Origin of the sequence: Pandoraea norimbergensis, from assembly GCF_001465545.3 — a bacterium.
Classification (GTDB): domain Bacteria; phylum Pseudomonadota; class Gammaproteobacteria; order Burkholderiales; family Burkholderiaceae; genus Pandoraea; species Pandoraea norimbergensis.
Genome location: NZ_CP013480.3, coordinates 5984341 through 6041401 on the forward strand (window position 1 = coordinate 5984341; position 57061 = coordinate 6041401).

General features: G+C 64.1%; 53 protein-coding genes, 1 tRNA gene and 2 riboswitches (2 of these 56 running past the window's edge). Of the genes, 35 read left to right on the top strand and 19 right to left on the bottom strand.

Annotation, left to right across the window (positions count from 1 at the left end):
• Together putP and AT302_RS26280 are read left to right on the top strand one after the other, a co-directional pair.
• A protein-coding gene (putP, locus tag AT302_RS26275; protein WP_058376510.1) for a sodium/proline symporter PutP crosses the window boundary here: on the top strand, nt 1-644 show its 3' portion. Its footprint begins 904 nt before the window's first position; only the last 644 of its 1548 coding nucleotides appear in the window; its start codon lies off the left edge, out of view; it ends in the stop codon at nt 642-644.
• Between the two features lie 210 nt (nt 645-854).
• Nucleotides 855-2000 (top strand): branched-chain amino acid ABC transporter substrate-binding protein, encoded by a 1146-nt coding sequence (locus AT302_RS26280; protein WP_058376511.1) that lies wholly within the window; start codon nt 855-857, stop codon nt 1998-2000.
• A 95-nt stretch (nt 2001-2095) separates the two neighbouring features.
• On the opposite strand, the gene AT302_RS26285 is transcribed toward AT302_RS26280, so the two are convergent.
• From AT302_RS26285 to AT302_RS26310, 6 genes are all read right to left on the bottom strand, one after another.
• Nucleotides 2096-3589 (bottom strand): alanine/glycine:cation symporter family protein, encoded by a 1494-nt coding sequence (locus AT302_RS26285; protein WP_084656483.1) that lies wholly within the window; start codon nt 3587-3589, stop codon nt 2096-2098.
• 260 nt (nt 3590-3849) lie between these two features.
• Nucleotides 3850-5241 (bottom strand): L-serine ammonia-lyase, encoded by a 1392-nt coding sequence (locus tag AT302_RS26290; protein ID WP_058376512.1) that lies wholly within the window; start codon nt 5239-5241, stop codon nt 3850-3852.
• Between the two features lie 140 nt (nt 5242-5381).
• Nucleotides 5382-8309, bottom strand: a complete 2928-nt coding sequence (gcvP, locus tag AT302_RS26295; RefSeq protein WP_058376513.1) for an aminomethyl-transferring glycine dehydrogenase — start codon at nt 8307-8309, stop codon at nt 5382-5384.
• Between the two features lie 128 nt (nt 8310-8437).
• Nucleotides 8438-8821 carry a glycine cleavage system protein GcvH gene (gcvH, locus tag AT302_RS26300; RefSeq protein ID WP_058376514.1) on the bottom strand — a complete coding sequence of 128 codons (384 nt, stop codon included), beginning with the start codon at nt 8819-8821 and terminating at the stop codon, nt 8438-8440.
• Nucleotides 8822-8902: 81 nt separating this feature from the next.
• Entirely contained in the window at nt 8903-10009 is a 1107-nt protein-coding gene (gene gcvT, locus AT302_RS26305; protein WP_058376515.1) for a glycine cleavage system aminomethyltransferase GcvT, read from the bottom strand.
• A gap of 129 nt (nt 10010-10138) precedes the next feature.
• A riboswitch (glycine riboswitch) is annotated at nt 10139-10266 on the bottom strand.
• Between the two features lie 8 nt (nt 10267-10274).
• A riboswitch (glycine riboswitch) is annotated at nt 10275-10371 on the bottom strand.
• A 47-nt stretch (nt 10372-10418) separates the two neighbouring features.
• The gene (locus tag AT302_RS26310) at nt 10419-11408 is read right to left on the bottom strand and encodes a zinc finger Ran-binding domain-containing protein (RefSeq protein WP_157125883.1); all 990 of its coding nucleotides are present in this window, start codon (nt 11406-11408) and stop codon (nt 10419-10421) included.
• Nucleotides 11409-11698: 290 nt separating this feature from the next.
• On the opposite strand from AT302_RS26310, the gene AT302_RS26315 reads away from it, so the two are divergent.
• On the top strand, nt 11699-13789 hold the full coding sequence (locus tag AT302_RS26315) for a UvrD-helicase domain-containing protein (RefSeq protein ID WP_058376517.1): 2091 nt from the start codon (nt 11699-11701) through the stop codon (nt 13787-13789).
• Nucleotides 13790-14244: 455 nt separating this feature from the next.
• Entirely contained in the window at nt 14245-15021 is a 777-nt protein-coding gene (locus AT302_RS26320) for a metallophosphoesterase (protein WP_058376518.1), read from the top strand.
• 101 nt (nt 15022-15122) lie between these two features.
• Here AT302_RS26320 and AT302_RS26325 read toward each other — a convergent pair whose 3' ends face one another.
• Entirely contained in the window at nt 15123-16013 is an 891-nt protein-coding gene (locus tag AT302_RS26325) for a c-type cytochrome (RefSeq protein WP_058376519.1), read from the bottom strand.
• 380 nt (nt 16014-16393) lie between these two features.
• Here AT302_RS26325 and AT302_RS26330 point away from each other — a divergent pair.
• Nucleotides 16394-16469: transfer RNA gene (locus tag AT302_RS26330), tRNA-Arg, on the top strand.
• Between the two features lie 2 nt (nt 16470-16471).
• Here AT302_RS26330 and AT302_RS26335 read toward each other — a convergent pair.
• The gene (locus AT302_RS26335; RefSeq protein WP_058376520.1) at nt 16472-17005 is read right to left on the bottom strand and encodes a hypothetical protein; all 534 of its coding nucleotides are present in this window, start codon (nt 17003-17005) and stop codon (nt 16472-16474) included.
• Nucleotides 17005-17706: a flagellar basal body L-ring protein FlgH gene (locus AT302_RS26340; RefSeq protein WP_084656484.1), complete on the bottom strand. Its 702-nt coding sequence runs from the start codon at nt 17704-17706 to the stop codon at nt 17005-17007. Before AT302_RS26340 ends, AT302_RS26335 begins: the two co-directional genes overlap by 1 nt.
• A gap of 272 nt (nt 17707-17978) precedes the next feature.
• Here AT302_RS26340 and AT302_RS26345 point away from each other — a divergent pair, with 272 nt between their 5' ends.
• The 4 genes from AT302_RS26345 (at nt 17979) to AT302_RS26365 (ending at nt 21502) form a co-directional block, all read left to right on the top strand.
• Nucleotides 17979-19145: an ATP-binding protein gene (locus AT302_RS26345; protein WP_058376522.1), complete on the top strand. Its 1167-nt coding sequence runs from the start codon at nt 17979-17981 to the stop codon at nt 19143-19145.
• Nucleotides 19146-19219: 74 nt separating this feature from the next.
• Complete coding sequence (locus AT302_RS26350) at nt 19220-20008, top strand: response regulator (RefSeq protein WP_058379963.1); 789 nt, start codon at nt 19220-19222, stop codon at nt 20006-20008.
• A 256-nt stretch (nt 20009-20264) separates the two neighbouring features.
• A complete protein-coding gene (locus AT302_RS26360; RefSeq protein ID WP_058376524.1) occupies nt 20265-20582 on the top strand; it encodes a hypothetical protein in 318 nt (105 codons plus the stop codon).
• Between the two features lie 317 nt (nt 20583-20899).
• A complete protein-coding gene (locus tag AT302_RS26365; protein WP_058376525.1) occupies nt 20900-21502 on the top strand; it encodes a BPSL1445 family SYLF domain-containing lipoprotein in 603 nt (200 codons plus the stop codon).
• A gap of 103 nt (nt 21503-21605) precedes the next feature.
• Here AT302_RS26365 and AT302_RS26370 read toward each other — a convergent pair whose 3' ends face one another.
• The 3 genes from AT302_RS26370 to AT302_RS26380 all read right to left on the bottom strand — a co-directional run bounded on the left by AT302_RS26370 (nt 21606) and on the right by AT302_RS26380 (nt 24650).
• Entirely contained in the window at nt 21606-22475 is an 870-nt protein-coding gene (locus AT302_RS26370; protein ID WP_174554621.1) for an ABC transporter permease, read from the bottom strand.
• Nucleotides 22476-22575: 100 nt separating this feature from the next.
• Nucleotides 22576-23427 carry an ABC transporter ATP-binding protein gene (locus AT302_RS26375; RefSeq protein ID WP_237172024.1) on the bottom strand — a complete coding sequence of 284 codons (852 nt, stop codon included), beginning with the start codon at nt 23425-23427 and terminating at the stop codon, nt 22576-22578.
• A gap of 182 nt (nt 23428-23609) precedes the next feature.
• Nucleotides 23610-24650, bottom strand: a complete 1041-nt coding sequence (locus tag AT302_RS26380) for an ABC transporter substrate-binding protein (protein ID WP_058376526.1) — start codon at nt 24648-24650, stop codon at nt 23610-23612.
• A gap of 271 nt (nt 24651-24921) precedes the next feature.
• Between AT302_RS26380 and AT302_RS26385 the strand changes: the two genes are divergently transcribed.
• The 13 genes from AT302_RS26385 (at nt 24922) to AT302_RS26445 (ending at nt 37818) form a co-directional block, all read left to right on the top strand.
• Nucleotides 24922-25593 carry a response regulator transcription factor gene (locus AT302_RS26385; protein WP_058376527.1) on the top strand — a complete coding sequence of 224 codons (672 nt, stop codon included), beginning with the start codon at nt 24922-24924 and terminating at the stop codon, nt 25591-25593.
• The gene (locus tag AT302_RS26390) at nt 25586-26980 is read left to right on the top strand and encodes a sensor histidine kinase (protein WP_058376528.1); all 1395 of its coding nucleotides are present in this window, start codon (nt 25586-25588) and stop codon (nt 26978-26980) included. The genes AT302_RS26385 and AT302_RS26390 overlap by 8 nt, the downstream gene beginning before the upstream one ends.
• 369 nt (nt 26981-27349) lie before the next feature.
• Nucleotides 27350-28264: a sensor histidine kinase gene (locus tag AT302_RS26395; protein WP_058376529.1), complete on the top strand. Its 915-nt coding sequence runs from the start codon at nt 27350-27352 to the stop codon at nt 28262-28264.
• A complete protein-coding gene (locus AT302_RS26400; protein ID WP_058376530.1) occupies nt 28261-28920 on the top strand; it encodes a response regulator in 660 nt (219 codons plus the stop codon). The genes AT302_RS26395 and AT302_RS26400 overlap by 4 nt, the downstream gene beginning before the upstream one ends.
• A 448-nt stretch (nt 28921-29368) precedes the next feature.
• Nucleotides 29369-30781, top strand: coding sequence for a flagellin N-terminal helical domain-containing protein (locus AT302_RS26405; protein ID WP_058376531.1), 1413 nt, complete (start codon nt 29369-29371; stop codon nt 30779-30781).
• A gap of 156 nt (nt 30782-30937) precedes the next feature.
• A complete protein-coding gene (gene fliD / locus AT302_RS26410; protein ID WP_058376532.1) occupies nt 30938-33040 on the top strand; it encodes a flagellar filament capping protein FliD in 2103 nt (700 codons plus the stop codon).
• Nucleotides 33041-33082: 42 nt separating this feature from the next.
• Nucleotides 33083-33517: a flagellar export chaperone FliS gene (gene fliS, locus AT302_RS26415; protein ID WP_058376533.1), complete on the top strand. Its 435-nt coding sequence runs from the start codon at nt 33083-33085 to the stop codon at nt 33515-33517.
• A complete protein-coding gene (locus AT302_RS26420; RefSeq protein ID WP_058376534.1) occupies nt 33510-33848 on the top strand; it encodes a flagellar protein FliT in 339 nt (112 codons plus the stop codon). The genes fliS and AT302_RS26420 overlap by 8 nt, the downstream gene beginning before the upstream one ends.
• Nucleotides 33849-33918: 70 nt before the next feature.
• Nucleotides 33919-35325 (top strand): flagellar hook-length control protein FliK, encoded by a 1407-nt coding sequence (gene fliK / locus AT302_RS26425; protein ID WP_058376535.1) that lies wholly within the window; start codon nt 33919-33921, stop codon nt 35323-35325.
• Complete coding sequence (locus AT302_RS26430) at nt 35322-35690, top strand: EscU/YscU/HrcU family type III secretion system export apparatus switch protein (protein ID WP_084656485.1); 369 nt, start codon at nt 35322-35324, stop codon at nt 35688-35690. Before fliK ends, AT302_RS26430 begins: the two co-directional genes overlap by 4 nt.
• A gap of 258 nt (nt 35691-35948) precedes the next feature.
• The gene (locus AT302_RS26435) at nt 35949-37148 is read left to right on the top strand and encodes an ATP-binding protein (protein WP_058376536.1); all 1200 of its coding nucleotides are present in this window, start codon (nt 35949-35951) and stop codon (nt 37146-37148) included.
• Nucleotides 37149-37252: 104 nt separating this feature from the next.
• Nucleotides 37253-37450 carry a type II toxin-antitoxin system VapB family antitoxin gene (locus tag AT302_RS26440; RefSeq protein WP_058379966.1) on the top strand — a complete coding sequence of 66 codons (198 nt, stop codon included), beginning with the start codon at nt 37253-37255 and terminating at the stop codon, nt 37448-37450.
• Complete coding sequence (locus AT302_RS26445; RefSeq protein ID WP_058376537.1) at nt 37447-37818, top strand: type II toxin-antitoxin system VapC family toxin; 372 nt, start codon at nt 37447-37449, stop codon at nt 37816-37818. The genes AT302_RS26440 and AT302_RS26445 overlap by 4 nt, the downstream gene beginning before the upstream one ends.
• 175 nt (nt 37819-37993) lie before the next feature.
• Here the strand turns inward: AT302_RS26445 and fliE are convergent, their stop codons facing one another.
• Nucleotides 37994-38329 (bottom strand): flagellar hook-basal body complex protein FliE, encoded by a 336-nt coding sequence (gene fliE, locus AT302_RS26450; RefSeq protein ID WP_058376538.1) that lies wholly within the window; start codon nt 38327-38329, stop codon nt 37994-37996.
• Nucleotides 38330-38656: 327 nt separating this feature from the next.
• On the opposite strand from fliE, the gene fliF reads away from it, so the two are divergent.
• The 13 genes from fliF (at nt 38657) to fliR (ending at nt 50333) form a co-directional block, all read left to right on the top strand.
• On the top strand, nt 38657-40354 hold the full coding sequence (gene fliF / locus AT302_RS26455) for a flagellar basal-body MS-ring/collar protein FliF (protein WP_058376539.1): 1698 nt from the start codon (nt 38657-38659) through the stop codon (nt 40352-40354).
• Nucleotides 40341-41339 carry a flagellar motor switch protein FliG gene (gene fliG / locus AT302_RS26460; RefSeq protein ID WP_084656486.1) on the top strand — a complete coding sequence of 333 codons (999 nt, stop codon included), beginning with the start codon at nt 40341-40343 and terminating at the stop codon, nt 41337-41339. The genes fliF and fliG overlap by 14 nt, the downstream gene beginning before the upstream one ends.
• Nucleotides 41340-41358: 19 nt before the next feature.
• Complete coding sequence (gene fliH / locus AT302_RS26465; RefSeq protein WP_058376540.1) at nt 41359-42018, top strand: flagellar assembly protein FliH; 660 nt, start codon at nt 41359-41361, stop codon at nt 42016-42018.
• Nucleotides 42012-43736, top strand: a complete 1725-nt coding sequence (gene fliI, locus AT302_RS26470; protein WP_237172025.1) for a flagellar protein export ATPase FliI — start codon at nt 42012-42014, stop codon at nt 43734-43736. Before fliH ends, fliI begins: the two co-directional genes overlap by 7 nt.
• Nucleotides 43737-43750: 14 nt before the next feature.
• Nucleotides 43751-44203, top strand: a complete 453-nt coding sequence (gene fliJ / locus AT302_RS26475; protein WP_058376541.1) for a flagellar export protein FliJ — start codon at nt 43751-43753, stop codon at nt 44201-44203.
• A 17-nt stretch (nt 44204-44220) separates the two neighbouring features.
• Nucleotides 44221-45675 (top strand): flagellar hook-length control protein FliK, encoded by a 1455-nt coding sequence (locus AT302_RS26480; RefSeq protein WP_058376542.1) that lies wholly within the window; start codon nt 44221-44223, stop codon nt 45673-45675.
• Nucleotides 45676-45909: 234 nt separating this feature from the next.
• The gene (gene fliL, locus AT302_RS26485) at nt 45910-46392 is read left to right on the top strand and encodes a flagellar basal body-associated protein FliL (RefSeq protein WP_058376543.1); all 483 of its coding nucleotides are present in this window, start codon (nt 45910-45912) and stop codon (nt 46390-46392) included.
• A gap of 7 nt (nt 46393-46399) precedes the next feature.
• Nucleotides 46400-47398: a flagellar motor switch protein FliM gene (gene fliM / locus AT302_RS26490; RefSeq protein ID WP_058376544.1), complete on the top strand. Its 999-nt coding sequence runs from the start codon at nt 46400-46402 to the stop codon at nt 47396-47398.
• On the top strand, nt 47398-47835 hold the full coding sequence (gene fliN / locus AT302_RS26495; protein WP_058376545.1) for a flagellar motor switch protein FliN: 438 nt from the start codon (nt 47398-47400) through the stop codon (nt 47833-47835). Before fliM ends, fliN begins: the two co-directional genes overlap by 1 nt.
• Nucleotides 47836-47873: 38 nt before the next feature.
• Nucleotides 47874-48434 carry a flagellar biosynthetic protein FliO gene (fliO, locus tag AT302_RS26500; RefSeq protein ID WP_084656487.1) on the top strand — a complete coding sequence of 187 codons (561 nt, stop codon included), beginning with the start codon at nt 47874-47876 and terminating at the stop codon, nt 48432-48434.
• Nucleotides 48435-48523: 89 nt separating this feature from the next.
• Nucleotides 48524-49210 carry a flagellar type III secretion system pore protein FliP gene (fliP, locus tag AT302_RS26505; RefSeq protein WP_140413304.1) on the top strand — a complete coding sequence of 229 codons (687 nt, stop codon included), beginning with the start codon at nt 48524-48526 and terminating at the stop codon, nt 49208-49210.
• A gap of 16 nt (nt 49211-49226) precedes the next feature.
• Entirely contained in the window at nt 49227-49496 is a 270-nt protein-coding gene (gene fliQ / locus AT302_RS26510) for a flagellar biosynthesis protein FliQ (RefSeq protein WP_058376547.1), read from the top strand.
• A gap of 45 nt (nt 49497-49541) precedes the next feature.
• Nucleotides 49542-50333: a flagellar biosynthetic protein FliR gene (fliR, locus tag AT302_RS26515; protein WP_058376548.1), complete on the top strand. Its 792-nt coding sequence runs from the start codon at nt 49542-49544 to the stop codon at nt 50331-50333.
• A gap of 116 nt (nt 50334-50449) precedes the next feature.
• Here fliR and flgL read toward each other — a convergent pair whose 3' ends face one another.
• The 6 genes from flgL to flgG form a co-directional block, all read right to left on the bottom strand.
• Complete coding sequence (flgL, locus tag AT302_RS26520; RefSeq protein WP_058376549.1) at nt 50450-51685, bottom strand: flagellar hook-associated protein FlgL; 1236 nt, start codon at nt 51683-51685, stop codon at nt 50450-50452.
• Between the two features lie 17 nt (nt 51686-51702).
• A complete protein-coding gene (gene flgK, locus AT302_RS26525) occupies nt 51703-53691 on the bottom strand; it encodes a flagellar hook-associated protein FlgK (RefSeq protein ID WP_058376550.1) in 1989 nt (662 codons plus the stop codon).
• A 135-nt stretch (nt 53692-53826) separates the two neighbouring features.
• Nucleotides 53827-54705 carry a flagellar assembly peptidoglycan hydrolase FlgJ gene (gene flgJ / locus AT302_RS26530; RefSeq protein WP_058376551.1) on the bottom strand — a complete coding sequence of 293 codons (879 nt, stop codon included), beginning with the start codon at nt 54703-54705 and terminating at the stop codon, nt 53827-53829.
• Nucleotide 54706: 1 nt separating this feature from the next.
• Nucleotides 54707-55828, bottom strand: coding sequence for a flagellar basal body P-ring protein FlgI (locus tag AT302_RS26535; protein ID WP_058379970.1), 1122 nt, complete (start codon nt 55826-55828; stop codon nt 54707-54709).
• An 86-nt stretch (nt 55829-55914) separates the two neighbouring features.
• On the bottom strand, nt 55915-56643 hold the full coding sequence (locus AT302_RS26540) for a flagellar basal body L-ring protein FlgH (RefSeq protein ID WP_084656488.1): 729 nt from the start codon (nt 56641-56643) through the stop codon (nt 55915-55917).
• Nucleotides 56644-56703: 60 nt separating this feature from the next.
• Nucleotides 56704-57061 carry the 3' end of a flagellar basal-body rod protein FlgG gene (flgG, locus tag AT302_RS26545; protein ID WP_058376553.1) on the bottom strand. It continues 425 nt past the right edge of the window, so 358 of the gene's 783 nt are visible here — the last part of the coding sequence; the start codon falls outside the window, past its right edge; the stop codon is at nt 56704-56706.

The window sequence follows — 57061 nt, forward strand, 5'->3', positions numbered from 1 at the left end:
TCGCAGCCAGCGCAGGCGTGGCCGCCAACCCGGAGACGATCTTCATCGCCCTCACCACCCAACTGTTTGCCCCGTGGCTCGCCGGTATTCTGCTCGCGGCGATTCTGGCGGCGGTAATGAGCACGCTGTCATGCCAGTTGCTCGTGTGCGCCAGTGCGTTGACCGAAGACCTGTACAAGACGTTTGCGCCCAGGCACGTCAGCCAGCGCCGCCTCGTCTGGATTGGCCGGGCGATGGTGCTTGCCGTTGCCACTGTGGCGGTGCTGCTGGCGCTCGACCCGAATAGCCGTGTGCTGGGCATGGTGAGCTACGCGTGGGCCGGTTTCGGCGCCGCCTTCGGCCCGCTGGTGCTGGCGACGTTGTTGTGGCCGCGCGTCACCCGTAACGGTGCACTGGCAGGCATTGTGGTCGGGGCAGCGACGGTGCTGATCTGGAAGCAGTTCGGCTGGTTCGATCTGTACGAAATCCTGCCCGGCTTTGCGCTGGGCGGTCTGGCGTTGATCGTCGTGAGCCGTCTCGACCGGGCGCCGTCCCACGAGGTGGTGGCCCGCTACGAGGCCGCCGAGCAGCGTCTGCGCGACATTCAGGCCGGGCGGGATGAAGACGGGGTGGCCGACACCCCGGCGGCGCAACCTTCGCCATAACCCGGTAGCACCTTCCATCGGAATATGTCCCTCTTGACCGGCGTGCGTAGCCATCCAATACTGCCGCGTCGGGCGCATTGTGCGTTTGATACAGATTGAATGCCGTCTCACGGCCAACCGGCGCGTGGCAGATGGCATCCCACGACAGGCGGGCCGCGGCGATCCCGCAGGCCTGCCACTCAACGACATACACATGCAAGGAGAGGGTTGATGCAATCGAAGCTTACGCTCAGCGCATTCGCGGTCGCAGGACTGATCGCGTTCGGCAGCGCCGCAAACGCGCAACAGGCGCAGGAAGTGAAGCTGGGTTTTGCTGCACCGCTCACGGGCGCTCAGGCGCACTACGGCAAGGACATGCAAAACGGCATCCAGCTCGCCATTGACGAGTACAACGCCACCAAGCCGACCATCGAAGGCAAGCCGGTGAAGTTCGTTCTGCAAGCCGAAGACGACCAGGCCGACCCGCGTCAGGGCTCGCTGGTGGCCCAGAAGCTGGTCGATTCGAGCATCAAGGGCATGCTCGGCCACTTCAACTCCGGCACGACGATTCCCGCCTCGCGCATCTACGCACAGGCCGGCATTCCTGAAATCGCCATGGCCACGGCACCGGAGTACACCAAGCAAGGGTTCAAGACGACCTTCCGCATGATGACGTCCGATATTCAGCAGGGTTCGGTCGTCGGCAACTTTGCCGTCAAGAAGCTGGGCTTCAAGAACATCGCCATCGTCGATGACCGTACGGCCTACGGTCAGGGCCTCGCTGCCGAATTCAAGAAGGCGGCTCAGGCCGCCGGCGGCAAGATCGTGCGCGAAGAGTCGACCACGGACAAGGCCGTGGACTTCACCGCCATCCTGACCAACATCAAGCGCTCCAACCCCGACGTCGTCTTCTACGGCGGTGCCGACGCCCAAGCCGGCCCGCTCGCCAAGCAGATGCGCCAATTGGGCATCAAGTCCACGCTGATGGCTGGCGAAATGGTCAAGTCGGACGCCTTCCTGAAGCTCGCCGGCGACGCTGCCAACGGCTCGGTGGTGTCGCTCGCCGGTCTGCCGCTCGACAAGATGCCGGGCGGTGCCGCTTACGAGTCGCGCTACAAGGCTAAGTTCGGCGCAGCGCCGGAAACGTACTCGCCGTATGCCTATGACGGCGCGATGGCCATGATGTCGGCCATGAAGAAGGCCAACTCGACCGACCCGGCGAAGTACCTGCCGGCGCTTGCCAAGACCGGCATGCCCGGCGTGACGACGCGTGAGCTCGCCTACGACAGCGTGGGCGATCTGAAGAACGGCTCCATCACCGTCTACAAGGTTGTCGACGGCAAGTGGACCGTGCTCGAAACGGTCGGCGGCAAGTAAGTCCTCCGCCATCCGGTAGCAAAGCAAAAAGGGCTGACGATCACTCGTCAGCCCTTTTTCTATTGGTGGCGACGTAACGTATTACGTCTGATGCCCTACGAAGCGTCCGTCACCGCCGCCGGCAGCGACCCTTGCGGCGGCACGGGTTTCGCAGCGCCGCCGCTGGCCTGTGCCGGCCAGACATCCTTCGGCAGACGCGCCCGCAGTTCCGGCGGCAGCGACTCGTGCGTGAAAACCGGCTCGGCAATTCCCGCCTTGCGTTGTGCCGCATAGTCGCGCCATGCGGCATGGGCGTACTTGGCGAGCATCGCGATGGCAATCAGGTTGATGAAGGCCATCAACGCCGCGCCCACATCCGCAAAACTCCAGACCAGCGGCAAACTCGCCACCGAGCCCAACATCACCGCGAGCAGCACCAGCGCGCGAAAGATGTGGAAACACCACGGCCGACGCGTCATGAAATCGAGGTTCACTTCCGCGTACGCGTAGTTGCCCAGCACGCTCGAATAGGCGAGGAAGAACACCGTCACGCCCGTGAACATGATCGCCCACTCGCCGAAGTGCGCCGCCAGCGCACGCTGCGTGAGCACGGCACCTTCTGCCACGCCACCGACTTCGTACTGACCCGAGAGCAGAATCATGAAGGCCGTGGCCGAGCATACGACGATGGTGTCGAAGAACACACCGAGCATCTGCATCAGGCCCTGCTGCACCGGGTGCTTCGTGGTGGCCACCGCTGCTGCATTCGGTGCGCTGCCCATCCCGGCCTCGTTCGAAAAGAGGCCGCGTTTCACGCCCATCAGCACCGCCTGACTCACCGCATAACCGGCCACACCGCCAGCCGCCTGCCCCAGTCCGAACGCGTGATCGACGATCAGCGAGATCATGGCCGGAATCTTGTCGTAGTTGACGATGCAGACATAGGCCGCCAATCCGAGATAGATCAGCGCCATGACCGGCACGATCCACTGCGCCACGCGGGCGACGCGCCGCACGCCGCCGTAGATGATCGGTGCCGTCATCAGCACCAGCGTGATCCCGATCCAGATGCGCGACCAGCCGAACGACGCTTCGAGCGTCTCGGCAATCGAGTGCGACTGCACGGAATTGAAGGCGAAACCGAACGTGAACAGCAGCGCCACGGCGAAAACGATGCCGAAGGTGCGCGAACCGAGTCCGATTTGTATGTAATACGCCGGGCCGCCCCGGAAAGTCTTGTCACCGTGCGGCACCTTGAAAACTTGTGCCAGCGTCGACTCCACGAAGGCGGACGCCATGCCGAGCAGCGCCGTCATCCACATCCAGAAGATCGCCCCGGGGCCACCGATGGTGAGCGCGACGGCAACGCCAGCGATATTGCCGGTGCCGACACGGCTCGCCAGCCCTGTCGCAAACGCCTGAAACGGTGAGATGCCGGTGGGGCTACCCGAACTGCGCAACAGGCAGATGCTGTGCCAGAGCGCGCGCATCTGAATCCCGCCGAAGCGAATCGTGAAGTACAACCCCGCGCCGAGCAACGCGACCACCAGGGGGTATCCCGACAACACACCGCCGATGGCATCGACCATCGGCTTGAGCCATTGCTCCATTGCTGCGTCTCCTTTCGTTACCCACGTATCAACGAACTGGCCCTCTGAAAAAGGGCGAAAAGACGGAGAGTGGCAAGGATTTGGCTCGAAAGGAGCAATCGGCGACGCACTTTAGGTAGATTCCCAAGCGCAATAAAAAAGCCGCGCGGCAAATACCGGGCGGCTCAAAAGACAAGGCAAGGAGACATCGACGACAAGGTTACCGTCGCAATATGTCGGTCATGTGACGGTCACGAAGCGACGGCGCCTGCACGCCGTCATCAGCACTCGACGATATTCACTGCCAGACCGCCGCGTGCCGTCTCCTTGTACTTCGTTTTCATGTCGGCGCCGGTTTCGCGCATCGTCTTGATAACGGAATCAAGCGACACGTAGTGCGCACCGTCGCCGCGCAGCGCCATGCGCGCGGCGTTCACGGCCTTCACCGATGCCATGGCATTGCGCTCGATGCACGGAATCTGCACCAGACCGCCCACCGGGTCGCACGTCAGCCCGAGGTTGTGTTCCATGCCAATTTCAGCAGCATTCTCGACCTGCGCGACTGTGCCGCCCAACACCGCTGCCAGCGCACCGGCAGCCATCGAACAGGCCACGCCGACTTCGCCCTGACAACCCACTTCCGCCCCCGAAATCGAGGCATTGAGCTTGTACAGAATGCCGATGGCACCCGCCGTCAGCAGAAAGTCGATCACGCCCTGATCGTTCGCACCATGCACGAAGCGGTCGTAGTAATGCAGCACTGACGGGATGATGCCGGCCGCGCCGTTCGTGGGTGCCGTCACCACACGGCCACCGGCCGCGTTCTCTTCGTTGACGGCCATCGCGTACAGGTTCACCCAATCCATCACCGACAGCGGATCGGAGAGCGTACGCTCGGCGCGCTGCGTCAGTTGACGGTACAGCTCGGGCGCGCGGCGGCGCACGTGCAACGGGCCCGGCAGTTCGCCCTCCGCTTCCGGGTTGCCGATGCCGCAACCGCGCGTCACACACGACTGCATCACGTGCCAGATGTTGATCAGGCCGGTGCGGATGTCTTCTTCCTTGTGCCAGACCTTCTCGTTTTCCCACATCAGCTGCGCGATGGTCTTGCCGCTCTCACGGCACATCTCCAGCAGTCCCTTGCCCGTGCGGAACGGATACGGCAGTTGATCGTGCGCCGCGAGCACCTGCGCATTCGAGGCCCCCGCCGTCACCACGAAGCCGCCGCCCACCGACAGATAACGGCCTTCGCGCAACTTGTTGCCTGCGCCGTCGAAGGCATGGAATTTCATGCCGTTCGGGTGCTCGGCCATCGCTTCGCGGCGGTAGAACACCACGTTCTCTTTCTCGATGAACGGCACGTCATGCTTGCCCAGAATCGACAGCACCTTTTCACGGCGCAGTTTTGCCAGACGGTCCGCAATCGTCGCGGGGTCAACGGTGTCGGGAGCATCGCCCATGAAACCGAGCAGCACGCCCTTGTCGGTGCCGTGGCCCTTGCCCGTGGCCCCGAGCGAGCCGTACAGCTCTGCGCGCAGCGACGCCACCTGCGGCAGCAAGCCGTCGCGCTCCAACCCCTGCACGAACATCAGCGCCGCGCGCATTGGCCCCACGGTATGCGAACTCGAAGGTCCGATACCGATCTTGAACAAATCGAAAACTGAAACGGCCATGGGGCTTTCCTGATTTTTTAGTACTGACTTGAGACTCGGCGAGCACCAACATACTGGCGCATTCGCGTGACATCTATAGAGACAAAAAGGGGCCAGCAATGTTTCTGCCGGCCCCTTTTTATCGAGTTTTGCGACGCTTTTTACTCGTAGTCGCTCATCGGGACGCAGGCGCAGAACAGGTTCCGGTCGCCGTACACGTTGTCGGCGCGACCCACCGGCGGCCAGTACTTGCGCTCGCGCAGTGCCTTCACCGGATACGCCGCCTGGCTGCGCGCATAAGCGTGCGTCCATTCGTCGGCGGTCACGACTTCTGCCGTGTGCGGGGCGTGCTTGAGCGGGTTGTCCTCGCGATCGGCACGGCCTTCTTCCACGGCGCGAATTTCTTCACGAATCGTGACCATGGCTTCGATGAAGCGGTCGAGTTCGTGCTTCGACTCCGATTCGGTCGGCTCGACCATCAGCGTGCCCGGCACCGGGAAGCTCATGGTCGGTGCGTGGAAGCCGAAGTCCATCAGGCGCTTGGCCACGTCGTCGACCGAGATGCCGCTCGTTTCCTTGAGCGGACGCAGATCGAGAATGCACTCGTGCGCGATCAGACCGCCCGGGCCCGAATAGAGCACCGGATAGTGCGGCGCAAGCTTCTTCGCGAGGTAGTTGGCATTGAGAATCGCGGTCTCGGTGGCCGACGTCAGGCCAGCGGCGCCCATCATCGCGACATACATCCACGAGATCGGCAGAATCGAAGCCGAGCCGTACGGCGCGGCCGACACGGCGCCGATACCGTCGGCATCGCGCGAGTAACCGGTCGAGCGCTGATTCGGCAGGAACTGCGCCAGATGCGCGCCCACTGCGACCGGGCCGACGCCCGGGCCGCCACCGCCGTGCGGGATGCAGAACGTCTTGTGCAGGTTCAGGTGCGACACGTCGCCGCCGAACCCGCCCGGTGCGCACAGGCCGACCATCGCGTTCATGTTCGCGCCGTCGACATACACCTGACCGCCGTTCGCATGCACGATTTCGCAAATCTGACGCGCGCCCGCTTCGAACACACCGTGCGTCGACGGGTACGTCATCATGATCGCGGCCAGACGGGTGCGATGCTGCTCGGCCTTCGCCTGAAGGTCGGCCAGATCGACGTTACCGTTGGCGTCGCAAGCCACCACCACGACCTGCATGCCGGCCATTTGCGCCGATGCCGGGTTGGTGCCGTGGGCCGATGCCGGAATCAGGCAGATATCGCGATGCGCTTCGCCGCGCGAGGCGTGATACGCCTGAATGATCAGCAACCCCGCGTACTCGCCCTGCGAGCCGGCGTTCGGCTGAAGCGACACCGCCGCATAGCCGGTAGCCGCCACGAGCATCTGCTCGAGCTGGTCGATCATCGTGCGATAACCCGCCGTCTGCGCCGTCGGTGCGAACGGGTGGATCTGACCGAATTCGGGCCACGTCACCGGCAGCATTTCCGAGGTGGCGTTGAGCTTCATCGTGCACGAGCCCAGCGGAATCATCGTGCGATCGAGCGCGAGATCCTTGTCGGAGAGGCTGCGCAGGTAGCGAAGCATCTCGTGTTCCGAGTGATAGCGGTTGAACACCGGGTGCGTGAGATACGCGCTCTGACGCGCCAGCGCCGCCGGGAAACCGTCGGCAATCGTGGCTTCGATGGCGTCGAAGTCGATCGACCCGGCGCTCTTGCCCAGACCTTCGGCGAACACGTCCCACAACGCGATCACGTCATCGCGCGTGCTGGTCTCGTCGAGCGAGATACCGACGATGTCCGCATCTTCACGGCGCAGGTTGAAGCGGCGCGCGACGGCCGCCGTGTGCACGGCGTCGGCACGGCCGGCGACCGGCACGGTCAGCGTGTCGAAGAACGTGGCATTGCGCGGTGCGGCACCCAGCTTCGCGAGACCGGCGGCGAGGACCGCCGTCAGACGATGCACGCGCGACGCGATGATGCGCAGGCCTTGCGGGCCGTGATACGCCGCATACATGCTGGCCATGATGGCGAGCAGTGCCTGTGCGGTACAGATGTTCGATGTCGCCTTCTCGCGGCGGATGTGCTGCTCGCGCGTCTGCAATGCGAGACGCAGCGCGGGCTTGCCTTGCGTGTCGACCGACACGCCGACCAGACGGCCCGGCATCGAGCGCTTGAGTTCGTCGCGCGTCGCCAGATAAGCCGCGTGCGGGCCGCCGAAGCCCATCGGCACGCCAAAGCGCTGGCTGTTACCTACGGCCACATCGGCGCCCCATTCGCCCGGCGGCGACAGCAGCGTGAGCGAGAGCAGATCGGCGGCGGCAATCAGCATGCCGCCGTTCGCGTGGATCGCGTCGGCCAGCGCGCGGTATTCGCGCACATCGCCGCCCACGCCCGGGTACTGCACCAGCACGCCGAACGCATCGACGTCGGCAGCGGCGGCAACCGGCCCAACCTGCACTTCGATGCCCAGCGGCTTGGCGCGCGTTTGCACCACTTCGATGGTTTGCGGCAGCACGTCGTCGGCCACGAAGAACGTGTTCGACTTCGACTTGCCCGTGCGCTTGACCAGCGTCATCGCTTCGGCGGCAGCGGTGGCTTCGTCGAGCATCGAGGCGTTGGCAATGGCGAGACCCGTCAGGTCGATCACCATCTGCTGATAGTTGAGCAGCGCTTCGAGGCGGCCTTGCGAAATTTCCGGCTGATACGGCGTGTAGGCCGTGTACCAAGCGGGGTTCTCGAGCACGTTGCGCAGGATCACGCCCGGCGTGAACGTGTTGTAGTAGCCCTGACCGATGAACGACTTGAAGACCTGATTCTGATCGGCAAGCGCACGCAGTTGCGCGACGGCTTGCGACTCGGTTTTCGGCGCGGCGAACTGGCCCAGTGCGGCAGCGAATTGCGGGCCGTCGCGGCGAATCGACGCCGGCACGACCGCGTCGATGAGTGCGGCGCGCGAGGCGTAGCCAAGCTCGGTGAGCATGGCTTGCTGTTCGGGGCTGTCGGGGCCGATGTGGCGCGCAGAAAAGTTGTCGCGCTGTTCCAGCTCGGTGAGCGAGCGGCGCGGCTGATGCAGGTCGGTCATGGCATTCATGGGTCAGATCTCTCGTTCGGTCACGGCAAGTGACTACGGCAAGGTGTTGCTAAGCGTTGCTGAGCGTGACTAAGCCCGGAGCGATGGCAGCCATCGCCACCACCGCACCGGGCTTTCGGCTCGCGGGCTTACGCGCCCGGGCCGGCGCTGTATTGCTCGGCGGTGAGCAGGCCGTCGAGTTCCTTCACGTCCGACGGCTTGATGCGGAACAGCCAGTTGCCGTACGGATCGGTGTTGATCTGTTCCGGCGAGCCGGCCACTTCGCTGTTGGTCTCGATGATCTCGCCGCCGATCGGGGCGTAGATGTCCGAGGCGGCCTTGACCGACTCGACCACGGCGACTTGTTCCTGCGCCTTGACCGTGCGGCCGGTGTCCGGCAGCTCGATGAAGACCACATCGCCCAGCGCTTCCTGCGCGTGGTCGGTAATGCCGATGGTCACGGTGCCGTCGGCTTCGAGGCGAGCCCATTCGTGGGACTCGGCGTACTTCAGGTTGTCGGGGGTATTCGCCATGTGTGACGCTCCGGTTTCAGTATGGGGTGTCTTATTGAGAGTCTGTCGTGTCGCCAACCGCGCAGGTGTGCCCGTTACCGCTCACGCCACCACGGCCTTGCCGTGACGCACGAACGGTAATTTGACCACACGTGCGGGCAATTGCTTGTCACGAATTTGTACGTGCACGAGTGCACCGTCGGCTACGCCCTTCGGCAGGCGCGCAAACGCGATCGATTGCTGAAGGCTCGGGCTGAACGTGCCGCTGGTGATTTCACCATCACCGGCGTCGGTCACCACGACCTGATGGGCACGCAACACGCCGCCCTTGCCGTCGAGCACGAGACCGGCGAAGCGCCATGTCTGGCCGCGCGTGAGCAGCGAATCCTTGCCGACGAACGTGCGCTCGCTTTCCTTTTCGACCGTCCAGCCAAGGCCGGCGTCGAGCGGCGAAGTGTCGTCATCCATGTCCTGACCGTACAGGTTCATGCCGGCTTCCAGACGCAGCGTGTCGCGCGCGCCCAGGCCCGCCGGACGCACGCCGGCGGCGACCAGCGCCTGCCAGAGCGCCGCAACATGATCGGCATTCACGACGATTTCGAAACCGTCTTCGCCGGTGTAACCCGTGCGCGCAATCATCAATTCGCCGAACGGTGTGTCCTTGACGAAGGCGGCGTTGAAGGGCTTGAGCACTTCGCTCGCCGGCTGGCTGCCCGGCACGGCCTGCCAGGTCTTGGCGCGGGCGTTCGGGCCCTGCACCGCCACGATCGACAGGTCGCGGCGCGGCGTGATCGTTAGGCTGTAATCGCCGTGGGCATTGAGCTGGCCGATCCAGGCCAGATCCTTGTCGGCGGTGCCCGCGTTCACGACGATGCGGAACCAGTCTTCAGCGATGAAATAGATGATGAGGTCGTCGATCACGCCGCCGCTCGGATTGAGCATGCAGGTGTAGAGCGCCTTGCCCGGGGTTTGCAGCTTGTCGACGTTGTTGGCGACGGCGAAACGCAGGAATTCGCGGCAGCTCGGGCCGTGCAGATCGACCACGCACATGTGCGAGACGTCGAACATGCCGGCGTCGGTGCGAACGGCGTTGTGCTCTTCGATCTGGGAGCCGTAGTTCACGGGCATGTCCCAGCCGCCGAAATCGACCATGCGGGCGCCGGCGGCGCGGTGCGTTTCGTTGAGCGGAGTGCGTTTGAGATCGGTCATCGAGGCCTCAGGATCCAAGGGTTTCGGAAATACAGTGTCCGAAAATGCAAAAAGGGGTCATCTCGACGACCGGCACCTGCGCTGCGAGCGTGTGCGAATGCACTTGCCCGGCGCGATGCCAGTTGGCGAGATGACCCCTCTGTCCTTGGTACCTGAGAGATTGCCCGGTGCTCGGTGTTGACCGAGACAGCCGGCCCCTTCGGTGGGCTGTCTGCATGACGAAAGTCACGCCACAGCCGCTCTCCAGAGATCGAAGGCGATGCCTTCGGCGCGGACGGTCCTTGATGCCTGAGAGTTTGTGGGTATTACCCCTTCGGCGGCGCCAGCATGTGCTTCCCGGCGCGCTCTCCCGACCGCGTTCGCGCACTTTACGGGGAAAGCCGAGGGCTGTCAATTTGACGAAAAACAGCTAGTGCGACTCCCCGGGATTCACCCCGGCCGGACAACCGTCGCGGCCCCATCGTCCGTTACAGACCGCCCAGATGCAGCGCTGCTTCGGCACGACTTCGAACCACCGGTACTTGTCGCACTGCGCGAGCGCGGCCGCGATGGTCGTGGCCGCACCGGCGGCCGACGCAGTCGTCGGGCTGGATGCCGTGACAGGTGGACGCGCAGCCCCCGCTGCGGCAATCGGACCGATGTCGTTGTTGTCGAGGTGCGCGGGCAGGTCCGGGTTGGCCACCGGCCGCGCGGCATTTGCCGCATCGCGACGGCTGAGCAACGTCATCATGTCGTCCGGTGCAGGCGCGGGTGGTGTCAGCGCTGCGGTCGCGGCGGCGGTCAGCGCAGCAGTGGCCGCAGACGCCGTCATTGGCGGGGCCGACGCCACGTCCGCCTCGGCGCCTGATGCGGCGGCATCGACAGCGGCAAGCACCTGCGCGCGGGCGAGCAACGCCGACTCCGCACTGCTGGCGGCACTGGGGGCCACTGCGCTCACATCGCCCGACGCATTGATCGGGGGAGCGTTACTACCGTTATTGAATGGGGCGACGACGATGGCGTCCGGCTTGGGCGTCGGGTCGACATAAGGCGCGCGCAGATTCCACCAGATACCGACGAGCGCAATGGCGGCGAAGACGGCGGTGCCGAGCACCAGCGCGCCATTTATCCAGCCGGGTTCGCCGTCGCGCCGGCGCTGCTCCCGGCGCTCGCACCGTGTCAGACGGCGGGTTTCGGCGGGCGGGACAGACTCGTTAGCCGAGGCAGATGCGGCGGTCTCACCGACGGGCGTCGCCGCGATCGGCACATCGGAGGCACCGGACGCGCCGAGCACACCGCCCCCCGTGGCAGCCAGACTGGCCTCCCGAAATCCCGGTTCGGCATCTGCAAGGGGCGCACCGCACTGTTTGCAGCGCAGCGCACTCGTCGCATTGTTCGTCCCACAGGTTGGACATTGCACGGCGACCTCACCACGATGGCAACGTTTTTTATTATAGGCACCCCCCGTGCGTGGACGCCAGTCGTGGCGGCCGTCGCGTCACACAGCGTCGCGCTGGCCCCACAGTCCGGGCGTTGAGGCCCGCCGACCGAGCCTGTCGCCGTTGCCGCCATCGTCGCGTCACAGACGCGCGCACGCCCCATGTTAGACTTGCCCACCTCCTGCGCGAGCCCGACGAGGTGCCCTCGCGAGCACCCGGCCAGCCGCCGCCTTCGCCCCGTTCACCCCCTTCGTCCCCTTCGCTTCACACCATGTCGTCCTTTCCGCTCAATCCTGCCCAGAACGAAGCCGTGCGTTATTTCGACGGTCCCTGCCTCGTGCTGGCCGGTGCCGGCAGCGGCAAGACGCGCGTCATCACGCAAAAAATCGCGTGGCTCATCGAAACCAAGGGGTTCGAACCGAAGCACATCGCCGCCGTCACCTTCACGAACAAGGCCGCGGCCGAAATGCGCGAGCGCGTGGCCAAGCAGCTCGAAGGCAAGACGCTCACCACGCCCGGCAAGGAAGGCCGCAAGGTCCCCGTCAATCAGTTGACGATCTGTACGTTCCACTCGCTTGGCGTGCAGATTCTGCGCCGCGAGGCGGAGAACGTCGGCCTCAAGCCCCAGTTCTCGATTCTCGACTCGGACGATTGCTTCGGCCTTATTCAGGAACAACTGGGCACGACGGACAAGGGGATGATTCGCGGCGTTCAAACCGCCATCTCGCTCTGGAAGAACGCGCTGGTCACGCCCGAGACGGCGCTGGCCGCCGCCGAGACCGCCGACGAGCATCAGGCTGCCGTGGTCTATCGCAACTACATGGCCACGTTGCAGGCGTACCAGGCGGTCGACTTCGATGATTTGATCCGTCTGCCCGCCGAGTTGTTCGCGCGCGACGAAGAGGTGCGTGAGCGCTGGCAGAACAAACTGCGCTATCTGCTGATCGACGAGTATCAGGACACCAACACCTGTCAGTACCTGCTGCTCAAACTGCTGGCCGGCCCGCGCGCGGCGTTTATGGCCGTGGGCGACGACGATCAGGCGATCTACGGCTGGCGCGGCGCCACGCTCGACAACCTCAAGCAGTTGCAGGTCGACTTTCCCACGCTGAAGGTCATCAAGCTGGAGCAGAACTACCGCTCGACTTCACGCATCCTGACGGCGGCGAACAACGTTATCGCCAAGAATCCGAAAATCTTCGAGAAGAAGTTGTGGAGTGAGCACGGCCTCGGCGATCCGATTACCGTTACGCCAGCCAACGACGAAGAACACGAGGCCGAATCGGTCGTGTTCCGTTTGTCGGCCCACAAGTTCGAGCGTCGCGCGGAGTTTCGCGACTACGCGATCCTGTATCGCGGCAATCACCAGGCGCGCATCTTCGAACAGGTGCTGCGCCGCGAGCGCATTCCCTATGTGCTGTCGGGCGGGCAGTCGTTCTTCGACAAGGCCGAAATCAAGGATCTTTGCGCTTATCTCCGGCTGCTGGCCAACCCGGACGACGATCCCGCGTTCATCCGCGCGGTGACCACGCCGCGCCGGGGCGTGGGCAGCACCACGCTCGAATCGCTCGGCGGGTTTGCCGGGCAAGCCAAGGTGTCGCTGTTCGAGGCGGTCTACATGGGCGCCGTTGAAGCCCGCTTGCAGCCGCGCCAGCTCGAACCGCTGCGGGCGTTCTGCGATTTCATCCAGCGCATTGCGGCGCGCGCCGCGCGCGATCCTGCCAATGAGGTCATCGATGACCTGATGGCAGGCATTCACTACGAGGCCTATCTTTACGACACGTTCGACGAGCGTCAGGCGCAGGCGCGCTGGACCACGGTGCTCGAATTCCTCGAATGGATGAAGCGCAAGGGTACGCGCGGCACCGCCGATGCGGCGACCGGACTGGATAACGCCGAAGATATCGACGACGACGCCAAGAGCCTGATGGAACTCACGCAGACCATCGCGCTGATGTCGATGCTCGAAGGCCGCGACGGCGACGATCCCGATGCGGTGCGCCTGTCGACGCTGCACGCGTCGAAGGGTCTCGAATACCCGCACGTATTCCTCGTGGGGATGGAGGAAGGCATTCTTCCGCACATTCGCGAGGATGAGGAAGTCACCGCGGAGAAGATCGAAGAAGAGCGCCGGTTGATGTACGTGGGCATTACGCGCGCGCAACGCACGCTGCAATTGTCGTGGTGCAAGAAGCGCAAACGGGCGCGGGAAACGTACACGTGCGAAGTCTCGCGGTTCGTACCCGAGATGCAACTCGACGAAGCGCCGCCACCACCACCGGAAGACGCCCCGATGTCGCCGAAGGATCGGCTCGCCAGCCTCAAGGCCATGCTGGCCGGCGGCGCGAACAAGACGCCGTAAACGAATCGCCCCCCGCGTACGGGGGGCTGGCCTGAGGATTCAGCAGCGTCCGGCCGGGGCTGTCGGCGGCGGCGGATCGCGCAGTAAAGCAAGGCTTGCTGCTATTTGCCACCGCCCGTAGACGTCTGGCCACACGCGATTGCCGGACTCGACGCCACCATCGCGCCTGCCAGACCGGCGAAACCAAGCACAACGACAACCAACAACTTGCGCATAGGCTCTCCTCCACTCGTCAGGTGAGGTTTCACTATAGGAGGCCATTCTTTCGATGACAAAGACATCTTGACCATCGGCGCGGCGCGGGTGATAGTCGGTAAAAAACGGGCGAAACGATACGTGAATTGCGTCGATTTCGGCCCAATGCCCACACCCTCCAACGTTCTCGCGATGCGTCACCAGCACCCTGCCGTGGCGAGTGTGCGGCACCGATCCTCAAGCCTTGTGGAGCGTGGTGCGTGAGATTGCATATCCTGTCTGACCTGCATTTGTCTGTGGCCCCGCTGGCGACGCCCGATGTCGCCGCCGACGTCACCATTCTCGCCGGCGACATCAGCCGGCCGGCGCAAGCCATCGAGTGGGCGAAGCAAATTCCACGCCCCGTCATCTACGTTGCCGGCAACCACGAGTTCTACGGTGCGACGCTTGCGGGCACGCTCGCCGAGTTGCGCAAACTCGCCGCAGGTACGAATGTTCATGTGCTGGAGCGAGGTGCCCTCACAATCGACGGCGTTCGCTTTATCGGCACGACGTTGTGGACCGACTTCGCGTTGTACGACGCCGAAGGCAAGCATGACGAAGTGATCGAGGAGTCCCGGAAATTCGTGCGCGACTTCACGCGCATTCGCGTGGGTGATCCGGCGGCGCCGTGGTCCGACCTGCCGTTCTTCTCGCCGGAAGATTGCGCGGCGTTGTGCCGCGAGAACGTGGCGTGGCTGTCCCGCGCACTAGCCGACCCGCATGAGGGCCCGACCGTCGTCATCACCCATCACGCACCGACGCCGCAGAGTATTCATCCGCGCTTTGCCGGGTCACTCGTCAATCCGGCGTTCATTTCGGATTTGACGTCATTTGTCGACCAGTCCGACGCCGCCTTGTGGGTGCACGGCCATACGCACGATTCGTTTGATTACCGTGTCGGGCACACGCGCGTGCTGTGTAATCCGCGTGGCTATTGCTTCGAAGGGCGTGTCGAGAACGCTGCGTTCGACCCCGCGTTGTGCGTGACCGTCTGACGCGCTGCAACATCGCAGCAAAGTAACGACGAAAACAAAAATCCCCGCCGAAGCGGGGATTTTCTTTTGCGGCCGGTCGGCTCGAAGGCATCTGCGCGAGCTTACTTTGCCGCGCTCACCATATAGTCAACGGCCGCCTTCACGTCGTCATCCGAAGCGTTAGCCGCGCCACCCTTCGGCGGCATGGCGTTCAGCCCCTTGAGTGCGGCGTTGTGCAGCGTATCCATACCGGTGGCAATGCGCGGCGCCCATGCGGCCTTGTCGCCGAACTTCGGGGCGTTCATGACACCGGCGGCGTGGCAGGCCATACACACGGTGTCGTACAGCTTCTTACCTGCGTCGAGGTTGCTGCCGGCGCTGGCGGCGGCCGGAGCGGCGGTCTTGAGCGATGCCATGGCGGCGGCAGCCGCCGCGGCCGAGCCAGCATCTGCGGCCGGTGCCGCGCCAGACGCCGGGGCGGCGGCCACCGCACCGGAGGCCGGTTGTGCCGGTTCCGCCGGTTCTTGCAGCTTGCCACCCGAGGCGTTGGCCATATAGACGATGGCGCGGCCGATTTCGTAATCGGTCACGTCGTCGGGGCTGGTACCGCCACGCGCGGGCATGGCGCCTTTGCCGGCCAGCGCGATCTTGAGCATTTCATCGTAGCCCTGCGCAATTCGCGGGGCCCAGTCGGCTGAGCCGACCTTCGGCGCACCGGCGGTGCCGGCGGCGTGGCACGCGGCGCAAACGGCCTTATAGAGTTGCTCGCCCGTCTGATAAACGCGCGGTGCGTTGGCATCCTTGATCTCGACCTTGGCCACGGGCGCGATGCGCTCGGCGATGGCTTTTTCGGTCATGGCGGAACTGCCGGCACCGGTCAGGGCATTGTTGCCCACGTAATTGACCAGCAAGACGATGATGACGATCGGAACGAGAAAACCTGCAATGACTGCCGCGATGAGCTGCTTGGGTGTTTTGATCAGGGACTCATGCTCGTTATGTGCTTCACTCATGCGGGATCTCTCAATAGTTTTTGTGGAAACCGAGTGCGTCGCACTGGATGGCAGGCACCATCCAGTCAAAATAACGAGCCATTGTAGCAACAAACACTCCCGCGATGACACGTGATGGCCGTGCGCAGACGCCGCAAAAGTCCCGTGTTTTCCCTAACTTACGCGAAACCCAAAGCGGTGTTCCGCGTGGTTTGTGCGTGAAGTGGGATACCGTTGCATGCACAGCAAAACCGCGCCTGACGCGTATCCCGTAGTGAATTGCCGCATTGTGAGGCGAGAGAATGCGCCAGGCATGGACGGCACGCGACAAAACCGCTATGCTTCTACGTCTTTGCCCGCCGGCCCGCGCGTTCGCGCATTTCTCACCGGTGGTCTGCACAGCGCCCGTAGCTCAGGGGATAGAGTATCGGCCTCCGAAGCCGAGGGTCACTGGTTCGATTCCAGTCGGGCGCACCAAATCAAAACACCACCAGCCGATCCACCAGCTGCGCGATCTTGGCGTTAGCACCGGACCACGACTCGACGGTCGATGTTCTGCCGTCGAAGTACACGGTATTCATTACCGAACCGTTCTGACTCAGCGTGAGCGTCGCGTACGCCAGATATTCGCTGGGCGTGCTGCCCCATAGAGAATTGCGCCACGCGCGCCGGACCGCGTAGTTCAGCACGACGCATCCCGTTGGCCAAGTCCCCGGGCTGTAAATCGTGCTCACGATGCCGTAGGCGCGCAGCCGGCCCTGAATGGCCGGCAGCAGGTCCGAAACCCCGTCCGCCCCCAGTTCGATACACAGGCTGCGCGACATCAGCTCGGGCGCAGCCGGCTGCGTCGGCGGCACGACCGACGGCAACTGGTCCGCCAGCACGACACCCGTCGTCACCATGCTGGCCGCCACCTGCGCCGCCATCACCGGCACGGGCGTCGCAAACAGACAGCCCCCCAACGATGCGCAGGCCGCCGCCGCCAGCGCCAGTACCCCGGCGAGCCTTTTCATCAGAAGGGTGCTACGCCAAGCAACACATGCTGGAGCCAGCCGCCATTCGCGCCGTCGGCCACCTGACCGTCTTCCACCCGCGCCACCTTCGCCTGACCGACCTTGCTCGACGCCACGACGTTACCCGGCTGAATGTCGAACTTGTTGACCACGCCCGTGAAACGGAAGGTGTCCATATTGCGGCCCTGCATCACCTGCTTCTCGCCCCCCACCACATACGCGCCGTTCGGCAAGACTTCGACAATCGCCACGGCAATGGTGCCGGTCATCGCCGACGTCGAGCTCGTGGTGCCGTTGCCTTGGAACGAGCTCGCCGACGAGCCGATGTTGAACCAGCGCTCAAGCAGCGTATCGGCCCCGTTGTCTTTGGCGCTCTTGGCCGTGACGCTCGCGTTGCGCGTCACGTTGCTCTGCGCCTTGTTGCTGCCGGTCGTGTTTTCCGCCACCTGAATCGTGAGCAAGTCGCCCACCCGGTGCGCCACGGGCGTTTCGAACCAGTTCGTGGCCGTGGTCGACTGATAGATCGACCCCGCCGTCTGCACGTTGGTCACCCGTGGCATCGGCATCACCGCCATCGGCGTGGAAGTTACGGTGGCGCTCGAGCACCCGGTCAGCAGCGTGACACCCACCGTGGCGAGGGACGCCACCGTCAGAACAAGACCCCGCGCCGCAGCGCGCTGAAGCATCGATAGTGTCGACATGGTGTGGCGCCCCCGCGCCGGTACCGGGTACGACCCCGGTTGTCATCGAGAAGAGTGATCTGATGTGAAATAAGGCAATGGCACTTTGGCCAGCGTCGTAAGGAATAGTAAAAACAGGGAGTGCAGCCAGTGCGCACAAATAGTGGAAAATTTGTGGAGGCACGGCGCGCGTCACCATGAAGCTGAGAAAATGGCGCGCCATCGACGCTTTCGCTATCTCGTAACCATTTCGTCGCCACCTCGATCAACGAAGCCACCCGGTCAACCCACGCATGAACTCCGGCATCACGCGCAAGCTGTTCCTCGCGATCTTCGCGACTGGCCTGGTCACCATGGCGGCCACGGCGTTCGTCGTGCGCGCCGCGCTGAACGGGCATAGCTGGCTGGCCGGCGACAACCTGTTCTATCTGGCGCTGCTCGGCATTGCTGCGCTTGGCGCCGTGGCGATCCGGGTCGCGCAGCGACTGCTCGTGCCCGTCACGCCGCTGCTCGAAGCGACGCACCGCATGGCCATGGGCGATTACAGCGTGCGTGCGCCCACCGTGGGCGCCGACGAACTCGCCCGGCTCGCGGCCGACCTGAACCGGCTGGCTGACACGCTCGCGCACAACGACCAGTTGCGCCGCGATCTGCTCGCCGACATTTCACACGAGTTGCGCACGCCCCTTTCGGTGTTGCGCGGCGAAATCGAGGCCATGGAAGACGGCGTGCGCCCGCTCACGCAAGACGCACTGGCGTCGCTGCGCGTCGAAGTCTCGCTACTGGCCAAGCTGATCGACGACCTCTACGAGCTCTCGCTCTCCGACATCGGCGCACTCACCTATCAGTTCGCACCGGTCGACATGACTGAGCGCGTCGCGACCACCGTCACCGCCTTTCGCGACTGGTTCGAAGCGAAAGGCATCGCGCTCACCGTGCACATGCCTGACGACGTGCTAACGGTCGATGGCGACCTGCACCGCCTGACGCAGTTGCTCGGCAATCTGTTCGAGAATTCGTTGCGTTATACCGATGGCGGCGGCGCAGCACGGGTCTATTTGTCGTCGAGCGGCGCGCAATTGCGGCTCGAAATCGAAGACTCGGCACCCGGCGTGCCCGACGACGCACTGCCGCGTCTGTTCGAACGCCTCTTCCGCGTGGAAGCCTCACGCAGCCGGCGCAGCGGTGGCGCCGGCTTGGGGCTGGCGCTGTGCAAACACATTGTCGAAGCGCACGGCGGTCAGATCGTCGCGCGCCATTCCCCGTTGGGCGGTCTTGCACTTTCGATTACCTTGCCGTGCCACCGCCACACCTCGTGCCTCTCCGCGTTTAATGGCGCGCTGGGCGGTGCGTTGGGTGGCGCCTTGGGTGGCACGTTCGGCACGCCCCTGCCCGGCGCGGGTGATGAACCGGCACCCGGTGCCGCGTTCTCCACCAGCACACTGACGACCCTTTGTTGACACAGGCCGCAATGAATATCGCTTTGCAGACATTTGCCGACAAGGGCGCCCCGTTGCGCTCACCGACCGACGCCATGACGCTTCCCGACACCGCGCCGATTCTGATCGTCGAAGACGAGCCGAAGCTGGCCGCGTTGCTCGCCGAATATCTGCGCGTTGCGGGCATGCCGTGCCGCATTCTCTCCGATGGGCGCGACGTGCTGCCGGCCGTGCGCGCGACGGAACCGCGCCTCATCCTGCTCGACCTGATGTTGCCGGGCATGGACGGTCTGGAAGTGTGCCGCGCGGTTCGCGAAATCTCCGAAGTCCCGGTGGTCATGCTGACCGCGCGCGCTGCCGAAACCGACCGGTTGCTCGGCCTCGAACTCGGCGCAGACGACTACATCTGCAAGCCGTTCAGCCCGCGCGAAGTCGTCGCCCGCGTCAAAGCCATCCTGCGCCGTGTGCGCGGCCCGGCAAGCGCCATGGCGGCGATACCGCCCGAGGTCGTACCGCAACAGCCGGCACTGATCATCGACGCCGTACGCCATCACGCGCGGCTCGACGGTCATGAATTGCCGCTCACGCCTGTCGAACTCCGGTTGCTCGCCACGCTGGCCAGCCACCCCGACAAAACGTTTCCGCGCGCGCACCTGCTCGATCGTATGTACGACGATCATCGTGTGGTGGCCGACCGCACCGTCGACAGTCACATCAAGAACCTGCGGCGCAAGTTGCAAGCGATTCGACCGGATGAAGAGATCGTCCGCTCGATCTACGGCGTGGGCTACCGGCTCGAATTGCGCACCGACCGGCCGGGACGGCTCGCGGCGCGGCACGATGTCGCGGCTATCGACAACCCGCCCGGCGCGGTGCCAGAATAGGCGCACCCGCGCCTACACGGGTGTGCTGTCATTGAGGAGATTGACGATGCCCCGCCGCACCGCCACGCTGTCCCCGATGTCTGTCCCGCCGCTTCGCATTGCGCCATCCGCGAGCCTCGCGCCGATGAAGGCGCCCTGCACCGCCGCCGCCTCTCTTGTTCCGTTTGTCTCTTTCGTCTCGCGCTTCCGTCTCCGGCACGCGTCATCTCGCACGCTGAGGCCCGGGCCGCTCTTGCGTGCGGGCGTCGCACTTGCCATGCTTGGCAGCAGCGGCTTCGCACTCGCCCAGACCCCCGTGTGTTTCGACAGCGTGGGCCGCGCCTTGCCGGCCGAACAGTGTTCACAGGCCGCCCGCAATCAGGCCGCCGAACAATCGGCCGCCGCCGCTCCGGTCTCCCCGACGCAACGCGAAGAATGCAAAGCCCTCGCCGACAAAATAGCCAATACGCCCGACAAGGCGGTCTACACCCGCGATCGCCCGGTGGTGCAGCCCAACGGCAATCGCATCGACATTCCTACACGCACGAACCCACGCAAAGCGCTCAAGGAAGAATACATGCGCAAGTGCACGTAGGCAGACTCCTACAAGTTAGCGCGAGATGAGCGCAAGTTAGCAGAACTTATTGCGTGAATTTCTTGACAAAGCCCGTAGACGCCGCATAATCGACGTCATGTCGACGCCTTTCAGGCCACCGCCGCGACTTCGCAAACGCGCTCGCCCGACGCCTGTACCGGTCTCCATCGGATACCGAAGCATCGACCTCATCATCCGCTTCACCGCCGTAGCGGGCCGCCCGCCCCGCATTTCCCGGGCGCTCGCCACGACATGACGTTTTATCCGAATCCATGCCGCAACACTGTCCAAGCGGCCCACGCTTCTGGAGGGAGAAAATGCAAAAACGCGATTTCCTGATGAAAACTTCTGTCGCCGTTGCCGCGGCCGCCTTCGCGCTTGCCGGTTGCACGACGACCACGCCGTCGCAGGCCGACAAGAGCGATAGCTCGCCGGGCGCCAATGCCAACAAGCGCCGCGAAATCGATGCCTCGGTGAATGGCGCACTCGACAAGATGTACGCCTCGGTGAAAGGCTCACGCGAACTGGTCAGCAAGTCCCGTGGCGTGCTGGTCTTCCCGTCCGTGCTGCAAGCCGGCTTCGTCGTGGGTGGCGAATATGGCGAAGGCGCGCTGCGCGTAGGCGGCAACACGCAGGGCTACTACAACACCGTGACGGCATCGTTCGGTCTGCAAATCGGTGCACAGTCGAAGGCCGTGATCTTCCTGTTCATGACGCAGGACGCGCTCGACAAATTCCAGCGTACCGACGGCTGGACGGCCGGTGCCGACGCTTCTGTCGCGGTGGTCAAGATCGGTGCCAACGGCGCGGTCGACCTGAACACGGCCACGTCGCCCGTGGAAGTGATCGTGATGACCAACGCCGGCCTGATGGCGAACCTGAACGTCGAAGGCACGAAGGTCACCAAGCTGAAGATCTGACGCTGAGCCTTCGGGCTCGCAGTGCTCCAAAGGAAAACGGCGCCACCCTTCGCGGGGTGGCGCCGTTTTTTATGCCTGTCGCAATACTGCGCGACGCTGCCGCTTATTCGTTACTGAAGGCTGCCGGACGCCACTTCAGCAAACGCTTTTCAAGCGACGTCAGCAAATAATCTGCACCGAGCGCGACCGCTGCGAGCACGATCATCGCCGCAAACACACCGCTCGCGTTGAACGCGCCCTGCGCCGTCGAGATCAGCAAGCCGATGCCTTGCTTCGAGCCGAGAAACTCACCGACGACCGCACCGACGAGCGCGAAGCCGAAGCTCACGTGCAGGCTGGCGAGAATCCACGACAGCGCCGACGGAATCACCACCGCCATCGTCACCTGACGACGCGACGCCCCGAGAATCTGCGCATTGGCAATCATGTAGCGATCGGCTTCACGCACGCCCTGAAACGCATTGGCGAACACCACGAAGAACACCATCACCACCGCAAGCGCGACCTTCGAGGCCATGCCCAGACCAAACGCGATCACGAAGATCGAGCCCAGCACCACACGCGGAATCGAGTTGGCAATCTGGATGTAGAGGCTCAACACATCGGAGAGCAGCTTGTTGCGTCCGAGCACGATGCCGCAGATCACACCGGCCACACCGCCGATGAGAAAGCCCAGCACCGTCTCTTCGAGCGTGACGAGCACCTGCGCCCAGAGCGGTCCTTGCGACGTGCCATTCACGCACCAGTCGTAAATCTGCTCGACGATCAACGTCGGCTGCGAGAAAAAGAACGGATCGATCCAGCCGATACGCGCGGCCACTTCCCAGCCACCGAGACCGATCACCAGAATCGCGACGCGCAGAAAAATCACCAGCGCGCGGCGTTGCTTGATACGACGTTGCGCGGCGGCTTCCTCACGCGCGAGATCGGCGTCGCCGAAACCTGCCAGCACGGCCTGTTCACTCATGTTCATGCCCTCCCTCCTGACGGCATGGGCACGCGCGGCTGCGCGGCCCGTCAATTCACTTTCCATGACCGGGCGAGTCACTGAAGATCTTGGCCCGGTCACGACATCAACCGATCTTCACTTCTTCGCGCAGGTCTGCCCAGATCTCGCGCGAGATATCGATGAAGCGCTGTTCGTAACGAATCTCCGACATCACGCGCGGACGCGGCAGGTCGATCGTGTACACGTTCTTGAGCGTGGCCGGACGCGCCGTCAGCACGAATACCCGGTCGGCCAGCGCGATCGCTTCTTCCAGATCGTGCGTGACGAACACCACCGAGCCCGAGGTCGACGACCACAGTTGCAACAGCTCGTCCTGCATGAGCGTGCGCGTTTGCATGTCGAGCGCCGAGAACGGCTCGTCCATCAGCAGAATTTCGGGGCCGTTGATGAACGTCTGTGCGAGCGCCACGCGCTTGCGCATACCGCCCGAGAGTTGATGCGGATAGTGACTGCCGAACTTGTCGAGCCCCACGCGCTTGATCCACTGATCGGCCAGCGCGTACGCAGCGTCCTTCGACTGACCGCGAAACAGCGGGCCGGCGGCCACGTTCTCGCGCACGCTGCGCCACGGAAACACCGCATCGTTCTGGAACACGAAGCCAATACGCGGATCGATGCCGTTCACGGTCTGGCCCATCACGCGTACCGAGCCAGCGGTCGGGCGCAGCAGGCCGGTAATCATCGACAGCGTGGTCGACTTGCCGCAGCCGGTCGGGCCGACGATGGCGACGAATTCGCCACGTGCCACCGACATGCTGAAGTTGCGCAGCGCGATGGTCGCTTTGCCGTCGGGCGAGATGAAGCGGCACGACACGTTGTCGAACTCGATGGCCGGCGTGTCGCGCGAGACCGCGTTGGCCGCACGGGCCGGTGCCGCAGCGGTGGGGGTGTGAGTCTGGCTAATCGTCTGAGTCATGCTCAGCTCCTCTGGTACGTCGACGTGTTAGGGCCTGTTGCGCCAATTCAAGGGGTGAGCGCGCCCGCACACCGGACGGGGGTCAGGTGCGGGCGGCTCGGTTGCTGGTTCAGTTGACGCGGCGTCGTAGCGACTGCGCGCCGGTACTACCGGGTCAAGAGAGGCGAGTCGGGGCGAATCAGTTACTTGACCTGATCGACGAACTCATTGGTGTACGTCTTCGACAGGTCGATGTGCTTGCCCTTGACGTTCGGGTTGAACGCGGCGAGCACCTTCAGCACGGTCTCAGGACCACCGTTCGGCATGCGGCCGTCCGGCGAATACATCGGCAGCGAGTTTTGCAGGGCCTGCACGTACAGCGCCTTGTTGTTGCCGTAGTAGTCCTTCGGCATCTTGTCGGCGATCTCGGCGGCCGAGTGCGTGTTGATGAACTTGAGCGTCTTCACGAACGCACGCGCGAGCTTGGCGGCTTCCGGCTTGTGCTTGTCGAGCCACGCGCGCTGCACGTAGAGGCTCGATGCCGGGTACGCGCCGCCCAGTGCGGCGACCGTGCCTTCCATCGTGCGCATGTCGACCAGCACAGCGGCGTCGCCCGTCTTGAGCAACTGCGAGGCGGTCGGCTCGGTCGTCATGCCCGCGTCGATGCGGTTCTGCTTGATGGCGGCGATAAACGTGTTGTCGGCGCCCACCGGCAGCACCGAGTACTGCGACGACGGGATGCCGTGCTTGGCCGCGAGGTACTGCGTGAGGAAGTTGGTCGACGAGCCGAGACCGGTGACGCCGAGGGTCTTGCCCTTCACGTCGGCCATGCTCTTGATGGTGTCTTTGCTCTTCGTGTTGACGAGCTCGACCTCACCCGGGACCTGACCGAAGATCACGATCGCCTGAATTTCCTTGCCCTTGCTCTGCAAGTCGATCGAGTGATCGTAGAAACCCACCACGGCCTGCACGGCACCGGCGAGCAACTCGTTTTCGGCGTCCACGCCGGCCGGCTGCGAAAGCAGCTCGACGTTCAGACCTTCGTCCTTGAAGTAGCCGAGTTGCTCGGCAAGCTTGGCCGGCAGATAAACCATCTTCGTGATGCCGCCCACCATGATCGTGACCTTGCCGCTATCGGCGGCAAAGCCCGGCGCACTGGCCGCAGCCAATGCCACGCCGAACACGCTGGCGAGAACAGGTTTCACAAGGGCTTTCGGCAGGCGCAGGCCAAGGCTTGCTCGCATTGTGGTGTCTCCATTGTTTTAGGGATAATGGGCCAGCGCCGCGCGGTGCGGTACCGGCTGGCCTCGGGCAAATGTGTCGCGGTGCATCGAGGCCAGGGCAGCGATCCTTTCATCTGCCTTCCGACGGATTGTAGAAAAACGAAGCTTTCATCGAGCTTTCGTCCCATGCAGGTTTTCGCCGGCAACGGGTGGGTGTTTACCCGCTGTTGGCTTGCCCGTGCGTAGCGGGCACACTCCGGGGCGCTCCCGCAGGCATTTCGCCTAGGCCGTCATGAAACTCTTGCTGATCGAAGACAACGACACCCTCGCCCACTGGCTCGCCCGCATGCTGCGCGACGACAACTTCACCGTCGACGCCGCGCGCGACGGCGATGCGGCCGACCGTCTGTTGCAAACCGAAACCTACGACGTGGTGCTGCTCGACCTCATGCTCCCGAAGCTCGGCGGCAAACACGTGCTGCGCCGGCTGCGCGAGCGGCGCAACAACGTGCCGGTCATCATCCTGACCGCGAGCGGTTCGGTCGACGAAAAGGTCGATTGTCTTGGCGCGGGAGCCGACGACTATCTCGTCAAACCTTTCGAAGTGCGCGAGTTGATTGCCCGGGTGAAGGCGCTAGCACGACGCCACGCCCCCGAGCAGAGCGCCGACTTCGTGTGTGCCGATCTGGGCTATCACACGGGCACACGGCAGTTCACCATTGCGGGCACCCCGCTCGCGCTGCCCTCGCGCGAACACGCCGTGCTCGAGATTTTGATGCGCAAGCAAGGCAAGACCGTTGCCAAGAGCGCGCTCGTCGATGGCGTCTTCGGTCTGGACGACGAGCCGAGCGCCGATGCCATCGAGATCTATATCCATCGTCTGCGCAAGAAGCTCGAAGCGAGCCGCGCGGCCATCATGACCCTGCGCGGACTCGGCTACCTGTTGCGCGAAAAAGATGCTTAGCCTGCGCGTCAGACTGCTGATGTGGCTGATGCTGCCGCTCTCGCTCTACATCGGCGCGAGCGCGTGGCTGGCCTATCGCAGCGCCCACGACACGGCCGAACTCGTACAGGACCGCGCACTGCTCACCTCGGCGCAAGTCATCGCCGGGCAGATCGCGTGGGTGGACGGTGCGCTGCGGGCAAGCGTGCCGCCGTCGGCGCTGGAGTTGTTTGCGTCTCCGGCGCACGACCGCGTGTTCTATCAGGTCATCACGGAGCGCGGTCAATTGCTTGCCGGGCCGCCCGACTTTCCGCACCCGGCGCTGTTCCCGGCCACGGTGCCGACTTATTCCAACGTGACTTACAACGGCGAGCCGCTGCGCGTGATCAGTTTCGTGCGCACGATGTACGACTCGGGCACGCCGCACCGCGTCGCGGTGGTGGTCGCCGAGACGATGTACGCGCACGACCGGATGCTCGCGGAATTGTGGGAGCCGTCGCTGCACCGGCAGATCGCCATGGCTGCGCTGGCGGCCTTGCTGGTGCTGATCGGGCTGACGGTCGAGCTGCATCCGCTCATCCGGCTGAAAGACGAAGTGGCCGGACGCTCGCCGCAGGAGCTGGTGCCGATTCGCGCCGGGCAATTGCAGACCGAGCTGCGTCCGATCGTCGATGCCATTAATTTGTGCATCCAGCGGCTCTCCGCGCAGGCGCAGCAGCAACGGCGTTTCGTGGCCGACGCCGCACACCAGTTGCGCACACCGCTCACCCTGCTCGACACCCAATTGCAGTTCGCCGCCCAGCTCGACGATCGGGCCGCGCTGGCCGACGTGCTCACCGCCATGCAGACCAGCAGCCGCGGGTTGGCCGACCTGACCAACAAATTGTTATTGCTGTCGCAGGCAGAGGCCGCCGACACCCCGGCGTTCTCGCGCTCGCGGGTCGATCTCGTGGCGGTGGCGGCGGGCGTGCTTGAAGAGCTGGTCGCGCTGGCGCAGCGGCGCAACATCGATCTGGGTTTCGAATCGGCCCACACGCACGTGTGGGTGGCCGGCAACGGCGGCCTCTTTCATGCGATGGTCATGAATCTTGTCGACAATGCGATCCGCTACATCCACGAGGGCGGACGCGTCACCGTGGCCATCGACAGCGCGGACCATGTCGCGCACTTGCGAGTGATCGACGACGGCCCCGGCATTCACGCCGAAGCGCGTCAGCGCGTGTTCGAGCGCTTCTATCGCAACGCGCCGCCGGGCCAGCCGGGCACCGGCCTGGGGCTCGCCATCGTCAAGGAAATCGTTGCCGCCAGTCACGGCACCGTCACGCTCTCGCCGGGCGAGGACGGGCGCGGCCTGATCGTGACCGTGTCGCTACCGCTCAGTTCGGAGGCCGAAAGCAACGCCCGATAGGGCACACGGCGAAGATACCGGCACCGAAAGTGCACACGTAAACCCGGGCGAGCGACTGAAAGAAAATAACAAGCGTATGAAGTCGCGATAAAAATTAAGGCGTTACAATTGTTTAGATCGGAAATGTCGTTTGAAACATACGCTCGACTGGATGCGCTAGGACAAACCCTGATATATTTGGGGCCATCGTAGAATCCTCCTCAAGCAAGTGGAAACTTCTTGATCCAAATCAATTAGTTACACTTCGCTGTCAACCATGCGGGTACCCGCCGCGTGTAATTGTGACGAAATGTAAAGTTTGTTAAATTGAATGTGGGTCTCGCCGCGTGGGTTGTGGCACGAGACTTTTTCTCTCAGGGATTTATCTCCATGCCGTATCTCGTCGATCCTGCCGCACAGGCTGCGAGACGTCGCGTGTCGCTTGACGATGCGTTGCACTCGCGTGCCGTGACGCCGGTATCGGACCTGCCCGCCACAAGTGGCGCGGCGCTGCCACACGAGGCGCCCGAGCCGGCCTTGCGCCCTGCGCGCGCCGCCGTGGCACGTCCGCTCGCACAGTCGGTAGCCCGAAAGATCGATGCCGCACGCGAAGCCGAGCGCACGCGTATCGCACAAGAGATGCACGACGGGCTGGGCGCCCAGCTCACGGCATTGCAACTGGTTGTGGCGCGCCTGTCGGCGCGAGCGCCGACTGACGCCGCCGAATGGCAATCCCTTTGCTCCCAGATTCAGAACGCCGCCAACGCGGCACAAGATGCCGCTGATGAACTCGTCGGCCGCCACCGTCCGCCTGCGCTCGACACGGGCCTCGTACCAGCACTGCGCGTGTGGCTGCGCGGCTTTGGCGAGCAAAGCGGCCTCACGTGCATCTGGCGCTGCGACGACATCACGCGCGAGCGCGTGACAAACCTCACCCCCGATGCAATGCTCGCGCTGTACCGCATTGCACAGGAAGCGCTGACTAACGTCGCTCGGCACGCACGCGCTACGCGTGTGGTCGTGGCGCTCGATAGCAGCCACCGTTCACTCAAACTTACGATTTCCGACGACGGTTGCGGCGTAGCCCGCGGCGCGCGTCGCAAGCACGGACATTTCGGACTGGTTGGTATGCGCGAGCGCTGTACGGCGCTCGGCGGCACGCTACGTATTGGCAGTGTTCAAGGATCGGGGACGCTCGTGAGCGCACGTCTTCCCTGGCACCAGATCCTGTCGGTCCCGACAGCAGCGCTCGCTGCCGGTCTCAAAGCCCCGGAATCGCTTGCCCTTCACGGATACGCATCATGACGCTTAGAGTGCTCATCGTCGACGACCACGCCATCGTGCGCCAGGGCGTCCGGCAGTTGCTCTCCGATAGCGGGAGCATCGCCGTCATCGGCGAAGCCGATTGCGGCGCGGAAGCGCTGGAGATGACAGAAGCCGCGCAGTGGGACATCGTCCTGCTCGATATTTCGCTACCCGACACGAACGGTCTCGAGATTCTCAAGACCCTGCGACGCAAACACCCGCGCCTGCCGGTGATGATCTTCAGTATGTACGGCGAAGGTCAGTTTGCTTTGCGTGCACTCAAGGCCGGTGCTGCCGGTTATTTGAGCAAACGATCGAACGCCCAGCAGTTGGTGTCGGCCGTGCGTCAGGTTGCAGCGGGACGCAAGTACGTGAGCCCGATGGTGGCCGAGACGCTGGCCGATTATCTCGGACCGGATGCCGACCAGCCGCCGCACGAACGTCTGTCCGATCGTGAATACCAGACGCTGTGCATGATCGGCTCGGGCAAGCGCCTGACCGACATCGCCAACGCGCTCTCGCTCTCGGTGAAGACCGTCAGCGTGTACCGCACGCGCCTGCTTGAGAAGATGCGACTGAACAACAATGCCGAGCTCACGTATTACGTGATGCAACACGGGCTGGTCAGTGCCGAGATGGGCCCGATGTGCGCCTGATCTTGCGTCTAACTTGCGCCTAAGTTAGTAAGCGCAAACCGTAACATCCCTATTGCCGCCCCTCGGGCGGCAATATTTTTTCATCCCCGCAAAAAATATTTTGCACGCGGCGCCCGGTCTCGCGGCGCCCGGCAATGTCGACCTGAGCGCCACAGTGTGCAGCGCAGGCCGTTACCTCTCCGAGCCTTACCGGACTTGAATTGGCGGCACTTTGCCCCTTTCCTTGCCGGATCAATCGTGGAGGAATTTCGTAGACTGGCTTACTAGCGTTTTTCCGACATCGACGACGCCAGTCGATGGGGGGCGGCAGAGCATTTTGCAAAACCACCCTAAATTTTCCCAAAGGCCGTCCGATATCCCCTACAACGGCGGCTTTCGGCGAATGGCTGTAAGGCCAAAGTTACGGCACTTACGCCGGAGCCAAAAATTTTGGGAAAGGAGTGGCTAAATGTCATCTGTCATCAATACCAATATCTTCTCGCTGGTTGCTCAACGTAACCTGAATACGTCGCAATCGGGCCTGCAGACCTCGATCACCCGTCTGTCGTCGGGCATGCGCATCAACAGCGCTGCTGACGATGCCGCCGGCCTCGCGATCACGGACCGTATGTCGGCCCAGATCAACGGCACGCAGCAAGCTCAGCGCAACGCCAACGACGGTATCTCGCTGGTGCAAACCGCTGCGGGCGCCCTGTCGTCGATCACGGACAACCTGCAACGTATCCGTACGCTGGCCGTTCAGTCGACGAACTCGACGAACTCGGCTTCGGACCGCGCTGCACTGGACCAAGAAGTTCAACAGCGTCTGGCTGAAGTGAACCGCCTGGCAACGCAAACGTCGTTCAACGGCCTGAACGTTCTCGACGGCTCGATGGGCACGGCGAACTTCCAAGTCGGCGCCAACGCAGGCCAGACCATCTCGGTCAACCTGCAACAAAGCATGACCATCGCCAGCATCGGCTCGGTCGCACAAACGACCTCGGCGACCAACCCGCTGAGCTTCACGGTTGCTGCACTGAGCGTTCAGCTGGGCGCAGGCACGGCAGTCAACGTCAAGGCCGGCACGTACAACAGCTCGGCAGACCTGGCAACGGCCATCAACACGGCTGCACAAAGCGCCGGTTTCACGGGCAACGTCGCATCGGTCAACTCGTCGGGCGAAATCGCCATCACCAACACCGACCCGGCACAAACGCTGACGGTGGCTGGTGCTGACGCCACGACGCTGGGCATGGCTGTTGCCGCTGCCGCATCGGGTTCGACGACCACGTCGACGGCTGTCGCTTCCACGTTCTCGCAAACGCTGGCAACGGGTGATCTGGTCCTGACCGTCAACGGCAAGGCCACGAACATCACCGGCAAGATGAACAGCGCCACCGACCTGGCCAACGCGATCAACTCGTCGAACAGCGGCGTGAACGCGTATGTCGACACCACGGGCAAGATGCACCTGAGCTCGGGTTCGTCGTTCCAGATCAGCGGCGGTACGGCGGCAACGCTGACCAAGCTGGGCCTGCCGACGGCTGCTACGACGTACGCTACGAGCGGTAGCCTGGCTCAAGCCGACGTGAAGACGGTCAACAGCGCCACGCTGATGCTGTCGCAAATCGACTCGGCCATCGGCACCGTTGACACGCTGCAATCGACCCTGGGCGCCATTCAAAACCGCTTCCAGTCGACGATTTCGAGCCTGTCGACCACGACGCAGAACTTGACCTCGGCGCGTTCGGGCGTGCAAGACACGGACTACGCTGCTGAAACGGCTAACCTGACCAAGTCGCAGATCCTGCAACAAGCAGGCATCTCGATGCTGGCTCAGGCAAACCAACTGCCGCAACAAGTGCTTAAGCTTCTCCAGTAAGCGCCTGTTTGGCATGGTGTAACGCCCGGCGGCAACTCGGCCGGGCCGCCGGCGGCGCCACCTTCACGGGGGGCGTCGCCGCAAGCATTACAAAGGCAGTATTTTTTGCGCCGGCGTTTTGCGCGTTGAGCAACTATTTTAAAGAGTGAGCAATTTATGGCGACTACCGGCAGTTCTACAACGGGCTCTATTTCGTCACCGGGCATTGGCTCCGGGCTGGACGTCAACGCGCTCGTCACCAGTCTGATGCAGCCGGCCACGCAAAAGCTCAACTTGCTCAAGTCGCAAGAGGCCAGCTACCAGACGAAGGTGTCGGCACTCGGCAGTCTGCAATCGGCGCTCAGCTCGTTCCAATCGTCACTGTCGAACCTGTCCTCGGCGTCGTCGTTCCTGCAAATGACTGCGACCCCGGGCGATGCTACGTTCCTGACGGCGTCGGCCGATACCACGGCGAAAGCGGGCAGCTACACGATCAACACGACCCAATTGGCGCAGGCGCAAAGCCTGTCGACGAACGGCGTGTCGGATCCCGCCGCCTCGATCGGCAGCGGCACGACCACCAAGCTGACCTTCAGCTTCGGCACGATTTCGGGCGGCACGCTCGCCAACGGCACGTACACCGGCGCGAGCTTCTCGCCGAACGCGCAGCAGTCGCCGTTCACCGTGACGATCTCGAACACGAACAACTCGCTGCAAGGCATTCGCGACGCCATCAACGCCGCCAACGGCGGTGTGACGGCCACGATCGTGAATGACGGCAGCGCCACGCCGAACCGGTTGGTGCTGACCTCCACGCAGACCGGTCAGACGATGAGCATGAAAGTCGACGTCGCTGCCGGCGGCGACAGCACGCTCACGAACATGCTGGCGTACGACCCCACGGGCACGCAGAACCTGACGCAGACGGCTGCCGGCCAGAACGCCAACCTGACCATCAATGGTCTGGCGGTGTCGAGCCCGACCAATACCGTGAAGAGCGCGGTGCAGGGTCTGTCGATGAACCTGCTCAAGACGGGCACGACCACCGTCAGCGTGAGCAACAACAGCGATGGCGTCACCAAGTCGGTCAACGATTTCGTCAGCGCCTACAACACGTTGCAAGCGGCCATCGGCAAGTTGACGTATTTCGACAAGTCGAGCGCCACGCCGGGCAGCACCTCGAACAACAACGGTCCGCTGATCGGCGACACGACCACGCAGATGATCACGACGCAGATCCAGCAGATCCTGAACGGCAAGTTGCCGGGGGTCTCGGGGTCGGTGCTGACATCGCTCGCCGATATCGGCGTGACGTTCCAGGCCGGCGACGGCACGGGCAGCGCCACGGATACGTCGGGCCAGCTCGCCGTCGATACGACCAAGCTGCAAAAGGCCATCGCCTCGGGCGGGTTCTCGCAACTCGCCTCGCTGCTCGCCACCAACGGCACGACCACCGACAGCCTGATCAGCTACCAGGGCTCGACCAGCAATACGAAGCCGGGCCAGTACGACGTGGTCATCACGCGTCTGGCGACTCAGGGCTCGCTCACGTCGAATGCCACGCTGGCCGCGAACACCGTCATCGACGGCACCAACAATACGTTGACGGTGCAGGTCGATGGCAAGAGCACGACCATCACCATCCCGAACGGCATCTACACGCCCGACAAGATGGCCTCCGCATTGCAAGCGGCGATCAACGGCAACTCGCAGTTCGTCACCAATGGCTCGACGGTGACCGTCAAGCAGAACAACGGCGTGCTGTCGGTGACCTCGAACCGTTATGGCTCCGCCTCGAACGTGCGCGTCACGTCGGGCAATGCCATGACCGCGCTGTTCGGCACGGGCGTGTCGCCCAGCGTCGACGGTGTGGACGTCGGCGGCTCGATCGGCGGCGTGATCGCCACGGGCAGTGGTCAGTTTCTGACCGGTGCAGCGGGGTCGCAGACCGATGGCCTCAAGATTCAGGTCACCGGCACCAATCTCGGCAATCGCGGCACGATCAACTTTTCGCAAGGCTATGCGTCGCTGCTGTCGAACCAGGTCAGCAACTTCCTGAGCGCGAAGGGTGCGATCAGCACGGCCCAGTCGAACCTGAACGCCAGCATCAAGCAGGTGCAGCAACAGGAAAGCGACTGGCAGGACCAGATGACGCAGATGCAGAACCGCTATCTCGCCCAGTTCACGGCACTGGATGCGACGATGGCCAAGCTGCAAAACACCAGCGACTACCTCAAGCAGGTACTCGGTGGTTCGTCGTCTTCGTCGTCCTCGAAGTAAGCGCACGGCACGCGTCATCGCGTCCGCGCTCCGGAGAAAGTCATGTACGGTCAAAACGCCGCCAACGCGTATCGCAAGGTCGGACTCGAGACGGGCGTCATTGCCGCGAGTCCGCACCAGCTCATCATGATGCTTTTCGATGGTGCCAAAGCGGCCCTCACCAAAGCACGCGTGCATTTTGAAGACGGTCGCATCCCCGAGCGGGGTCAGGCGCTCTCGAAAGCCATCGGTATCATCGGCGGTCTTCGCGACGGTCTGGATATGGAAGTCGGCGGGGAACTGTCGCGTAACCTTGGCGATCTGTACGACTACATGGGGCGGCGTCTGCTTGAGGCAAATCTCGAGAACGACGTCGCCAAGGTACGAGAAGTCGACACCCTGCTCGACACGATTGCATCGGCCTGGCGCGAAATCGCACCGGCCGCCGGCACGGGTGCCCCCGCCGCACAGGCGGGCACCGGAGTGCGCTATGAATGAAGCCACAACCTTGCTGAACTGCTACGAAAGCATTGCCGGCCTCACCGAGCGCATGCTCGGCGTTGCCCGTGAAGGCGACTGGGATGCCCTGATCGATCTCGAGACGCAGTATCGCGCCCAGGTCGACGCGATCAAGCAGCTCGACGCCGCGCTGCCGCTCAGCGAAGATGAGCGCGCGCGCAAGCATGCGATCATTCGCCGGATTCTCGCGGACGATGCCGCCATTCGCGACCTTGCGGTGCCGCGTCTTGCGCATCTCGACGCCATGATCAACAGCACGCGCCGTCAACGTGCCCTGCACGAAGTCTACGGCTTGAATCTGGGCGCCTGAGGCCCGCGCAGCAGCGCAGTGTCTCTCGCCTGTCATCTCGTAACACGCAATTCGAAACACGGAGTACGGCATGGCCGGTCTCGACTCGGTAGTCGCCGCCACCCTCGCGCGGCGGCTCGATTCGCTGCTCGGCTTCGGGCAGGGCGTCTCGTCGTCGGCAGCGCCCGGCGCCGTCGCCGGTGCCCCGCCGGCTGGCGACGCGACGTCCGCACCGGCCAACCTCACCACTCAAACGTCTCAAGGTGCCACCGGCATCGGCAATGCGCCTGCGCAAACCGCAGGGCGCGTGCCCACGCCCGTGCAACAAGCCACGCTCTCGGCGGCGGCACGCACGATCGACACCATTCTTCGTCTCGCCCCTGAGTCACCCGGCCCGGTACAGGCGGGCACCCCCGTCTGGCCGGCCGCACCGGGCACGGGCGCGCCGGCGCTAGCGCCGTTGGTGGCGGCCGCACTCAAGGAAGCGTTGTCGGCGAGCGGCCTCTTTTACGAATCGCATCTTTCGCAGTGGGCCTCGGGCAGCCGCTCGTTCGAACAATTGCAGGCCGAGCCGCAGTTGCGCTGGCCCGCGTCGGCCAACCTCGCGGCGCAGTTGCGTGCTGCGGGCGCCGACGCAACGCTGCCGGGCCCCGGCCCCCTCACGCGTCTGCTCGGACCAGCGGGCGGCGAGGCCGCCCTCGCCACCGGATGGCCGACATTGGGCGTCGGTTCGTTGCCGTCCTTACCGTCAGCATCGACGGCAGCGGCAGCACCTGCGCAACCGGGCGTTGCCAATCAGGCAGATGGTGGCGACGGTGGTTTGCATGCCAGTGCCAATTTGCCGAACACAGCGACCGCGCTGGCCCATGCGGCCAGCGTGGCGCACACGACCAGCAGCGTATTGCCGAGCGGCCGGGAGGCGGATGCGTTCCTCGCGGGGGGCGCCGATGCGTCGACGGCGAATACCCAGCCACACGGGGCCGCAGGCGCGATTGCTGCGGTAGCGAATACACCGGCCGAGAGCGTGACGCTCGTGCGCCAGCAGCTCGACATGCTCGTCAATCCGCAATTTCAGTGGAACGGCATGGCATGGCCGGGCGCACCGATGGAATGGCAGGTCGAAGAGCGTGCCGCTCAGCAAGCCCCGGGAGACGCACCCGCCCCGTCGACGTGGCACACGCATTTGCGCCTGACGCTGCCATCACTGGGTACGGTCGATGTCACGCTTGGACTGTCGGGGCAGCAATTGCAGGCGCGCGTACTCGCCGATTCGTCAGACTCGGCGACGACGCTGGCAGGCGAAGGGGAAGATCTGCGGCAGCGATTGGCCGCCGTCGGGCTCATCGCCAGTCAGTTGTCGTTCGGCGCGCTCGAAGCGCAAGCTGCAACGGCAGGGAACACCGCCGATGTCAGCAGTCATGCGGATGAGAGCGCCGCCGAACTGCCGGTGCCGGTCGCATCGCCCCGCGACACCCCCACGAGCGGAGGCACGGCATGACGTTGCCACCGGAACGCCGCACCGCCGTCGCCCTCGCCTACGGCGCGAAGGACACCGCACCTCGTGTGGTGGCCAAGGGCTACGGTTTGCTTGCGGAGACCATCGTGCGCACGGCGCGCGAGCATGGTTTGTACGTGCATGAATCGCCGGAGCTGGTCAGCCTGCTCATGCAGGTCGATCTCGACCAGCGCATCCCCGCGCAGTTGTATCAGGCCGTGGCGGAATTGCTCGCGTGGCTCTACAAACTGGAAGCAGGCCGGGGCGGTAAGCCGCCGCAATTGCCGCCGGGCATTCTGGGGCCGCAAGTCGATGCCGCCACATCCACATCCCCTGCTTCGCAGACGCCGACGGGCAACGACGCCTGAGTCGCGTGACACGGTGCGCGTTGCGTGTTGGCGTGCACCGTGAACCTTCTGATTTCTTCCCTTCGCAGTTTCAAGACGATTGCTCGTCAAGTGAGCATTCATGCGGCTTTGCGCCGTGTCGTCACTGATTGAAAGCGCCGCCCCACGGGCACGGCCTGCCTCGCGTCACTAGCATGTCCTGCGAGTGTTTTGTCTTAGCGGCCAAGATGCTCGCCCTTTTCGACATGACCGACATGACTCGCTGACAAGGCACGCCCCATGCAAATCAACCACAACCCTTTCAATCCCGGTGCAGGCACCCCGCCGCCGACGCTTTCCGGGCGCGACGACGTGCGCGAGAACCTGCACAACTGCATCGCACGTCTGCTGCTGGGACGTCACGCCAACGGTCAGTTGCTGATCGGCCTGCGCGGCGTCGGCAAGACCGTGCTGCTTGAGCGTCTGGTGTACGACGCCGAACAACAAGGCGCCATCACTGTGCACCTGGAAGCCCCCGAATTCCGATCGCTGCCCGCATCGCTGGCAAAAGCCCTTCGGCTGGCGCTGTTGCGGATGAACCGTATCCAGTCGGCAAAAGATGCCGTAATTCGCGGACTTCGCGCGCTGGCCGGTTTCGTTTCCGGACTCAAGTTGATCTATCACGACATCGAAGTGGGGTTGGACTACTCCCCCGAACCCGGCTTGGCGGACAGTGGCGATCTGGAGACGGATTTGCGCGCTTTGCTTGTCGAGGCCGGGCACGCCGCCCGTTCAGCAAAAACTGTGCTCGCCATCTTCATCGACGAATTGCAATGCATGCCGAAGCGGGAAATGGCGGCGATGCTTTACGCGTTGCATCGATGTGCGCAGTTGCAATTGCCGGTCATTTTGATTGGGGCGGGCTTGCCACAGCTCATCAGTTTGGTAGGTGACGCAAAGTCCTACGCGGAGAGAATGTTCGAAATCTCGGATATCGGCCCGCTCTCAGAGGTCGACGCGCGCAATGCGATCTCTGCACCGGCCGCACAGGAAGGCGTCGACATTACACCCGATGCGCTCAGTGCCATCGTCGAGCAGACTGGCGCCTATCCCTACTTTTTGCAGCAATGGGGAAAGCACGCCTGGAGCGCGGCCACGGAAAGTCCTATCACGGTGGCGCACGTCATCAGCGCTTCCAGTGCAGCCGTCGAGGCGCTGGACAGGAACTTCTATCGCCTTCGCTTCAATCGTCTGACGCTGGCCGAGAGGCGCTATCTGCGCGCGATGGCCGAGCTTGGCGAAGGTCCACACTATTCCAACGTGATCGCCGCCGAACTCGGCAAGCCCGTCGAGACCCTCGAACCCGTGCGGAATGACCTCATCAGCAAGGGCATGCTTTATAGCGACCCGCAAGGCGACGCGGCCTTCACCGTGCCCCGTTTCCATGAATTCCTGAAACGGGTCATGCCGGACTTGCGCCTGTGTGCAGCCACCGAATGACCACTTTGCACGACAACCTCTGCACGGACTCGCACCCCAATAGGCACGAATTTGAACATCATTTGATGATAAAATCGTGCCTGTTAGTTTTGCCGGAGGTAAAAATGCGGACCACGCTCGCCCTTGATGACGACCTTGTTGCAACGGCGCAGGCCTTCACTGGCTTGCAGGAAAAGTCGGCACTTGTCCGGGAGGCCCTTAAGGCCTTGATCGAGCGTGAGAGCGCTCGTCGCTTGGCTCGCTTGGGTGGCACCGAAGCCGAAATTGAGGACATTGTGCGCCGCCGGTCGGAGCCTGCATGATCTTAGTCGACACTTCGATATGGATTGATCACTTGCGCGCAGGCGACGCGACGCTGGTCGCCTTACTTGAGTCCGGCCGGGTACTGGCTCACCCCTATGTGATCGGAGAATTGGCGCTTGGTAGTCTCAAGAACCGATCGGCGGTGATTCCGACCTTGAATTACCTGCCTAAGGCGACTGTCGCAACCGACAGCGAGGTGCTGCGATTCATCGACGAGCAACCGCTGTTCGGCTTAGGAATCGGCTACGTCGACGCTCATCTGCTCGCGGCAACTCGCCTCACGCCAGGGACCGCGCTTTGGACACGCGACAAGCGCCTCGCTGCGATAGCGGAAAGTCTTTCATTGGCGGCGAAACTGTCGCACTGACGAGTGCACACAACCCGGATCGCCCGCCTACTCCACAACGCCCGCCACGGGCGTTGATTCACAAGCTCATCAGCCAACAAAAAAGCCCCGTCTTCGACGGGGCTTTTTCATAAGGTCCGCGCTCGCGCGACCGGCCGGATAACCGGACCCGGCTTGCAACCTTGCGCGCGCTACCTCACACCTGCATGTTCATCACGGTTGTGTAGGCCGAAACGAGTTTGTTGCGCACTTGCAGGCTCATCTGGAAACCGATGTTGGCTTTTTGCAGGTCGACCATCACGTCGTTCAGCCCCACACCCGGCTCGCCCATCTCAAATGCCTTGGCCTGCGTCTCCGCGCCGGTCTGCGATGCCGACACGCGCTTGAGCGACGCTTCCAGCTCCGAGGCGAAGCCACCCGTCGCCGACGCAGCACCCGCGCCGGCATTGGACGTGCCCAGCACCGAGCCCGCCGCTTGCGACGCTACGCTGCCCAGCTTCTGCAATACCGATTCGATCCCCGGAATGGCCATGATTTTTTGTCCTTAACAGGCGCCAGCCGCCCGCGCCATCGCGCAGTCCCCACCGGTCAGCCTTTTATCAGTCACGTCGGAGCTTACCACCCTGTGGCAAGCCCCCAATACCCTAATTAGCGGCAAAACACCCGCCTAATCCTCAAAACGATTCCATATTCGCCGTCGAATAATCAGGACCATCGGCGTCGTGCGTACTCGGAAGCGGACCTTTCCATTCCTTATCGCACTCACGGTGCCACGCGTACCCGGAGAATTCTGTCGCATGTTAGTGAGCACTTCCACCGCGATGAACGTATTGTTGACGCTACTGGCGTGGAGCCGCGCATGAACGCCGCCACCCAGACGGCCGACGTCGCCGCCAAACCGCCTCTGCTCACGCAGTTGCGCTCGCGCGAGCGCCTGCCGCTGCTCGTCGGCGGTGCTGCCCTCATCGCGCTGCTGATCGCCGTCTTCCTGTGGAGCCGTGCGCCGGACTACAAGGTCCTCTACAGCAATCTGAGCGATCGCGATGGCGGGGCCATCATTACGTCGCTGCAACAGATGAACGTGCCGTACAAGTTCGCCGAGGGCGGCGGTGCCATTCTGGTGCCGTCCGAGCAAGTGCACGACGTGCGCCTGCGTCTCGCCTCGCAAGGCCTGCCCAAGGGCGGTCTGGTCGGTTTTGAACTGATGGACAACCAGAAGTTCGGTATCAGCCAGTTTGCCGAACAGGTCAATTACCAGCGCGCCCTCGAAGGCGAACTCGCCCGCTCGGTCGAATCGCTCTCCGCCGTGCAGGCCGCACGCGTGCATCTGGCCATTCCCAAGCCCTCGGTGTTCGTACGCGAACAGCAAAAGCCGAGCGCTTCGGTGCTCGTCACGCTCTACCCGGGCCGCGTGCTCGACGACGGCCAAGTCAGCGCCATCGTCCATATGGTGTCGTCCAGCGTGCCGGAACTGCCGGTCAAGAACGTCACCATCCTCGACCAGAACGGCAACCTGCTGTCGGCCCAGAGCGGCAACGCCCTCGGTCTGGACGCGAGCCAGCTCAAGTACGTGCGCGAACTGGAGCAGTCGTACGCCCGCCGCATCGAGTCGATCCTGAACCCGATCGTCGGTGCCGGTAACGTACATGCGCAGGTCACGGCGGATATCGACTTCAATCAGGTCGAACAGACCTCCGAGAACTACAAGCCGAATTCGGGCGAACAGGCCGTGCGCAGCCAGCAAAGCAGCGAAGCCACGCAGGTCGGCGCCAACCCGGCCGGCGGCGTCCCGGGCGCCCTGTCGAACCAGCCGCCGGGTCAGGCCACGGCCCCGATCACGCAGCAGCAAAACCAGTTCGTGCAGCAAGGTGCCAATGCACCCGGTGGCGCCAGCGGCGCGCAGGGTCCGCAAGGCCCGCGCAGCGACCGCAAGGACGCCACGGTCAACTACGAAATCGACCGCACGATTCGCCACGTCCAGCAAGCCACGGGCAGCCTGAAGCGCCTGTCGGCCGCCATCGTCGTGAATTACCGTCCGGGCGCAGACGCCAAGGGCAAGCCGGCCATGGTCGCGCTCACGCAGGCCCAGCTCGACCAGATTCAGAATCTGTCGAAGGAAGCCATCGGCTTCTCGGGCCAGCGCGGCGACACGCTGAACATCGTCAACAGCCCGTTCACGGTGGAAGAAGATCCGGAAGCCAACCTGCCGTGGTGGCGCCAGCGTCAGAACATCGAACTGGCCAAGCAAGTCGGCAAGTGGGCACTGATCACGCTGGTCGGTCTGTATCTGTGGTTTGGCGTGGTGCGCCCGGCCATTCGCAAGCATTTGGCACCGCCCCCGCCGGCCGAGCCGACGATGGCAGGCGTTTCAGGCGGCGGCGCCGGTGGCGGCAGCGGTGGCGCGGGTGAAGACGGCGAAGACGGTGCGTCCGGCGCCAAGGGCGAACTCAGCGCCTACGAGCGCAACTTGCAGTACGCGCGTCAGGTCGCGCGACAGGATCCGAAGATCGTGGCAACGGTAGTGAAATCATGGGTGGGCGGCGATGAGCGCAGCTGAGGGACTCCAACGCAGCGCCATCCTGTTGATGTCGCTGGGTGAAGACGAGGCCGCGGAGGTTTTCAAGTACCTCGCGCCCCGGGAAGTACAGAAGCTCGGCGCGGCCATGGCCTCGCTGCGGCAAGTCACGCGCGACCAGATCGCCGACGTGCTGCAAGACTTCGTGCTCGAAGCCGAACAACATTCGGCCCTCTCGCTCGACTCGTCCGAATACATCCGCTCGGTGCTCAACAAGGCACTCGGCAACGACAAGGCCGCCGGCCTGATCGAGCGCATTCTGCAAGGTGGCGACACCAGCGGCATCGAAGGCCTGAAGTGGATGGACTCGACGGCGGTGGCCGAACTGATTCGCCACGAGCACCCGCAGATCATCGCCACGATTCTGGTCCACCTCGACCGCGATCAGGCCTCGGAAGTGCTCGCGCTCTTCACCGAACGCCTGCGTAACGACGTGGTGCTGCGTATCGCCACGCTCGACGGCATTCAGCCGGCCGCGCTGCGCGAGCTCAACGACGTGCTCACCAAACTGCTCTCGGGCAGCGAGAACATCAAACGCAGCCCGATGGGCGGCATTCGCACAGCAGCAGAAATTCTCAACTATCTGGGTGGCGTGCACGAAGAGTCGGTCATCGAAGCCGTGCGCAACTACGACTCGGACCTCGCGGCGAAGATCGTCGAAGAGATGTTCGTGTTCGAGAACCTGCTCGATGTGGAAGACCGCAGCATTCAGGTGTTGCTCAAGGAAATCGAGTCCGAGTCGCTCATCATCGCGCTCAAGGGTGCGCCGGTCGAGCTGCGCGAGAAGTTCTTCAAGAACATGTCGGCCCGCGCGGCCGAACTGTTGCGCGAAGACCTGGAATCGCGCGGCCCGGTCCGCGTCTCGGAAGTCGAATCCGAACAGAAGAAGGTGCTGCAAGTGGTGCGGCGCCTGGCCGATCAGGGCGCCATCATGATTGGCGGCCGCGGCGACGACGCTTACGTGTAACCGGACGGGGCCCGCGCGCATGTCGACCATCATCCCGAAAGAACGCCTCTCCGCCTGGCAACGCTGGGAGATGGCGTCGTTCGACCCGCCGCCGCCCCCGGCTCCGCCGCAACCCAAGCCCCCGAGCCCGCTCGACGACCCCGCACTGGTCGAACAAATCGCCGCGTGGCGTGAAGAAGCGCGCGCCGAAGGGCACGCACAAGGTCACGCCGCCGGACACGCCGAAGGCTATGCCGCTGGACAAGCCGCCGGTCAGGCCGAAGTGCAGGCCCGCGCCGCACAACTCGGTGACATTGCCCACGCGCTGGGGGATGCCGTGAATGCGATCGACCGCGAACTGGCCGACCCGCTGCTCGGCCTCGCGCTCGACATCGCGCGTCAGGCATTGCGTCAGACCCTTACCATCCGCCCCGAAACCCTGCTGCCGATCGTGCGCGACCTGCTCGCCAACGATCCGCTGACGGGCTCGCCGCGCCTGCTGCTCAATCCGGAAGACGTCGCACTCGTTGAAGCCCATGTCGGCGCCGAGTTGCAGGCCGCCGGCTGGACCGTGCGCGCCGACCCGAGCGTTGAACGCGGCGGCTGTAAGGCCGAAGCGGCCAGCGGCGAAGTCGATGCCACCGTCGCCACCCGCTGGGAGCGCGTCATGGCCGCACTGGGCAAGGATTTGCCATGGTGAATGCCGAACTCACCCCACTCGCCGCCCATGCGCCGGTGCTGCCCAGCACCGAAACCGCGCATGGCGATGCGGCTGCCACGACTGGCCCGGCAACCACGCCGGCTAACGACGGCACGTCGCCCAGCGTGCGGCTGTGGGATGAGATCGACACGCACGTACAAGCCGGCGCCTTGCAGCCCGACGATCACGACGAAGCCCCCGACACGCCTCACTCCACCGAATCGCACGATTCGAGCGACGCCATCGATGCGGACGACGCCGTGGCACACGCCGACGCACCGGCTGCCGGTGCCAGCGCATCGCACGCCCTCGGTGCCCGCGAAATTGCCCGCGACGCCCATCTGCGCCGCTGGCAGAACACGCTGCGCGAGCGCATCGCGCACGTGCATGCCATCGAACCGACGCGCCGCTGCGGCCGTCTGACCCGCGCCGCCGGTCTGGTGCTCGAAGCCGTCGGCCTGCGCCTGCCGGTCGGTGCCGGCTGCTTGATCGAGTTGCCCGTGCATGATGCGTCGCGCGAGCCTGCGACCGCCGAAGCGGAAGTCGTCGGTTTTGGCGGCGACCGTCTGTTTCTGATGCCGCAAACCGAAGTCATCGGCTTGCTGCCCGGCGCGCGCGTGTTCCCGATGGAACCGGCCGCCGACGGCCCGTTGCCCAGCCAGCGTCACAACGGCAAACGCCTGCCGGTGGGCGACGCCCTGCTCGGCCGCGTGGTCGACGCTGCCGGGCGCCCACTCGACGACATCGGCCCGCTCGGCCTGACCGACAGCGCCTCGCTCGCCTCGGTGCCGATCAACCCGCTCGGGCGCGCCCCGATCGAATCGGTGCTCGACGTCGGTGTGCGTGCAATCAACGCCCTGCTGACCGTCGGACGCGGCCAGCGCATGGGCCTTTTCGCCGGGTCCGGTGTGGGCAAGAGCGTGTTGCTCGGCATGATGGCGCGCTTCACGCAGGCGGAAGTCATCGTCGTGGGCCTGATCGGCGAGCGCGGCCGCGAAGTGAAAGACTTCATCGAGAACATTCTCGGCCCGGACGGTCTGGCCCGCTCGGTCGTGGTGGCCGCGCCGGCCGACGTGTCGCCGCTGCTGCGCCTGCAAGGCGCCGCGTACGCGACCACGCTGGCCGAACACTTCCGCGATCAGGGCAAAGACGTGCTGCTGATCATGGATTCGCTGACCCGTTACGCCATGGCCCAGCGCGAAATCGCACTCGCCATCGGTGAACCGCCCGCCACGAAGGGTTATCCGCCCTCGGTGTTTGCCAAGCTGCCGGCACTCGTCGAGCGCGCAGGCAATGGCCCGGATGGCGGCGGCTCGATCACGGCGTTCTACACCGTGCTGACCGAAGGCGACGACCAGCAGGACCCGATTGCCGACTCGGCTCGCGCCATTCTCGACGGGCACATCGTGCTCTCGCGTCAGTTGGCAGAGTCGGGGCACTACCCGGCCATCGATATCGAACAGTCCATCAGCCGCGCGATGGCGTCGCTCATCGATGATGCGCAGTTCGATACCGTGCGCCGCTTCAAACAGATGCTGTCTCGCTACCAGCGCAACCGCGACCTGATCAATGTGGGCGCGTACGCACCGGGTAGCGACCCGATGCTCGATCAGGCGATCGAGCTCTACCCCCGTCTCGAAGGCTTCCTGCAACAAGGAATGCGCGAGCGGGCCGGCTATCCGGATGCCGTGCAGATGATGCACGGCCTGTTCCGTTAATCGGAGGTGTGGCCATGAATTCCACCCTGCCCCTGAAACTCCTGATCGAACTGGCCCAGAAGGACGTCGACGAAGCCGCACGCCTGCTGGGCGAACGTCAGACCCAGCGCGCGGACGTCGAACGCCAGCTTGAAGCCCTGCGTCAGTACCGTCACGAGTACCGCACGCGCATGCAGACGGCCACGATTCAGGGCATGGCCGGTTGCGACTGGCGCAATTTCCAGCAATTCATCGATACGCTCGACACGGCGATCGGCCAGCAAGCCATGCTGCTCGAACAAGCCGAAGAGCGTCTCGCAGCGGCCCGCCGCGAATGGCAGGCCCAGCAGCGCCGCCTGAATTCCTTCGGCACGCTCGCCTCGCGCGAACAGGCCCGCACGACCTTGCGGGTGGCACGCCGCGAGCAGAAAGAAAACGACGAGTACGCCGCGCGCAGCCTGCGCCGCCGTGCCGAATCACCGATCTGAAGGACATAGGAGTCACCATGTCGATTCTGAGCTTCCTGCCCGATTCCGCAGGCGCCTCGCAGGCCGCGAATGCCGCGAGCCGCGCTGGCGCATCCAGCACCGGTTCCAGCACCGATAGCGGCGTACTGCCGTTCTCGGCCGTGCTCTCGCAGCAACAAACGCGTCAGACCGTGCCGACGCCGGTGAGCAACAACAACACCAACAACGCGTCGCAGTCGCAGTCACAAACGCAGCAGACGCCGTCGTCCAACAACTCGACCAAGTCCACCGACAATTCGAGTAACTCGACGACACAGGCAGGACAGACCGGCCAAACAGCCGCAACGAAAAAATCGGCGCAACCGTCCAAATCGGCAGACGACGATAAAGACGGCGATGACGAAGCGCAGGCCAGCACCGCCGCACCGGCCGATCCGGCCGCCGCCGCCGCGCTGGCTGTCGCACTGGCCGCCATGAACGGTACGCCGCTGACCCCGCCGCCGCCCGCCGCCGCTGCTGCCGCCTTGGCCACCGACGGCGCGACCGACGGCAAGCCGGGCACCGGCGCCGCCATTGCCGCCGCCGTGAACGGCGCACTGCAAGCCACCGGCGCTGCGCAACTGACTGGCCAACCGCCGGTCGGTACCGCAGACACGGCAAGCACCACGGCCGATACGAAGGCGCCGGCTGGCCCGGCAAGCACGACCAGTACCGTCAGCGCCGCAGCGCCCCCCGCCAAGACCGGCGGCCTGTCGCTCGACGCCCTCGCCAAGAACGCCACGACCACGCAGACCAACGCACAACCCGCCGCGACCGAAGCCAAGGCCCCTGCGACGCCGGTCGTCAGCGCCGACGCGCAGACGCAGCGTCTGGTCGATGCGATGGCCGCCTCGCAAGGCGGGCGCGACGCGGCCGCACAGGCAGCCACGGTCGCCAACCAAGCCGCAGCACAAGCCGCGCAGGCGACAACATCAGCCGTCGATGCCCAGCCGCAATTGCAGGCTCAGGCCGGTCTGCCGGCCACGCTGGCGCTGAACGCACGCGTGGGCACGCAAGACTGGAACAACCAGCTCTCGCAGCAAGTCGTGTGGCTGTCGTCGGCACACGCCCAAACGGCACAACTGAGCCTGAACCCGCCCGATCTTGGCCCGCTGCACGTCGTGCTGAACGTGGCTAACGACTCGGCACAGGCCATGTTCGTCTCGCAGCACGCCGCTGTGCGCGACGCGGTGCAAGCCGCTCTGCCGCAACTGCGCGAAAGTCTGGCGAACAACGGCATCGCGTTGGGGAATGCCTCCGTGAGCGCCGACAGCTCTCAGCAGCAAGCCTTTGCCCAGCAAGGGGCGAACGGCAACGGCGGCGGCAATGGCAGCGGGAACGGAAATGGGCGAGGCCTGCCCGGCTTCGGTCAGGGAGATGACGCTTCGCTCGCCGCTACGACGGTGAGCGTGCCGGTGCGCGTCTCCAATGGTTTGGTAGATACGTTCGCCTGATATTCGTCGAGCTAGCCGAGCCCCTTCAAATTGGGCTTCGGCCCGCGCAGCATCAGGGTTTGCGGTGTGTGCGCGTTGCCGTCAATGCGCGACGCGACGCCGCATCACCCTAAAGCACACGGGTTTTTCTGCCGTTAAGACAAAGACGCGAGTTAGACGCGATTGTCCCTTCTTTTCGGCCGATCACCCGGTGGCGGGTTGGCCGACAATCATTACCCAATAGCAGGCGAATACATGGCAAATCCCGCACCCACGCAAGCGGCCGCTCCCTCGGGGGGAGGTATGCGCAAATGGATCCTGTTGATCGTCGCGGTGGCATTGATGGCCGCCGCAGGCGCGGCGACTGCGGTGTACCTGCTGACCGGACACAACGAGACGGCAAAAGCACCGCCGCCGCCCCCGCCGCCCGTGTTCGTGGGCATGGACCCGTTCACGGTGAACCTGTCGGGCGAGGACGGCGAGCGTTACCTGCATATCGGTCTCTCGCTCAAGGTGGCAGACGCCGAGACGCAGGCCCGCATCACGCAGCACATGCCCGAAGTGCGTAGCCGCGTGTTGTTGCTGCTGTCGTCCAAGCAGCCGCAGGACCTGGCCACGATCGACGGCAAGCGCCGTCTGGCGAGCGAAATCCGCACGCTGGTCGCGCAACCGTTTGCGGCCAACATGCCACAACAGGCTGTGGGCGAAGTGCTGTTCACCGCGTTTGTAATTCAGTGAGTGATTCATGGCGCATGAGGAGTTCCTGTCGCAGGAAGAAGTCGATGCCCTTCTAAAGGGTGTCACCGGCGAACAGGATGACCGGTCGGAGTCGGAAGATCATTCCGGCATCCGCCCATACAACATCGCGACGCAAGAGCGCATCGTGCGCGGGCGCATGCCCACGCTCGAGATCATCAACGACCGCTTCTCGCGCCTGTTCCGCATCGCGCTGTTCAACTTCATGCGCCGCAGCGCCGAAATTTCGGTCAGCCCGGTGCGCGTGCAGAAGTACAGCGAGTTCATTCGTAACCTGCCCGTCCCGACCAACCTGAATCTGGTCCACATCAAACCGCTGCGCGGCACGGCCCTGTTCGTGTTCGACCCGAACCTCGTGTTCCTCGTGGTGGATAACCTGTTCGGCGGCGACGGCCGGTTCCATACCCGCGTCGAAGGGCGTGACTTCACGCAGACCGAGCAACGCATCATCGCGCGCCTCCTCGATCTGGTGTTCGAGAACTACGGCGCGTCGTGGAAGCCGGTGCATCCGGTCGAATTCGAATACGTGCGCGCCGAAATGCACACGCAGTTCGCCAACGTCGCCACGCCCAACGAAGTGGTGGTCACCACCACGTTCGACATCGAGTTCGGCTCGGTCGGCGGCGAATTCCACATCTGCATGCCCTACTCGATGATCGAGCCCCTGCGCGACCAGCTCTCGAGCCCGCTGCAAGGCGAGACGCTCGAAGTCGACAAGCGCTGGGTGCGGCTGCTCTCGCAGCAGGTGCAGGCCGCCGATGTGGAAATCGTGACCAACCTCTCGCAGATCGACATGACGCTCTCGCAGTTGCTCAACATGCGCGTGGGCGACGTGATTCCGCTCGACGTGCCCGAGCTGCTCGAAGCCAAGGTCGACGGTGTGCCGGTCATGCATTGCAATTACGGCGTCTTCAACGGTCAATACGCTTTGCGCGTGAACCAGATGATCAACCATTCGCATAGCGATTACACGAAGGACAACGAGTGATGAGCGATACCCCTCAAACGCCCGGTGACGACGCCCAGGCCATGGCGGACGAGTGGGCCAGTGCCATGGCGGAGCAGACCGCGGCCGAGCCGGCACCCGCCGCCGCAGCGCCGGCAGCCGCGCCCGTGTTCCAGCCGCTTGCAGCGACCGCCGGCAACCCGGCAGGCGCCACGCATAACGACATCGATCTGATTCTCGACATCCCGGTGCAGATGACCGTGGAGCTGGGCCGCACGAAGATCGCCATCAAGAACCTGCTGCAACTGGCACAAGGCTCGGTGGTGGAACTCGACGGCATGGCCGGTGAGCCGATGGATGTGCTGGTCAACGGCTGCCTCATCGCGCAAGGCGAAGTGGTGGTCGTGAACGACAAGTTCGGCATTCGCCTGACTGATATCATCACGCCATCCGAACGCATCCGTAAGCTCAACCGATGATTGCAACGAAAGTCCACGGCCTGCCCGTGAGGCGCGCCATGGCACAAGCAGCAGCGCTCGCAAAGTCGCGAGCGTGGCTGCCGGGCGCACGCCCTACTGGCATCACAGCCACCCTCCCGGCACGTCTCGCCGGTCTGTTCCGCCTCCCATTCAGTCTCTTCACTGCGTCCACGCTGCTGGTAGCGAACGCCGCGCACGCGCAAGGCACCGCTTCGCAAGCGGCGGCCGTGCCGAGTCTGGGCGGTGCCGGCATCGTGCAGACCGGGCTGGGCCTCGTGTTCGTGCTCGCGCTGCTCTTCGGGCTGGCGTGGCTCGCCAAGCGATTCGGCCTGCAACGCCCCTTGGGCGGCGGTAACGTGCGCATTGTCGGCAGCGCCGCCGTGGGTCAGCGCGAACGCGTGGTCGTGGTGGAAGTGGCCGGTGACTGGGTCGTACTGGGCGTTGCCCCGGGTCAGGTCCGCGCCCTGCACACCATCGACGCCCAGCGCGTCGCCGACCTGCCTGCCACGCCGAGCGGCCCGACCCCGGGTGCGCAGGCCAACCGCGCCGCGCAAGCCTTTGCGCAAAAGCTGCGCGAATCGATGAAAAAGGATTCCTGATGTCCCGTGCCTGGCTGCCCGCCGAGTGGAAACTGGGCTTGGCGCTCGGACTGGCATTGCTCTGCGCCGTCGCCCTGCCGGGTACGGCCATGGCACAGGCCACCCTGCCGGCGCTCACCACCACGCCCGCCCCGGGCGGCGGACAGACGTACTCGCTGTCCGTGCAGACGATGTTGCTGCTCACGTCGCTGGGCTTCCTGCCCGCGATGTTGCTGATGATGACCGCCTTCACGCGCATCATCATCGTGCTCTCGCTGCTGCGTCACGCCATCGGCGTGACCACTTCGCCGCCGAACCAGATTCTCATCGGACTGGCGCTGTTCCTGACCTTCTTCGTGATGTCGCCGGTCTTCGACAAGGCGTACACCGACGCCTATCAGCCGTTCGCCGCTAACAAGATCAGCTTCGAACAGGCCATCGACACCGGCGCCAAGCCGTTCCACGCGTTCATGCTCAAGCAGACACGCGAAGCCGACCTCGCGCTCTTCGCCAAGCTGGCCAAGACGCCGCCGATGAACGGCCCGGAAGACGTGCCCATGCGCATCCTTGTGCCGGCGTTCGCCACGAGTGAGTTGAAAACGGCCTTCCAGATCGGCTTCACGATCTTCATTCCGTTCCTGATCATCGATCTGGTGGTCGCGAGCGTGCTGATGGCCATGGGGATGATGATGGTCTCGCCCTCCACCGTGTCGCTGCCGTTCAAGTTGATGCTGTTCGTGGTGGTCGATGGCTGGCAATTGCTACTGGGCTCGCTGGCCCAGAGCTTCAACATGTAGCGGGGAGGCACGCCGAATGACGCCGGAAACCGTTATGGCGCTGGCCCATCAGGCCATGCAAGTCACGCTGTTGCTGGCCGGGCCGCTGCTGCTGGTGGCGCTGGTCTCGGGTTTGCTCGTGAGCTTGTTTCAGGCCGCCACGCAGATCAATGAAATGACGTTGTCGTTCATTCCGAAGCTGCTGGCCGTGTTCATCACGCTGGTCGTGGCCGGCCCGTGGATGCTCAACCTCATGGTCGACTACATGAAGCAGTTGCTCACCGGCATTCCCGGTCTCGTCAGCTAAGGCGGGCCGAGTCATGCCACGGCACGCCGCCCTCTCCTTCGCCCCTTGATCAGCTTCACCTACGACCAGCTCTCGGGCGTCATTGCGGCGTTCCTGTTTCCGTTCGTCCGGCTGCTGGCGCTCACGATGAGCGCACCGCTCTTCGGCGACTCGGCGGTGCCGGCGACGGTCAAGATCGGGCTCGCGGGCATTGTCGCCCTCGCGCTGGCACCGATGCTCGGCCCCATGCCGGCCGTGTCGCCGTTCTCGTGGGAAGGGCTGTGGATTCTGACGCAGCAGCTCATGATCGGCGCCGCGCTCGGCTGGTGCATGCAGATCGTGTTCTCGGCGATCAGCATGGCGGGCGACTTCGTGGGCTTGCAGATGGGTCTGTCGTTTGCCACACTGCTCACCCCCAACAGCGACGGCAGCACTGCCGTGCTCGGCATGTTCCTGAACGTGGTGGCGATGCTGGTGTTTCTCGCCACCAACGGCCACTTGGTGATGTACGCCACGCTCGTCCAGAGCTTTGCGGTGTTGCCGATCTCGGGTACACCGATCTCGGCAGGCGGCTGGCAGTATCTCGCCTCGCTGGGCGGGCAGCTCTTTACGCTGGCACTGATGCTCTCGTTGCCGCTGGTGGCGGCCCTGCTGATCTGCAATCTGGCGCTCGGCATTCTTAACCGCGCGGCGCCTCAGCTCAACATCTTTGCCGTGGGCTTTCCGCTCACGCTGGCCGTCGGCCTCTTCGTGCTCGAACTGATGATGCCGCGCATCGCGCCGGTGATGGACCACTTCACCTCGCTCGGCGTGGACATGATGATCCGCGCCACAGCAGCCTTCGTCCCCAAGGCCTGACGGCCTCTGTACTTCACCCCTCAAAAGCAAACGGGCCACTCGGCAATGCCGGTGGCCCGTTTTGTCCTGCGGCGGCGTGGTGGCGCGTTAGCGCCGCCCACGCTGCGTGTGTCGCTTTACAGCAAGCTGAACAACGAGAGCTTCTGCGTCTGAAGGAAGCTCTGTTGCGATGCCTGCAACGCCGCCTGCAACTGCGCGAACTTGGTCGCCGACGAATTCCAGTCGACTTGCAGCAGGTCAGCCAGCTGCGACTGGTAGTTCAGCGAATTGCTGTCGCCGATATTGTTCAGCGACGACAGCTCGTTCATGCGCGAGCCCACCGTCGTGCGCACCGTCGTGACGTTGTCGTACGTGTTGCTGAACATCTCGCTGAACGTGGTCAGCGCGTTCGACAGGTTCGACTGCCCCGCCTGACCCGCGCTGCTGAGCGGCGTCTTGAGCGTGTTGATCAGCGCTTGCAGGTTGTCGAACACGTTGGTGCTGCCCTTGTTCGCCGGTTGCACCTGATAGTTGTCGCCATTGGCCGGTGCGCCGTTGAAGGTCACCGACTTGCCGCCGAACGTGATCGGCTGACCGGCGGTGTACGCCCCCGTCACGTCAGGCACCGTCGTGTCGGTCTGATCCTTGACGGTGTACGTCGTCGTCGGCGGCGTGGTCGTGCTGTCCACGGCGAAAGTGATCTGATACTGATGGGTCGCGCCCGGGTTGGTCACGTCGGTCGTCGAAACCGGCTTGTACGTGGCCGAGCCCTGATTGGTGCTGTTGCCGGTGATCAGCGCGCCAGCCGTGCCCGGCTGAATGCTCTGGAAAATGCTCGAACCGATGTCGTTGATCGCGATTTGACGATTCGGGCTGACCTGCACGTAGCGCACGCCAGCGTCACCCGCGTACGACGCCCCCGTGGCCGACGTGACATACGCCGCCGAGTTGCCCTGAAAGCCCGAGAACAGGTACTGACCGTTGGCATCGGTCGTGTTCGCGAGCGAGAGCAGTTGCTGGAAGCTCGATTGCAGGTCGGTGGCGATCGTGTTGCGGTCGCTGTCGTTGAGCGACGGGTTACCGGCCGTCACGACTTGCGACATCACGTGTTGCAGCGTGTTGATGATGCTGCCGAAGGTCGAGTCTTCGAGTTGCAACTGCGTCGTCGCCGAGGCGCGGTTCGCCGAGTACTGCGAGTTCATGTCGTTGTTTTGCGACACGGCCACGGCCTGCGCCGATGCCACCGGGTCATCGCTGGGCGTGGTCACGCGCAGGCCCGACGAGAGCTGCTGCTGCGTGTTGAGCAGATCAGAGGTGTTCTGGCTCATTGCGCGCAGGCCCTGATCGTAAATCATGTTGGTGCTGATTCGCATGGCGCTGTCTCCTGCCCTTAGTTGACCATTTGCAGGATCGTGTCGAACAACGACGACGCTGTCTGAATGACCTTGGAGTTGGCCTGATAAAGCTGTTGATACTTGATCAGGTTGGCTGCCTCTTCGTCGAGGTTCACGCCGGAATTCGATTGCTGGGCGCCCTGAGCCTGTTGCAGCAGCGTTTGCTGCGCAGCGCTGGTCGCCTTGTAGGTGTTCGTGGTCGAACCGACATACGACACCAGATTGGCATACGCCGACGTGTAGCTCTGCGAGCCGCCCACCTTGGTCTTGTCGTTTTGCAGCGCCGACAGTGCCAGACCGTTACGGTTGTCCGTCACCGCGCCCGAGGTGTTCGGGGCGATGGTGAACTTGTCGCCGTCGGCCGGGGTGCCGCTCACGTTCACGGTCACACCGCCCATCGTGATCTTGGCGCCGTTGGTGGCGTCGTACGGCACGGTGTCGCCCGCGGCGTAAGACGTCGTCACACCGTTGACGGTCACCGTCATCGGCGACGGCGCGACGAGCGTGAGCGCGCCGGTCGTCGCGTTCTTGCTGAACGTGAAGTTCACCGGCCCCGTCAGGACGTTCGACAGGTAGCTGGCGTCAACCGAGCCCTGATCGACCTTGAGCGAGCCGCCGTTGCTGCTGCCCGCCGAGGCGATGACCGGCGCGGCTAGCGCAATCTTGCCCGGGTCCGTGATCGCGACGCCGATGTTCTGCGCAGCGTTGCGGGTCGGCTGGATCGTGAAGCTGTCGCCGGCGGCCATATTGCCGACCGTGACCTTGAAGCCATCGGCAAACGCCGCGCCGCTGCTGTCCTGGAAATTCAGGGGCGTGCCCGGCGTCGCCGGTGCGCCTGCCGTCCACTTGGCGCCATCGGTCAGGCGCGTCATGGTGTAGTTGGTGCCGTCGTAGGTCACGGAGTAGTCGCTGGCCGTGATCTTCGAGGCGTCGGTGATCGACGCGTTAAGCGTCGCCGCACCGGAATTGCCGGTGTTCGCAATGATCGTCGGGCTCGGCACCGTGAAGAAGTTGCCGCCCATCTGGCCGTACAGGTCCAGACCGAGTTGGTTCTGTGCGTTGAACGTACCGGCCAGCGACAGCGCGATCTGGCCCAGCGAGTTCTGCGCCTGCGTGAGCGCGCCGCTACGGAACGAGAGCAGACCGGCCAGCGAGCCGCCGGTGATCGACGATTCCGGAATGGGGATCTTGGTGCCGTTGGGCGACACATACGCGACGGTCAGCTGCGACGGATCGCTCGTCGACGGCACCGTGGTCATCTGGTACGCCGAGTTGCCCATCACGAGCGACTGGCCGTTGCCCACGAACACGTTGTACGAACCGTCGGTGTTCTTCACGACGTTCGTCTGGACGATAGCGTTCAGGCTGGCCACCGCCTGATCGCGCTGGTCGAGCAGGTCGTTCGGGGTGACGCCGCCGCCATTGCCCTGCGCTTGCAGAATCGCGTCGTTCAACGTGGCGATCTGCTTGGCGTAGGTGTTGATCTGCTCGGTCGACTGGGTGAGATTGCCGTTCACGGCCGTACGCAGCGACGAGAGCGCGCCCGAGAGCGACTGGAACATGCTCGTGAGCGTCTGGGCCGACGAGATGACCGTGGCGCGGGTGGCCGAGTTGTTCGGCGCGGTCACGATGGTCTGCAAGTTCGTGAAGAACGAGGACATCGAGGCCGACAGGCCGGTCGTCGAGCTACCCAGCGCGTTGTTGATCTGCGAGATCTGCTGGTAATAAGTGTTGAGCTGGCTGTACTGGGTCTGCGCCTGATTGGCCTGACCTGCCAGAAACTGGTCGTACACCCGCGACACGTCGCTCACCAGCACGCCCGAACCGATATAGCCCACGCCCGCGAACTGGCTGTCCGCCTGGGTGTAGCTGACGATCTGTCGGTTGTAGCCGGCCGTCCCCGAATTGGAGATATTGTTGCCGGTGGTGTTGAGGGCGAACTGGGCGGCGTTCAGCCCGCTCATGCCAATATTGATTAGGCTCATGATCTCGCGGCTTGAGTTGGAGGCGCGTCCCACGGGAAAGCCCGTTCGCGCACCGTTACCGATGTGTTTACGGCAGCCTGGCGGCAATATTGAGGCCCGGCCGGTTTTGCCTAAGTTTTAGGCAGGCACTTCACCTCAGGCGAAGTGCTTCATGATCTTCATCAGCTTGTTCGCGTACTGCGGGTCGGTCGCGTAGCCGGCGCGTTGCAGGTTGTTGGCGAAGCTTGCCGCGTCGTTGGCGCTGGCCACCACCTGCGCGTAGCGCGGGTTGTTCGAAATCAGCTTGGCGTAGTCGGCAAACGCCTCGTCATACGAGTTGTACGCCCGGAACTTGGCCATGACCTTGCGCGGCTGGCCGCCCACGTATTCCGTGGTGGCGACTTCCACCGTCGGCCCGGTCCAGTTCTTACCCGCCTTGATGCCGAACACGTTGTGGCTGGTGCTGCCGTCGCTGCGACGGATCTCACGCTTGCCCCAACCGGACTCCAGCGCCGCCTGACTCAGCATGAACCGTGCCGGGATACCGCTTTGCGCGCTGGCGCTCTGCGCGGCCGAGGCCATGCGGTCGACAAATTCGCCCGCGACCACCGGGGCGCCGTCGGCCACGCCGATGGCGTCGGCCGAGTTGTAGGCACGGCCTTGCAGCGACTGCTGGCGGCCCATGGCGGCGGGTGGCAGCGTGGTGCCGGTCTGGGCGAGCTGCTTGAGCATCAGGTCGGCCAGCCCCATGCCCTTGTGCGAGGCGAGTTGCTGGGCAAGCTGATCGTCGAGCATGCCGTTGAACATCTTTTCCTGATCGCTGCCGAGCAGGCCGCCGGACATCGTGGCGTCGCGCATGCTCTTCATCATCATCTGCGTGAAGACGGCTTCGAACTGCTTGGCCGCCTGCTGGGTGGCCTGCGGCGTCTGCTGATGCGCGGCGGCGCGCAAGGCGGTGAGGCCCTGCATGTCGTAGGTCGCACGCTGCGTCAGATCGGGCAGGTTCTTGCCAGCGAGTCGGTTGCCGTCCGCCATATCAGATGATCTCCAGGTCGGCGCGCAGCGCGCCCGAGGCCTTCATGGCCTGCAAAATCGACATCAGGTCCGCCGGGCTCGCGCCGAGCGAGTTCAGCGCCTTGACCACATCGGCGAGGTTCGCGCCTGCCTTGACCAGCTTGAGCGCGTTGTTCTCCTGTTGCACGGAGATTTGCGAATTCGGGGCCACCACCGTCTGCCCGCCCGAGAACGGCGCCGGCTGGCTGACATTGTTTTGCGTGTCGATCACCACCGACAGGTTGCCGTGAGCCACGGCGCACTGCTGGATCGTCACGTTCTGGTTCATCACGACCGAACCGGTGCGGGCGTTGATGATCACGCGCGCTGCCGAGTTGTCCGGCTTCACTTCAATGCTTTCGAGCTGGGCGAGGAACTGCACCCGCGCCGACGGATCGGTCGGCGTGCGCAGCAGAATCACCCGGCCATCGAGCGCCTGCGCCGTGCTGTAGCCAAAGCGGCGGTTCACTGCGTCGACCACCCGCTGGGCGGTCGAGAAGTCGGTGGCGTTCAATTCCATCTGAATGGTGCCCGGCTGACCGCCCATGGCGGTCGGGACACTGCGCTCGACAATCGCGCCGTTCGGAATCCGGCCCGACGCGAGTTGGTTGACCGTCACGCTCGACCCGTTGGCCGACGCGCCAGCGCCGCCCACCAGCAGGTTGCCCTGCGCGAGCGCGTAGACCTGACCGTCCGGCCCCTTGAGCGGGGTCATGAGCAACGTGCCGCCGCGCAGGCTCTTGGCGTTACCCATCGACGAGACGACGACGTCGATCGGCTGGCCCGGGCGCGTGAACGCCGGCAGCGTGGCAGTCACCATCACCGCCGCCACGTTCTTCAACTGCATGTTGGTGCCGGGCGCCACGGTAATACCGAGCTGCGAGAGCATGTTCGTCATGCTCTGCACGGTAAATGGCGTCTGCGTGGTCTGGTCGCCCGAGTTGTCGAGGCCGGCCACGAGGCCGTAGCCGATCAGCTGGTTGTCGCGCACGCCCTGAATCGAGGCCAGTTCCTTCAGGCGCTCGGCATGCGCGGCACCGGGCGCGAGCATCGCGAAGCCAGCGGCTCCCGCGACGACGAGCGCTTTGACTAGCGCCTTCGCCATCAAGTGAGCGTGAGCACGCGAGCCAGCGTGTTGGCCAGACTGGCGGGAAGCGTGCGCGCGGCGCGGCAGGAACGGCATGATCGACATCAGAACGGCGAAACGTTAAGGAAGAAGCGTTGCAGCCAGCCCATGGTTTCGGCTTCGTTGATGTAGCCCTTGCCACGGTATTCGATGCGCGCATCGGCCACCTGCGTCGAAGGCACGGTATTCGCGCCCGAAATCGTCTGCGGGCTGACGACGCCCGAAAACTTGATGTACTCCGTGCCCTGATTGATCGCGATCTGCTTCTCACCGGCCACCGTCAGGTTGCCGTTGCCGAGCACTTCCATCACGGTCACGGTGATCTGTCCCGAGAACACGTTGTTGGCGTTGGCCGCCCCCTTGGCGTCGAACTTGTTCGCGCCATTGGCATCCAGACTCTGGTTGTTGAACACCCCGCCCACGACGCCCGGCATCTGATTGAGCGCGAGCGAGCCGCTGCCGGCGCGGCTGGTGTTGGCAGCCGAATTCTTGCTGGCCGCCGTGTTCTCGTTGATCGTGATGGTCAGAATATCGCCGACGTTACGCGGACGGCGGTCTTCGAACAACGGCCGGTTCGAGTAGATCGGGCGATAGATCGACCCTTCCGGATCGGCCGCCATCGGCGGGGGCGGCGGGCGCGTGGTGGTCGGGCCTTGCACCACCGGTTCCTGCGGTACGTAGGCGCAGCCGGCCAGACCGCTCAACGCGACGGCGGCCATCAGCGCGAGGTACCGCGCCGGGCTTGCGGTACGTTGAGTAACTGAATCGGTCGATTTGGCTGACTGAACTGACATCTCGGCTTTCCTGAACACTAGTCTGACGGCAACAACGGCGGCGATAACGGCAGCCGCCAATTACATCTGCGTCAGACGCTGGAGCATCTGATCGGACGCCGTCACGGCCTTCGAGTTGATTTCGTAAGCACGTTGCGCCTGAATCATGTTCACCAGTTCTTCCACCACGTTCACGTTCGACGTTTCAACGTAGTTCTGATTGAGCACGCCCGCGCCGTTGGTGCCCGGCTGTGCGACGTTCGGTGCGCCTGAGGCGGCCGTCTCGGCGTACAGATTCTCGCCCAGACTTTGCAGACCGGCGTTGTTGATGAACGTGGCGAGCTGGAACGTACCGATCTGCACGTTGGCCGTGCTGCCCGGTTGCGTCACCGACACCGTACCGTCGCGCGCAATGGTCAGCGACAGGGCGTTGGCGGGA

Bases quoted from the DNA above. Each gene is read 5' to 3' on its own strand.
- AT302_RS26280 (WP_058376511.1), top strand. From the start codon at position 855: ATGCAATCGAAGCTTACGCTCAGCGCATTCGCGGTCGCAGGACTGATC.
- AT302_RS26285 (WP_084656483.1), bottom strand. From the start codon at position 3,589: ATGGAGCAATGGCTCAAGCCGATGGTCGATGCCATCGGCGGTGTGTTG.
- AT302_RS26290 (WP_058376512.1), bottom strand. From the start codon at position 5,241: ATGGCCGTTTCAGTTTTCGATTTGTTCAAGATCGGTATCGGACCTTCG.
- gcvP (WP_058376513.1), bottom strand. From the start codon at position 8,309: ATGAATGCCATGACCGACCTGCATCAGCCGCGCCGCTCGCTCACCGAG.
- gcvH (WP_058376514.1), bottom strand. From the start codon at position 8,821: ATGGCGAATACCCCCGACAACCTGAAGTACGCCGAGTCCCACGAATGG.
- gcvT (WP_058376515.1), bottom strand. From the start codon at position 10,009: ATGACCGATCTCAAACGCACTCCGCTCAACGAAACGCACCGCGCCGCC.
- AT302_RS26315 (WP_058376517.1), top strand. From the start codon at position 11,699: ATGTCGTCCTTTCCGCTCAATCCTGCCCAGAACGAAGCCGTGCGTTAT.
- AT302_RS26325 (WP_058376519.1), bottom strand. From the start codon at position 16,013: ATGAGTGAAGCACATAACGAGCATGAGTCCCTGATCAAAACACCCAAG.
- AT302_RS26335 (WP_058376520.1), bottom strand. From the start codon at position 17,005: ATGAAAAGGCTCGCCGGGGTACTGGCGCTGGCGGCGGCGGCCTGCGCA.
- AT302_RS26340 (WP_084656484.1), bottom strand. From the start codon at position 17,706: ATGTCGACACTATCGATGCTTCAGCGCGCTGCGGCGCGGGGTCTTGTT.
- AT302_RS26345 (WP_058376522.1), top strand. From the start codon at position 17,979: ATGAACTCCGGCATCACGCGCAAGCTGTTCCTCGCGATCTTCGCGACT.
- AT302_RS26350 (WP_058379963.1), top strand. From the start codon at position 19,220: ATGACGCTTCCCGACACCGCGCCGATTCTGATCGTCGAAGACGAGCCG.
- AT302_RS26360 (WP_058376524.1), top strand. From the start codon at position 20,265: ATGCTTGGCAGCAGCGGCTTCGCACTCGCCCAGACCCCCGTGTGTTTC.
- AT302_RS26365 (WP_058376525.1), top strand. From the start codon at position 20,900: ATGCAAAAACGCGATTTCCTGATGAAAACTTCTGTCGCCGTTGCCGCG.
- AT302_RS26370 (WP_174554621.1), bottom strand. From the start codon at position 22,475: ATGAACATGAGTGAACAGGCCGTGCTGGCAGGTTTCGGCGACGCCGAT.
- AT302_RS26375 (WP_237172024.1), bottom strand. From the start codon at position 23,427: ATGACTCAGACGATTAGCCAGACTCACACCCCCACCGCTGCGGCACCG.
- AT302_RS26380 (WP_058376526.1), bottom strand. From the start codon at position 24,650: ATGCGAGCAAGCCTTGGCCTGCGCCTGCCGAAAGCCCTTGTGAAACCT.
- AT302_RS26385 (WP_058376527.1), top strand. From the start codon at position 24,922: ATGAAACTCTTGCTGATCGAAGACAACGACACCCTCGCCCACTGGCTC.
- AT302_RS26390 (WP_058376528.1), top strand. From the start codon at position 25,586: ATGCTTAGCCTGCGCGTCAGACTGCTGATGTGGCTGATGCTGCCGCTC.
- AT302_RS26395 (WP_058376529.1), top strand. From the start codon at position 27,350: ATGCCGTATCTCGTCGATCCTGCCGCACAGGCTGCGAGACGTCGCGTG.
- AT302_RS26400 (WP_058376530.1), top strand. From the start codon at position 28,261: ATGACGCTTAGAGTGCTCATCGTCGACGACCACGCCATCGTGCGCCAG.
- AT302_RS26405 (WP_058376531.1), top strand. From the start codon at position 29,369: ATGTCATCTGTCATCAATACCAATATCTTCTCGCTGGTTGCTCAACGT.
- fliD (WP_058376532.1), top strand. From the start codon at position 30,938: ATGGCGACTACCGGCAGTTCTACAACGGGCTCTATTTCGTCACCGGGC.
- fliS (WP_058376533.1), top strand. From the start codon at position 33,083: ATGTACGGTCAAAACGCCGCCAACGCGTATCGCAAGGTCGGACTCGAG.
- AT302_RS26420 (WP_058376534.1), top strand. From the start codon at position 33,510: ATGAATGAAGCCACAACCTTGCTGAACTGCTACGAAAGCATTGCCGGC.
- fliK (WP_058376535.1), top strand. From the start codon at position 33,919: ATGGCCGGTCTCGACTCGGTAGTCGCCGCCACCCTCGCGCGGCGGCTC.
- AT302_RS26430 (WP_084656485.1), top strand. From the start codon at position 35,322: ATGACGTTGCCACCGGAACGCCGCACCGCCGTCGCCCTCGCCTACGGC.
- AT302_RS26435 (WP_058376536.1), top strand. From the start codon at position 35,949: ATGCAAATCAACCACAACCCTTTCAATCCCGGTGCAGGCACCCCGCCG.
- AT302_RS26440 (WP_058379966.1), top strand. From the start codon at position 37,253: ATGCGGACCACGCTCGCCCTTGATGACGACCTTGTTGCAACGGCGCAG.
- AT302_RS26445 (WP_058376537.1), top strand. From the start codon at position 37,447: ATGATCTTAGTCGACACTTCGATATGGATTGATCACTTGCGCGCAGGC.
- fliE (WP_058376538.1), bottom strand. From the start codon at position 38,329: ATGGCCATTCCGGGGATCGAATCGGTATTGCAGAAGCTGGGCAGCGTA.
- fliF (WP_058376539.1), top strand. From the start codon at position 38,657: ATGAACGCCGCCACCCAGACGGCCGACGTCGCCGCCAAACCGCCTCTG.
- fliG (WP_084656486.1), top strand. From the start codon at position 40,341: ATGAGCGCAGCTGAGGGACTCCAACGCAGCGCCATCCTGTTGATGTCG.
- fliH (WP_058376540.1), top strand. From the start codon at position 41,359: ATGTCGACCATCATCCCGAAAGAACGCCTCTCCGCCTGGCAACGCTGG.
- fliI (WP_237172025.1), top strand. From the start codon at position 42,012: ATGGTGAATGCCGAACTCACCCCACTCGCCGCCCATGCGCCGGTGCTG.
- fliJ (WP_058376541.1), top strand. From the start codon at position 43,751: ATGAATTCCACCCTGCCCCTGAAACTCCTGATCGAACTGGCCCAGAAG.
- AT302_RS26480 (WP_058376542.1), top strand. From the start codon at position 44,221: ATGTCGATTCTGAGCTTCCTGCCCGATTCCGCAGGCGCCTCGCAGGCC.
- fliL (WP_058376543.1), top strand. From the start codon at position 45,910: ATGGCAAATCCCGCACCCACGCAAGCGGCCGCTCCCTCGGGGGGAGGT.
- fliM (WP_058376544.1), top strand. From the start codon at position 46,400: ATGGCGCATGAGGAGTTCCTGTCGCAGGAAGAAGTCGATGCCCTTCTA.
- fliN (WP_058376545.1), top strand. From the start codon at position 47,398: ATGAGCGATACCCCTCAAACGCCCGGTGACGACGCCCAGGCCATGGCG.
- fliO (WP_084656487.1), top strand. From the start codon at position 47,874: ATGGCACAAGCAGCAGCGCTCGCAAAGTCGCGAGCGTGGCTGCCGGGC.
- fliP (WP_140413304.1), top strand. From the start codon at position 48,524: ATGGCACAGGCCACCCTGCCGGCGCTCACCACCACGCCCGCCCCGGGC.
- fliQ (WP_058376547.1), top strand. From the start codon at position 49,227: ATGACGCCGGAAACCGTTATGGCGCTGGCCCATCAGGCCATGCAAGTC.
- flgL (WP_058376549.1), bottom strand. From the start codon at position 51,685: ATGCGAATCAGCACCAACATGATTTACGATCAGGGCCTGCGCGCAATG.
- flgK (WP_058376550.1), bottom strand. From the start codon at position 53,691: ATGAGCCTAATCAATATTGGCATGAGCGGGCTGAACGCCGCCCAGTTC.
- flgJ (WP_058376551.1), bottom strand. From the start codon at position 54,705: ATGGCGGACGGCAACCGACTCGCTGGCAAGAACCTGCCCGATCTGACG.
- AT302_RS26535 (WP_058379970.1), bottom strand. From the start codon at position 55,828: ATGGCGAAGGCGCTAGTCAAAGCGCTCGTCGTCGCGGGAGCCGCTGGC.
- AT302_RS26540 (WP_084656488.1), bottom strand. From the start codon at position 56,643: ATGTCAGTTCAGTCAGCCAAATCGACCGATTCAGTTACTCAACGTACC.